40 protein-coding genes (1 of these 40 only partly in view) are annotated in these 48326 nt (G+C 54.5%); 30 read left to right on the top strand and 10 right to left on the bottom strand.

The features are described 5' to 3' along the window. Positions 1–1068, top strand: a 1068-nt coding sequence (locus EHV15_RS05670; protein WP_246061335.1) for an IS256 family transposase, incomplete at its 5' end; no start/stop codon positions are given. A gap of 704 nt (positions 1069–1772) precedes the next feature. On the opposite strand, the gene EHV15_RS05665 is transcribed toward EHV15_RS05670, so the two are convergent. The 3 genes from EHV15_RS05665 to EHV15_RS05655 form a co-directional block, all read right to left on the bottom strand. After that, positions 1773–3026: an L-lactate MFS transporter gene (locus EHV15_RS05665; RefSeq protein WP_128630387.1), complete on the bottom strand. Its 1254-nt coding sequence runs from the start codon at positions 3024–3026 to the stop codon at positions 1773–1775. Positions 3027–3146: 120 nt separating this feature from the next. Continuing rightward, positions 3147–3872, bottom strand: a complete 726-nt coding sequence (locus tag EHV15_RS05660; protein ID WP_128630386.1) for a LytR/AlgR family response regulator transcription factor — start codon at positions 3870–3872, stop codon at positions 3147–3149. A 351-nt stretch (positions 3873–4223) separates the two neighbouring features. Further along, complete coding sequence (locus EHV15_RS05655; RefSeq protein WP_178075775.1) at positions 4224–5900, bottom strand: sensor histidine kinase; 1677 nt, start codon at positions 5898–5900, stop codon at positions 4224–4226. Between the two features lie 242 nt (positions 5901–6142). Between EHV15_RS05655 and EHV15_RS05650 the strand changes: the two genes are divergently transcribed. From EHV15_RS05650 to EHV15_RS05625, 6 genes are all read left to right on the top strand, one after another. Further along, on the top strand, positions 6143–6730 hold the full coding sequence (locus tag EHV15_RS05650; RefSeq protein ID WP_178075774.1) for a TetR/AcrR family transcriptional regulator: 588 nt from the start codon (positions 6143–6145) through the stop codon (positions 6728–6730). A 227-nt stretch (positions 6731–6957) separates the two neighbouring features. Continuing rightward, entirely contained in the window at positions 6958–8724 is a 1767-nt protein-coding gene (locus EHV15_RS05645) for a sulfatase (protein WP_128630384.1), read from the top strand. A gap of 17 nt (positions 8725–8741) precedes the next feature. After that, the gene (locus tag EHV15_RS05640) at positions 8742–10100 is read left to right on the top strand and encodes an MFS transporter (protein ID WP_128630383.1); all 1359 of its coding nucleotides are present in this window, start codon (positions 8742–8744) and stop codon (positions 10098–10100) included. A gap of 27 nt (positions 10101–10127) precedes the next feature. Then, on the top strand, positions 10128–11843 hold the full coding sequence (locus tag EHV15_RS05635; RefSeq protein ID WP_342773956.1) for a glycoside hydrolase family 3 protein: 1716 nt from the start codon (positions 10128–10130) through the stop codon (positions 11841–11843). Between the two features lie 51 nt (positions 11844–11894). Then, complete coding sequence (gene pgmB, locus EHV15_RS05630; RefSeq protein WP_218571213.1) at positions 11895–12530, top strand: beta-phosphoglucomutase; 636 nt, start codon at positions 11895–11897, stop codon at positions 12528–12530. A 203-nt stretch (positions 12531–12733) separates the two neighbouring features. Further along, complete coding sequence (locus EHV15_RS05625) at positions 12734–13186, top strand: V4R domain-containing protein (RefSeq protein ID WP_128630381.1); 453 nt, start codon at positions 12734–12736, stop codon at positions 13184–13186. A 105-nt stretch (positions 13187–13291) separates the two neighbouring features. Here EHV15_RS05625 and EHV15_RS05620 read toward each other — a convergent pair whose 3' ends face one another. The 6 genes from EHV15_RS05620 to EHV15_RS05595 all read right to left on the bottom strand — a co-directional run bounded on the left by EHV15_RS05620 (position 13292) and on the right by EHV15_RS05595 (position 20239). After that, positions 13292–13957 carry a DNA-3-methyladenine glycosylase family protein gene (locus EHV15_RS05620; RefSeq protein ID WP_128630380.1) on the bottom strand — a complete coding sequence of 222 codons (666 nt, stop codon included), beginning with the start codon at positions 13955–13957 and terminating at the stop codon, positions 13292–13294. 16 nt (positions 13958–13973) lie between these two features. Next, a complete protein-coding gene (gene abc-f / locus EHV15_RS05615; RefSeq protein WP_128630379.1) occupies positions 13974–16001 on the bottom strand; it encodes a ribosomal protection-like ABC-F family protein in 2028 nt (675 codons plus the stop codon). Positions 16002–16330: 329 nt separating this feature from the next. Then, entirely contained in the window at positions 16331–17287 is a 957-nt protein-coding gene (locus EHV15_RS05610) for a DUF4097 family beta strand repeat-containing protein (protein ID WP_128630378.1), read from the bottom strand. Continuing rightward, positions 17284–17955 (bottom strand): DUF1700 domain-containing protein, encoded by a 672-nt coding sequence (locus tag EHV15_RS05605; protein WP_128630377.1) that lies wholly within the window; start codon positions 17953–17955, stop codon positions 17284–17286. The genes EHV15_RS05610 and EHV15_RS05605 overlap by 4 nt, the downstream gene beginning before the upstream one ends. Next, positions 17952–18278, bottom strand: a complete 327-nt coding sequence (locus tag EHV15_RS05600; RefSeq protein WP_128630376.1) for a PadR family transcriptional regulator — start codon at positions 18276–18278, stop codon at positions 17952–17954. Before EHV15_RS05600 ends, EHV15_RS05605 begins: the two co-directional genes overlap by 4 nt. 392 nt (positions 18279–18670) lie before the next feature. Next, positions 18671–20239 (bottom strand): FAD-dependent oxidoreductase, encoded by a 1569-nt coding sequence (locus EHV15_RS05595; RefSeq protein ID WP_128630375.1) that lies wholly within the window; start codon positions 20237–20239, stop codon positions 18671–18673. A gap of 143 nt (positions 20240–20382) precedes the next feature. Between EHV15_RS05595 and EHV15_RS05590 the strand changes: the two genes are divergently transcribed. From EHV15_RS05590 to EHV15_RS05495, 20 genes are all read left to right on the top strand, one after another. After that, positions 20383–20778 carry a Fur family transcriptional regulator gene (locus tag EHV15_RS05590; RefSeq protein WP_128630374.1) on the top strand — a complete coding sequence of 132 codons (396 nt, stop codon included), beginning with the start codon at positions 20383–20385 and terminating at the stop codon, positions 20776–20778. Next, on the top strand, positions 20754–21572 hold the full coding sequence (locus EHV15_RS05585) for a winged helix-turn-helix domain-containing protein (protein ID WP_246061334.1): 819 nt from the start codon (positions 20754–20756) through the stop codon (positions 21570–21572). The genes EHV15_RS05590 and EHV15_RS05585 overlap by 25 nt, the downstream gene beginning before the upstream one ends. Positions 21573–21721: 149 nt before the next feature. Further along, positions 21722–22657, top strand: a complete 936-nt coding sequence (locus EHV15_RS05580) for a DNA-binding transcriptional repressor DeoR (RefSeq protein WP_128630373.1) — start codon at positions 21722–21724, stop codon at positions 22655–22657. A gap of 273 nt (positions 22658–22930) precedes the next feature. Beyond that, the gene (deoC, locus tag EHV15_RS05575) at positions 22931–23596 is read left to right on the top strand and encodes a deoxyribose-phosphate aldolase (protein ID WP_128630372.1); all 666 of its coding nucleotides are present in this window, start codon (positions 22931–22933) and stop codon (positions 23594–23596) included. 32 nt (positions 23597–23628) lie between these two features. After that, entirely contained in the window at positions 23629–24024 is a 396-nt protein-coding gene (locus EHV15_RS05570; RefSeq protein ID WP_128630371.1) for a cytidine deaminase, read from the top strand. An 85-nt stretch (positions 24025–24109) separates the two neighbouring features. Beyond that, positions 24110–25288: a NupC/NupG family nucleoside CNT transporter gene (locus EHV15_RS05565; RefSeq protein ID WP_128630370.1), complete on the top strand. Its 1179-nt coding sequence runs from the start codon at positions 24110–24112 to the stop codon at positions 25286–25288. A 33-nt stretch (positions 25289–25321) separates the two neighbouring features. Then, on the top strand, positions 25322–26503 hold the full coding sequence (gene deoB / locus EHV15_RS05560; protein WP_128630369.1) for a phosphopentomutase: 1182 nt from the start codon (positions 25322–25324) through the stop codon (positions 26501–26503). Positions 26504–26873: 370 nt separating this feature from the next. Then, complete coding sequence (locus EHV15_RS05555) at positions 26874–28175, top strand: pyrimidine-nucleoside phosphorylase (RefSeq protein WP_128630368.1); 1302 nt, start codon at positions 26874–26876, stop codon at positions 28173–28175. A gap of 878 nt (positions 28176–29053) precedes the next feature. Next, complete coding sequence (locus EHV15_RS05550; protein WP_128630367.1) at positions 29054–30304, top strand: methyl-accepting chemotaxis protein; 1251 nt, start codon at positions 29054–29056, stop codon at positions 30302–30304. Positions 30305–30733: 429 nt separating this feature from the next. After that, complete coding sequence (locus EHV15_RS05545; protein ID WP_246061333.1) at positions 30734–32230, top strand: spore germination protein; 1497 nt, start codon at positions 30734–30736, stop codon at positions 32228–32230. A gap of 5 nt (positions 32231–32235) precedes the next feature. Then, complete coding sequence (locus EHV15_RS05540) at positions 32236–33435, top strand: Ger(x)C family spore germination protein (protein ID WP_178075772.1); 1200 nt, start codon at positions 32236–32238, stop codon at positions 33433–33435. Further along, a complete protein-coding gene (locus EHV15_RS05535) occupies positions 33428–33640 on the top strand; it encodes a hypothetical protein (protein ID WP_128630365.1) in 213 nt (70 codons plus the stop codon). The genes EHV15_RS05540 and EHV15_RS05535 overlap by 8 nt, the downstream gene beginning before the upstream one ends. Positions 33641–33688: 48 nt before the next feature. Next, positions 33689–34762, top strand: a complete 1074-nt coding sequence (locus tag EHV15_RS05530) for a GerAB/ArcD/ProY family transporter (RefSeq protein WP_128630364.1) — start codon at positions 33689–33691, stop codon at positions 34760–34762. Between the two features lie 83 nt (positions 34763–34845). Then, positions 34846–35664, top strand: coding sequence for a uroporphyrinogen-III synthase (locus tag EHV15_RS05525; RefSeq protein WP_128630363.1), 819 nt, complete (start codon positions 34846–34848; stop codon positions 35662–35664). A gap of 51 nt (positions 35665–35715) precedes the next feature. Further along, positions 35716–36024 carry a phasin family protein gene (locus EHV15_RS05520; protein ID WP_128630362.1) on the top strand — a complete coding sequence of 103 codons (309 nt, stop codon included), beginning with the start codon at positions 35716–35718 and terminating at the stop codon, positions 36022–36024. Positions 36025–36027: 3 nt separating this feature from the next. Beyond that, positions 36028–37701 carry an ABC1 kinase family protein gene (locus tag EHV15_RS05515; protein ID WP_128630361.1) on the top strand — a complete coding sequence of 558 codons (1674 nt, stop codon included), beginning with the start codon at positions 36028–36030 and terminating at the stop codon, positions 37699–37701. Positions 37702–37830: 129 nt separating this feature from the next. Next, complete coding sequence (locus EHV15_RS05510; protein ID WP_128630360.1) at positions 37831–39267, top strand: DEAD/DEAH box helicase; 1437 nt, start codon at positions 37831–37833, stop codon at positions 39265–39267. Between the two features lie 83 nt (positions 39268–39350). Beyond that, positions 39351–40262 carry a M15 family metallopeptidase gene (locus tag EHV15_RS05505; RefSeq protein ID WP_128630359.1) on the top strand — a complete coding sequence of 304 codons (912 nt, stop codon included), beginning with the start codon at positions 39351–39353 and terminating at the stop codon, positions 40260–40262. Between the two features lie 390 nt (positions 40263–40652). After that, entirely contained in the window at positions 40653–41516 is an 864-nt protein-coding gene (locus tag EHV15_RS05500; RefSeq protein ID WP_128630358.1) for an ABC transporter ATP-binding protein, read from the top strand. Positions 41517–41560: 44 nt separating this feature from the next. Further along, positions 41561–42367, top strand: a complete 807-nt coding sequence (locus tag EHV15_RS05495) for a hypothetical protein (RefSeq protein WP_128630357.1) — start codon at positions 41561–41563, stop codon at positions 42365–42367. A 448-nt stretch (positions 42368–42815) separates the two neighbouring features. Here the strand turns inward: EHV15_RS05495 and EHV15_RS05490 are convergent, their stop codons facing one another. Then, on the bottom strand, positions 42816–43718 hold the full coding sequence (locus EHV15_RS05490; RefSeq protein ID WP_128630356.1) for a transposase: 903 nt from the start codon (positions 43716–43718) through the stop codon (positions 42816–42818). A gap of 482 nt (positions 43719–44200) precedes the next feature. Between EHV15_RS05490 and EHV15_RS05485 the strand changes: the two genes are divergently transcribed. From EHV15_RS05485 to EHV15_RS05475, 3 genes are all read left to right on the top strand, one after another. Beyond that, complete coding sequence (locus EHV15_RS05485; RefSeq protein WP_128630355.1) at positions 44201–45562, top strand: FAD-dependent oxidoreductase; 1362 nt, start codon at positions 44201–44203, stop codon at positions 45560–45562. Between the two features lie 256 nt (positions 45563–45818). Then, positions 45819–46664, top strand: coding sequence for a formate/nitrite transporter family protein (locus EHV15_RS05480; protein WP_128630354.1), 846 nt, complete (start codon positions 45819–45821; stop codon positions 46662–46664). A 639-nt stretch (positions 46665–47303) separates the two neighbouring features. Then, positions 47304–48326: the beginning of a molybdopterin-containing oxidoreductase family protein gene (locus EHV15_RS05475; protein ID WP_128630353.1), read on the top strand. The gene runs 1047 nt beyond the window's last position; 1023 of the gene's 2070 nt are visible here — the first part of the coding sequence; it begins with the start codon at positions 47304–47306; the stop codon falls past the right edge of the window.

The following is a 48326-nucleotide window of genomic DNA, read 5'->3' as shown; positions in this document are numbered from 1 at the left end:
TTACAAGTAGAGCACCCGGAAGTGGCAAACAGCCGCAACGGATATTACAGCAGGAACTGGGAAACCCGACACGGGGTGATTCCGGATCTGCAAGTGCCGCGGGATCGCCAAGGCGACTTTCAGACGGAACTGTTCGCGCCCTACCAGCGGCGGGAAGCTTGGCTAGAGGACACGGTCATTCACATGTACAAGGGCGGGATGAGCACAAGAGACATCGCCGCCTTCATTGAAAAAATGTTTGGCGCCCAGTACTCGCCGACGACCGTGAGCAACATCACGAGCACGGTGCTGGAAGACGTTGCGGCCTGGCAGGCTCGACCGCTGGCCAAGCGTTATGCGGTCATCTATCTGGACGGGATGTACGTGAAGCTCAAGCGTCAGTCCGTCGCCAGCGAAGTCATTTATATTGCCATGGGTGTCGATGAGGCCGGACACCGTGAGATCCTTAGCTTCAGCCTTGGCGGCAAAGAAAGCGCCAACGGGTGGAGGGATGTCCTGCGAGACCTCTACAAACGTGGCGTGCACGAGGTGCTGCTGGGCGTATTCGATGGCTTAGCGGGACTGGAGGAGGCCTTCCGGGAAACGTATCCGCAGGCCGGCGTCCAGCGTTGCGTCACTCATAAAATGCGCAATACGCTACCGAAAATCCGTGATAAGGACAAAGCGGATTTCGTGACGGACATGAAGACGATTTACAGTGCCATGGATCGCGATGTCGCCATGGCCAATTTCGACCTCGTGCAAGCCAAGTGGGGCAAGATCTATCCGAAGGAGCTCGCGTCGTGGGAGAACGAGTTACCGGTCCTCCTTCGCTTTTACGATTTCCCAACGATGATCCACTATGCCATTTACACCTCGAACCCCATCGAGCGAACAAACAAGGAAATCCGCAAGCGGCTGCGGCCCATGAACAGTTTGACGAACATGGATGCAGCGGAGAAAATTATTTATCTAGAGGCCCTCTCCTATAACGAACGCTGGAGCAGCCGGGTGTTGCGTGGATTCGCGGATGCAAAAACCCAGCAAGCGCTCAAAAAAATGTTTGACGAAAAATATCCCCAGGCCTGAGCCGATGCAGTCGCGTTAGCCAGGTGTGGCACACAAAGCATAGATAACAAGGACACTTTGACAACTGGAAATAAAAAGGAAATTTTTCAGGGGGGATCCCCCCTGAAGCTTGAAAACCAATGATATCCATTGCCCCAATGGATACCCTACTTCGAACCCTAAAAGATAATTACACAAAACTCTTGACGCTACCGCGAAAGGCCGCCTTTCGACCTGTTCATCAAAAAATAAGACCCTAAAGTTCCGCTATTGGTGATAAATAGGCTCAAATTGGAAAATAAGACCCTAAAGTTCCGCTATTTTATGGGGACGATACTGAGCACAAGACTAATATAAAACAAAGTGATCCATGGCCCCCGTCCGTAGATAAGCCATATGATTTCCGGATCATTCTACTAGCAAAAGCCGGGCGCACCGCAAAGCAGTGCGTACCGGCTTTTTATTAGTGCGTGTTGAAAAAGTTAGGTTATCAGGACCGAAGCGTATGCTTACGATGTGCGTTTTTTCAAAACGCTTTAGGTCGGATGAAGCTAGAGACGTAAGGAGCGGAGCGTACGTTTTGGGTACGTGAGCAACAGAAATGTTTCCGTAGGAAACATGCTTCGGAAGCATATGCTTGGCTCGGCTGAATTCAAGATTCGACGTGAATCCGCTTCATGATCCACTTCGTTCTGGGAAGATGACTTTTTGAACTACCTCTATATTTAAGCTGCGGACCTGAAAGGCTTTAGGTGCAGCCCCTTTTTCTTCGTGTTTTCCACAGGCGGTTTTATGAACGCCGCGATGACGACCGCGGCCAGGCAGAGCAGGCCGATGACGATGAACGCCGGCTTGAAGCCGCCCAGCATCACGGCGATGAACGAGCCGGATAGCGCGCCGATGCCGAAGCCTTGATAGATGAGGCCGTAATTTTTGCTGTGGTTGGCCAGGCCGAAGAAGTCGCCGACGATCGCCGGAAAGATCGTGATATTGCCGCCGAAGCAAAAGGCGATAGCCGCCACGCAGGCGAAGAACAGACCGTAATTCAGCTCAGCGAAGCTCAGGGTGAACACCGCCGCCGCCGTTACCGCCAGCGCTCCGCCGATCAGGCCCAGCCGGCTTATCTTATCGGACAGCGCGCCCAGCACCAGCCTGCCCGACGTGTTGAACAAAGCGATCAACGCGACCGCGTTGGCCGCGGCGGCCTCGTTAAGCCCGGCAAGCTGAATGCCGATGTCCTTCACGATGCCGATCAGATAAAGCCCGCTCATACAGGCGGTAAAAAAGATCGCGAACAGCATGTAGGCCTCTTTCGTACGCAGCATTTCACCCACGGTGTAATTGCGCGGCTCCATACCTGCGGCCTTGTCCGCGCCGTACGAGCGCGATTCGGCTGCCGGGACGGCGGGCGAATGCTGCGCCTCGCGCACCAGCAAAGCGCCGGTGGCAATCAGCGCCATGACGATCAAACCCCAATAAAGAAAAGCTCCGGAAACGCCGGCAGTTTCAAGCAAAGCGCCGTTGACATACTTGAACAGCAGGCTGCCCGTGCCGTAAGCCCCGACGGAAACGCCGGAGATGAGACCTTTGCGGCCGGGGAACCATTTCAGCAGATTGGACAGTGAGGTGATATAAGCCGTTCCATCCGCAAAGCCAACCACCACGCCGGCGAGCAGGTACAGCATCGGAAGGGAACTTGCCTGCGAGCTTAACATCAGGCCGAGCCCCAACAAAATGCCTGCCGCCATCGTCAGCCTGCGCAGACCGAAGCGGTCCTGCAGCTTGCCCGCAAACAATGTGGCCAAGGCGAGCGCGAAACTTGTGATGGAGAAGGTTGTGGAAACGGAGCCAAGATCCCACCCGAATTTGTTCGCCAATGGCTGGTTAAACAGACTCCAGGTATAGATGGTGCCGAGACCCATCTGCATAATAATGGTGCCCAATACGATCGGCCACCGCTTTCCGGATTTGCCGTTCATCGCCATTCCTTCTTTCTCTCTCGATTCCGCAAGAGCTCTCTGCACCCTTATTGTAAACGAATACGCGCAGCGCTTGACGGGAACGGGAACGAAATGACGCGAATACGGAATGAATTGCGGCTACAGACGCATGAGCTGCCGGAATTCCTTCGCTTTACCGCGGCTGACCGGCACTTCAAAGTCCAGATCGCGCAGCCGCAGCAAATAGGTATTGTTGAACCACGGAATAATTTCCTTGATTTTGCCGAGATTAACGATGTAGGAGCGGTGACAGCGAAAAAAATGCTCTTGCGGCAGACGTGCCTGGAAGTCGCTGATGCTGAGCGCCATCGTGTATTCCCCGCTCTTCGTCATCACGCTGGTGCTCTTCTCCCGGGCGGCCGCATAATAAATGTCGTCGATTTCCACGACAATAATTTTTTCGTTTTTCCACAGATTGATCTTGCCGAAGGCGCCGCTTCCTTCTCCCGTGCCTCCGCTTCGCGCTGTGTGGGCCGCCTCCAATTTGCCCAGCATATTCTGAATCCGCGACTCGCTGTAAGGCTTGAGAATATAATCAAAGGCCTCTAGTTCGAACGCATCCGCGGCATGCTCCTTGTACGCCGTAGTGAACACGATAAAAGGTCTGGCGGAAAATTTGCTGATCGTCTGAGCCAACAGCAAGCCGTCAATCGAGGGAATATTGATATCCAGAAACAGTACATCAACCTCCCGGTTTTGCAAGAACTTCAACGCCTCCAGCCCGTCCTCGAAACAGGCTTCGACCGCAATCGCGCTGTAGCGCTCGATCAAGTAAGCCAACTCCCGGCGGGCCAGTTCTTCATCTTCGATGATGATCGCTTTCATCGATAACGTAAAGGATACTTGAGATTTTAGTCATAAGAGGAATTTACGCCTCACTGACAAGCTATATTCCTTTACTTCCTCCCTTCAAAATATTGAAGTGCGGCCGTAAAAACAAAGGGAACCGGGACAAGAAGAAGCATCACTTCAAATGTAAAGAATGCGGGTATAGCTCAAGTGATGATCGAGTTGCCGCCATGAACCTTCAGCGTATTGGAATGAAGTACATCACTGAAGGGATTGTATAAGGTATACCTATACAATTGGGCAGATGTCAACCTGCCTATAGTAAGGCCATGTTAAGGAGAAGACTTTTTGCCGCATGCACTTCCGGGCAGTTACAAGCTCGTGACTTTAGTCATGAGTAATTGATGAGATCTCCTTCTTGAGGTTAAAATAGATCGCCGTTCCTTTGTCCAGCCTATGAATTTCCAAGCCTTCCCCGTAGATCAGCTTTACCCGGCGGTGCACATTGTAGAGCCCGATCCGGTTCTCTTCCATGGAGCCTTCGTATACCTTCCGTATCGTCTCCGGCCCGATGCCGGCGCCCGTGTCGACAATGCCGATACGCACGGTGTCTCCGCGGTCTTTGACCGATATCGTGACCGTACCCTTGCCTTTTCCCTTCAAGATTCCGTGGACGATCGCATTCTCCACCAGCGGCTGGATGATCAGACTCGGAATTCGCACCTGCGTATCGTCGATATCGTAGCGCACCTCCAGCCGGCTGCCGAAACGGGCCTGCTCGATCTCCACATACTGCCGCACCTGCTGCAGTTCCTTGCTGAGATCGATCATCTCGTCCGTCAGCTCCAGATTGTAGCGCAAGTATCCGGACAAATTGACGATCAGTTCGCGCGCCTTTTCCGGGTCGATCCGGATGGAGGAAGCGATCGCGTTGAGCGCGTTGAACAGGAAATGCGGGTGAATGCGCGTCTGCAGCGCCTTGAGCTCGGCCTTGTTGGCCATCTGCTTAAGATCCTCAATGCGCGATACCTCCATCAGCGTGGAGATCATCTGCGACAGCCCAACCGCCATCGCCTGCAGCGAGTAGGTGATTTTATGCGCCTTGGCGTAATAAATTTTCAGCGCTCCTGTCACGTCCCCCTTTTCCTTGAGCGGAATAATGATCTGCGACTTGATCCGGGGGTCGATATGGGCGGCCTCGTTATTGCGAATCGTAATTTCCCCGCTGGCCAGCGAAATCTTCGTCTCATCGCTTACAATTTCATGCCGCTTCGCATAATGTTCCTCGCCCAAGCCCACGTAAGCGAGAATATACCGGGTATCGGTGAGCGCCACGGCGTCCGCGGCGATTTCGGCCTGGATGATGCGGCAGATCGTCCGCAGCGATTCGGGCGTGATGGAGCGAAAATAAGGCAGCGTCTTGTTGGCGATATCGAGCGCCAGCTTGGCCTGCCGGGCGGCGATCCGCTCCTTCTCCCCTTCCACGCTCTGCACCAGCATCACGATCAATCCTACGCAGACCTGGCTGGCAATCATCGGCAGGGCGATCTGCGAAACGATGTTCAGCCCCAGCGAATACGGCTCTGCCATCCAGAGGATCAGCAGCATCGTCAGCGCTTCACAGCCCATGCCGGCGGCGATGCCGACCACCCATTTCCGCTTCGCTGGCGTGCGGATGTATATGATGCTCGACACGGCGCCCGCGATAATGCTCGTTATGAGGCAGGGCAGCGAGGTCACCCCGCCGATGTCGATCAAGAAGCGGTGCGCGCCCGACAGGAGCCCGGTGATCAGGCCGACCGCCGGACCGAAGAGTATGCCTCCCGCCATAATGGCGATAATCCGCACATTGACCAGCGAGCCTTCAACATGGATGCCGCTGTAGGTTCCGAAGATGGCGAACAGGCTGAAAATGGCCGTTGCCAGCGCCAGCTCCTGACGGCTGTATTCTTTCTTCTGAAAAAGCTCCTTGAAGCGGGGCAGGCGGGTCAGCACGAACAAACACATTTGCAGCAGCGCCGCCCGCTCGAGCAACTGCAGCAAAATAAATAAAGTGTGTTGCATTATTCATCCCTCCACCCGGAATCGGGAAGATCCTATTTTTACACTATCAAGGATATGCGCGATATTTCGTGATGTATATCACATTTATAACCGCGTTTTCTTGATCTCGATCATGGTATGATATAATGATAAATGCCATTCTTACGTGTGTAACCACCGATTGCAAGTGGAGGTAAGCTATGAAAGAAACCGTATGGGAACAATCTTTGAACGATCACCGGAATAGCCGGCAAGATAACATTATGGAAGCTGCGCTGCAGCTTTTTTTGGAGAAGGATATTACTCAGATCACGATGAAAGAAATCGGTGCCCGGGCCGGAATCAGCCGCGTTACTTTATATAAGTACTATAATTCTCTGCACGAAATTGCCTTTGATGTCCACTGCAAGGTACTGTCCGAGCTGCATCGCAATCATCTTCAGCAGATTGACAAAGGGGGGGACGGAGCTCATAAATTGCAGTTGTATTTTGCATCTTTTGCAGAGATTTTGCATACTAATCCCGATATTTTTAGATTTACGGCCTTCTTTGATCTTCTCTTTCGCGAGTATCATCCTGCGCCGGAGCAAGAGGCGAAATATAAGGAGCTGTTGAAAAAAGGGCAGCTATTGATGACCAGCATTCTTGAGGAAGGCGCGCGTGACGGCTCGATGCGCAGTGACCTTTCCATCCCGATGACCGCTGAAATGATCCAATTTTCATTAATGAACATGGCGCAGAAAATTGCGATCCGCGGCAAAATGTTAAAAATGATGCGGGGCACCGAACCCGACGCCGTGATGGCCGAATTATTCGGGATGATTAAAGAATATACGGCGCCGCGTGACTAAAAAACGAACCATAGCGATAAACCGCGACTCTGATGTTTCATCAGAGCATCGCGGATTTTTTTGTGGGAAAAAAATGGCAGAAAAAATATCTGGACAAGAAAACGCTGACATGGTATTTTTGAATCAGCATTAACACAGTGTAAATACAGATAAACAGTGTGTTAACGCCGCGATCGCGAGCTTTTATAAAGAGAAATTGCTTTTGGGTATGGATTGGAGGATATCGTATGAAAGCCGTTATGGTGATGTTTGATTCATTGAATCGGCATATGCTGCCTGCTTATGGATGCGATTGGGTGCAGGCTCCCAACTTTGAGAGGCTTGCGGAGCGTTCCGTCACATTTGACAGATGTTATGCCGGAAGCTTGCCCTGCGTACCGGCCAGAAGAGAGCTTCATACCGGCAGGTATAATTTCTTGCACCGGAGTTGGGGACCGCTTGAACCTTTCGATGATTCCATGCCGGAGCTGCTCAAGAACAACGGAGTGTACACCCATCTGGTTACGGACCACACCCATTATTTCGAAGATGGAGGGGCAACTTACCATGCCCGGTACAATACATGGGAATTCGTTAGAGGGCAAGAAGGCGACCACTGGAAAGGGCAGGTGAAGGACCCCGTTATCCCGGAAAGTGTAAACGGTGCCAAGATGGGCGATTTATGGCGGCAGGACTGGGTTAACCGCCAGTACATGGATACCGAATCCAAACACCCGCTGGCCCGGACGTTCCGCCAAGGGCTGGAATTCATTGAGAGCAACAAAGACGAAGACCGGTGGTTTTTGCAGCTCGAAGCGTTTGATCCGCATGAACCGTTTTTTACACCCGATAAGTACAAGGATTTTTATCCCCATGCCTATGAAGGCCGGCATTTCGACTGGCCGGATTACGGTAAAGTGACGGAACAACCAGAGGAAGTCCGGCACGTTATCTATGAATACGCTTCCCTGGTAACGATGTGCGATGCCTATTTGGGAAAGGTGCTTGATGCGTTCGATAGGTACAATTTATGGGAAGATACCCTGCTGATCGTCAACACCGATCATGGGTTCCTGTTGGGGGAAAAACAATGGTGGGGGAAAAACGTCCAGCCTTTTTACAACGAGATTGTTCATCTTCCGCTGTTTGTTTGGGATCCGCGCCATAAGAAACGAAATGTGCGGACGGACGCGCTCGTGCAAACCATCGATCTCGCGCCTACGCTGTTGGATTTTTTTGATGTAAAAATCCCGGAGAAGATGCAAGGGCAGCCGCTTGGACCGGTCATAGGAGCCGGCGCCGAAATCCGCGAAGCCGCTTTATTCGGCATACACGGCGGGCATGTCAATGTGACCGATGGCCGTTATTTTTATATGCGGGCTCCGATCCATCCGGACAATGCGCCATTGTACGAATACACTTTGATGCCTGCTCATATGCACAAGCTGTTTGGCGTGGAGGAGTTGCAAACCATGGAACTTGCGGAGCCGCTTCCCTTTACGAAAGGATGCAAGGTGCTGCAGATAGAGGCTTCCACTGTATTTAACCCTTTTTTATATGGGCATATGTTGTTTGATTTGGAAAAGGACCCCAGCCAACAAACCAATCTGCAGGATGATGCGCTTGAGGTGCAGTTGAGCAATCTTATGATCCGCTTAATGAAGGAGTCGGATGCGCCGGCTGAACAATTCGCCCGCTTGGGTTTTGGGGAAGGCGAAGAGATCACGGGGGAGAAGCTTAAACGGCAAGCGAAAGAGCGGGAGCAGTGGTTCCGGATTGACTTGGGCATAGGAGAGACGTGGACACCGGAAGCGGCCATGGCTTACTTGGCGATGTTCAGGCCAGTCCCTCTTGCTAGACGGTCTTTCGTGAAAGAAAGCTTCATCCATTATCTCAAGCAAGAGCAAATTAAAGATATCACAGAGCAGCACATGATCCTGTTTACGGAGCAATTCGGTCCGCTTGGAAAATCCATGCAAAGGGCCGTTCGGATGTTCGCCAAACAGTCAAATTGAGATGAGGAGCAAAATATATGGACTTTAACGGTAAGATTCCGGTCAAAGATATGACGTTATATTCTTTCGGCGCGTTTGGGTACATGCTGCTGTTTATGACCATGACGACGTACCTGATGTATTTTTATACCGATGTGATGGGAATCGGCGCCGCGGCCGCGGGCACGATCTTTTTGATCGCCCGTTTGATCGACGCCGTGTTTGGTCCCGTTATAGGCTCGCTTTCCGACAAGACTCGTTCGAAACACGGCAGGTACAGAGCCTATGTTTTATGGACGATGTTTCCGGTAGCGATAACGGCCGTATTAACCTTTACGGTTCCTGATTTTCTGGAAGGCACCCAACTTGTCGTCTACGCGGCCGTCGCCTATATCCTGTTCGATTTGGCTTATTCGGCGGGCAACATTCCTTATTTGAGCATGGGCGGATCCATGACGTTTGATCCGGACTCCCGCACTCATCTGCTCTCGACCAAAACGTTTGTCAGTAAAATATCGCAAGTGCTGGCCACCACCTTCACGTTGCCGATCGTTCATCTGTTTGTAACGCCAAAGGCGGGCTTCTTCTATACGGCCGTGATCTATGCAGCCATCGCTTTGATTTCCATTTACATCGCGTTCAGAAGCACGGTGCGGTATGCTCATGTGGAAACGGCCAAAAAGGAGGAGAAACATCGTTTAACGCTTAAAGAGCAAGTCATCGGCATGGTCAAAAACAATCAATTGTTATGCATTGCCGCCTCATTTCTGATTATTTCGATCATGTCCGCGGTGTCCAATCCGGCTTCCATTTACTACATGAGATACAATGTAGGGCAAGCGCAATTGATTTCCAGCTTGATGTTTACCGGCACGATCGCCGCGATTCTCGCCGTTCCGCTGGTGAGTTTATTGGCCAAGAAACTGGAGAAGAAGACGTTCGTCATTGCGGGTTTCTTAATGAGCGGACTGGCTTCGGCCTTGCTGTACTTTGTCCCTTACGACAACATTGTTCTTATCTTTGCCCTGAAGTTTTTATATGGATTAGGCACCGGATTCGCCATGATTCTGATCTTTTCGATGATCGCCGACAGCGTAGATTACGGGGAATGGAGAACCGGAAGACGTTTGCAAGGTTTGTCCTTTGCTGTATCCGTTTTCTTTCAAAAAACGGGGATGGCGCTCGGGGGATGGCTGTTGGGGCTTGGCCTGGCCTTTATAGGTTATGTGCCCGATCAGGCCCAATCGGCCATGTCGCAGCAAGGTATACTTTGGCTCAACTCCTGGATACCGGCCATCATCTTCGCGCTGGGGATTTTGATTATGCTGCCTTATAACATCACGAAAAAGAAACTGATCGAGTTCCGGGCCGAAATCGACAATCGTCCAGCGAAATAAGATACACGCTCGGATTTAACACAAGGAGTGATAATTTTGGTAAACCTTAGAGAGAAACCATACGATTTGAATGATGAAGATATCGCTTGGGTGACGGAAACTATAGCGGGAATGTCCCTGGAGGAGAAAATCGGGCAATTGTTTTGTTTGATCGGCTACTCCAGCGATGAGCAATATTTGCAGGATATCGCGCTGCATTATAAGGCCGGCGGCCTGATGTGCCGCCCCATGGCCGCAAAAGAAACGGTGCGCGCGGTGCAAACGTTGCAGCGGCATGCCAAAATCCCGATGCTGATTGCCGCAAATCTGGAAAAAGGCGGCTCCGGCATTGTCGAGGAAGGCACCACGATCGGCTCGGTGATGCAGGTGGCTGCAACCGGCGACGACGAAATGGCTTATAAGCTCGGTGTGGTGTGCGGCCGGGAAGGATCGGCGGTAGGCTGCAACTGGTCGTTTGCACCGATCATCGACATCGATTACAACTTCCGCAATCCGATTACCAATACGCGCACATTTGGCTCCGATCCCGACCGCGTACGGCGGATGGGCATTCAGTATGTGAAAGGGGTGCAGGAAAACGGGGTTGCCGCTTCCATCAAGCATTTTCCCGGGGACGGCGTCGATGAGCGGGATCAGCATTTGGTCGAGAGCATCAACTCGTTGTCTTGCGAGGAATGGGACGCAACTTACGGCACTGTTTATAAAGCTTGTATCGATGCCGGGGCGATGACGGTGATGGTGGGGCATATTTTACAGCCAGCGTACAGCCGAAAATTGAATCCAACGCTGGCCGATAAAGATATACTGCCCGCCTCCCTGTCGTATGAACTGGTCACGAAACTGCTCAAGGAACAATTGGGCTTCAATGGCCTCGTCGTGACCGATGCCTCGACCATGGCCGGAATGATGATCTCCATGCCGAGGTCTCAAGCCGTTCCGCAGGCGATTGCCGCGGGGTGCGATATGTTTTTGTTCAGCCGCAGTCTGGAAGAGGATTTCGGTTATATGAAAAAAGGGATCGAGGACGGCGTAATCACCGAGCAGCGTCTCAACGAGGCGGTGACCCGTATCCTGGGCTTAAAAGCGGCGCTGCAATTGCATAAGAAGCAAGCGGCGGGCAGCCTTTCGCCGTCTTTGGAAGCGGCGATGAAGGTGCTTGGAGCCGAGGAACACCGGCAATGGGCCGTAGAATGCGCGGATAAAGCCGTCACGATCGTCAAAGAGGAAGATGGTGTTCTGCCGATTCATCCGGACAAATATAAGCGGGTCCTCTTCTACGACATTGAATCCCAGCAAGGCTATGCCTACTCGGCTCGCACAGGGGCCTGCGAGCAGTTCAAAGAACTGCTGATCCGGGAGGGTTTTGAGGTGGATACGTTCGAAGCCATTCCGGGAACGGAGGGGATGCTGACGTCGCAAAGCGCGGTTCTCGGCAAATACGATCTCATCGTCTATGTGGCCAACATGGTCACCAAGAGCAACCAGACGGTCGTCCGCATTGAGTGGAAGCAGCCGATGGGCGCCAACGTGCCGACGTTTATGACATCCATTCCAACAATTTTCATTTCCGTCGAAAATCCATACCATCTGTTGGATGCCCCGCGAGTCCGCACTTATATCAATGCCTATAATTCCAATGATCACGTCCTGCAGGCTGTCGTCGACAAACTGATGGGGCGGTCGGAATTCAAAGGAACCAGCCCGGTGGACGCCTTCTGCGGAATGTGGGATACGAGGCTGTAAGGCTGGACATTTCATGCAGGCATATCCAGGAATATGGAGGGATTGATTAGCGTGACTTATCAGGCGATTATCTTTGATTTGGACGGTGTAATCGTTTCGACCGATCATTATCATTATCTGGCGTGGGCGCAAATTGCCGAACAAGAGGGGATTGAGTTTAACGAGGCAATCAACCATCGGCTGCGTGGAGTTAGCCGCATAGAAAGCCTTGAGATCATCTTGGAAAAGGCCGTTAAAAATTATTCACAAGCAGAAAAACTCGAGCTTGCCGAGCGGAAAAACGAGATCTATCGGGGCTTGCTTGAGAAGTTATCCGGGAAGGATTTGCTGCCGGGGGTGGCCGAAACACTTCCCGTTCTTCGGGAGAAAGGTTGCAAGCTGGCGATCGGTTCGTCCAGCAAAAACGCTCCGCTCATTTTGCAGCGCGTCGGTCTGGAGGGGGTTTTTGATGCGGTAGCCGATGGGAACGAAATTGCTCGCAGCAAGCCGGATCCCGAGGTGTTTGTGCTGGCGGCCCGGATGCTCGGCGCAGAGCCTGCGGCATGCCTCGTAGTGGAGGATGCGGAGGCGGGAATTGTCGCGGCCAAACGCGGCAACATGAAAGCGGCGGCGGTTGGAGACGCAAGAAAATGTGCGGATGCCGATTATTCCTTGGCTTCCATACAAGAGATTTTAGCTCTGGTTTAAAGGGGCAGGGGCGGGGAGCCTGGTTCATAAGACGATGAAAAAGCGCGAGGGCAGGAGTGCATGAAGTGCATGAAGTGCATGATTCCTGTGATTCGCGCTTTTTTTAAATGTTCCCTGCCGTTTTTGATCTCAATCAAGGAAGCGAACTCATGCTAGTGATAAATTAACAATATCTAAATTAACGAGGAAAAGAGGAATGGACGATGACAAGCTTTACATTTGAGGATTTGCAGCGGATTGATCGCGTCCGTTTGGGAGACCAGGTGCCGCTGGAGTTGTTTCGGGCGATCCGCTTGATCGGCATGCAGCAGGGGCTGCCATTGGAAGGCAAAGGAACGACGGCATCAATCGGCCGCAAAATCGGCGAGAGCCTGCCGGTGGGGACGTTGGAGGAATTGCTGGAGTTGTTCGCCAAGCTGCAAATAGGGCTGCCCCGCGTTTTGCAGCGGGATGAGCGGCTGATCCGGATTGCGGTAGACGATTGTTTCTGCAAAGGGCTGCCTGTGATCGAAGAGAAAAAGGTATGCGACTTGGAAGGGGCGATTCTGGAAGGGGCGCTCGGCCGCATACTGAACTGCAAGGTGAGCGTCCGGGAGACCAAATGCAACGTATCGGGCGACGAGCACTGCGAATATGAGATCAGGATTTATGGATGAGGCGACAGGTGCTGCAGGCGACAGGGGTGAGCACCGGGATCGGGAGTAATTCCGCAAGCGCTCGCCCCTGTATCACCGTTTAGCAGGCCGGCAACGGTAACGGAATCATAGGCGTTTACAGCGCTCTTCAAAGGTTTCGCCGGAATCGACATGCCCCTGATTAATCGCTTCCCATAAGTACAGGGAAGCGATCGATCCGTAAGGGGACCATGGCGCGGCCACCTGCTGCAAATATTTGCGGTCGTCCCGGTCCTCCATGGCGTAAAGCCATTTGGCGGCCCGCTGCAAACCGGCATCGCCGAACGACACGATGTCTTCCCGGCCCAAGGCAAAGATCAGGAACATTTCCGCCGACCATTTGCCGATGCCTTTGACGGATACGAGCGCATCTGCGACGTCTTCATCGCTCATTTCCTCCAGCTTTTCCAGCCGGAGTTCGCCGGATAGAACTTTGCCGCATAAATCGCGGATATAAGCGACCTTGGAGGCGGAGAGTCCGGCGGTCCGCAGGTCGGCGTCCGATTGCGCCGAGAGAGCGGCCGGGGACAACTCCCCGGCAAGCTCGATGACCCGGCCGCGAATAGTCGCCGCCGCCTTGACGGAAATTTGCTGGCTGATGATGGAGCGGGCCAGCTCGGCAAAGAGAGGTCCCTGCGGTTTGGTTGCCAAGCCGCCGATCAGCGCCGTCAGGCGCCCCATCCGCGGGTCGGCGGCGGCCAGCGCCCGGACACGGGGGTCTTCAGAATGAAGCTGGAATTTGGGGGGATTCATCGTGATCGCTCTCCTTTTATTCGGCGGATTCTTCAAGCAAGGCAAAATACTCCTCCATCATCTCGTCGAGACGTAGCTGCAGCCCATCCCGCTCCTGCTGCAACGCGATTAAACGCGAAGCGTCGCAGGCCGTCTCCGGGTCGAGCATGGTGTTATCAATCGCCGCCAGTTCAGCTTCTGCGGTGGCAATATCGGCTTCCAGCTTGCGCAGGTAAGCCGGGTTTGCCCGGGGCTTGCGGACGGTTTTAGCCGCTCCCTCCGCAGATCCTCCCGCATGATCGGCGGCTTTGGTTACTGTCTGGCCCGCGGCGTCCGCATGGGCGGGAATGGCGGGGGTCATCCCCGCGGCCTGAACCGAAGCGGAAGCCCAACTCGTGCTTTCGAAGCGAACCCCCGCGGCGTCCGAGCTGCGGGACAATTCCTCCCGGTAATCCTCATAGTTGCCGAGAGTGACGCTCATGCGGCCGCCCTCCAGCGCCCAGATCTGGCCCGCTACTTTGTTGATAAAGTAGCGGTCATGCGAGACGACGAGCAGGGTGCCCGCATACTCTTCCAACGCTTCCTCCAACGCTTCGCGCGAGTCGATGTCCAGATGGTTGGTCGGCTCGTCGAGTACAAGCAAATTCGGCTTGCGGTGCATAAGCACGGCCAGCCGCAGCCGGGTCCATTCCCCGCCCGAGAGGCTGCGCACCTTCTTGAACACGTCGGCGCCGTAGAACAGGAACCGGGCCAGTTGATGGCGGGCCTCCCCGGTTTCGATGCCGATCTCGTCGCGGAAAAACTGCAGCACCGTTTCCTCGTGATCGGCCGGGGCCGACTGCTGGGCCAGATAACCGGCGTCGATCCGGGCGCCGAGACGGGCTTCCCCCTCCTCCGGCGGTTCGAGGCCGAGCACGTTTTTGAGCAAGGTGCTTTTGCCGGTCCCATTCGGTCCGATAAGGACCGCGGCTTCGCCGTACCGCAGCGTGTGCGTCAGCCCGGAATACAACCGCCGGACTCCCCGAACACAGCCGACCTCGCGCAGCACCACCGCGTCATTGCCGGACCGGTCGGCCTGCTGCAGCTGGAGGTCGATCTTTTTGCGCTCCAGGATTGGCCGTTTCAGCTTCACCATGCGGTCCAGCGCTTTTTGCATCGAAGCGGCGCGCCGGTGGAACGAAGGGTTCGGCGGATTGGAACGGTTGCCCCACTCGATCAGCTGCTTGATCGTTTCCTGCATTTTTTTGATCTTCTTCTGCTGTTCCTGATAGTCGGCAAATTGCTGAAGCAATCGGCGCTCTTTTTCCTCTTTGTACGTGCTATAGTTCCCATGGTAGGTGAAGGCTTCGCCATCCTCCAGCTCGATGATTTTATCCGCCACCGCATCGAGAAAATAACGGTCGTGGGAAATAATGACGACGGTTCCGGCAAAAGTCCGGATGTACGTTTCCAGCCATTCGATCGCGGCCATGTCCAGATGGTTCGTCGGTTCATCGAGAAGCAGCAAATCCGGCTGCTGCAGCAGAATGACCGCCAGCCCCACCTTGGTTTTCTCGCCGCCGGAGAGGGAAGAGAAGGGACGCGAAAACTGCTCCGCGGGAATTCCCAGTCCGCCGGCCACCCGGTCGATGGAGGCATCGATTTCATAGCCGCCTCCGCGTTCGAAGGACTCCTGCAGCTCGCCATATCGGCGGAGCAGGCCGTCCATGCTGCCTGCAGCCCCCGAATCAGCCCCGGCCGCGGACATCTCCGCCTCGAGCCGCTTCATTTCCGCCTGCATCAGGCGCAGCTCGGCAAAAGCCTCCAGCAGCACGCCGCGAACGGTTTCCCCATTCTGATAATCGGGAATCTGCGCCAGCGCGCCGATGCGGGCATTTTTGCGGATATGCAGCTGTCCGCGGTCGGGATGTTCTTTGCCCGTCAACAGCTTCATCAAGGTCGTTTTGCCCGTGCCGTTGCGGCCGATCAGGCCGACGGTCTCGCCCGTTTTGATTTCAAACGTAACATCGCTCAGCACCAGTTCGGCGCCGTAATATTTCTGTATATTTTGACATTGGATCATCATGGGTAAATTAATCTCCTTCGTCCCATGCCGTCCGCTGCCTTAAGCCCGGATTTCCAAAAAAAGAAGGCAGCAGGAAATCCTGCTGCCTTCGGTTCGCACGCTTGAACGTGAGGTTAAGGTAGGAGCGGCATTTCGCAATTTGGTATGGATATCGAATTCTTGAAAATGGACACACTTATCCCGTAAAAGGCTGCACCATGAACATTGCCAAACATTGCCAGCGGCAGTTGGCTAATTCGACTCCATGCAAACTTGCAATCCACTCTACCCACCTCCTTAAATGTTAGTTATGTGAATTATATGATTAATGAACTGAAAAATCAAGGGGGTTACCGAATCCGGATATCGCCGGACGTTGCCCGCACCTTGACGATGTCTACCGTTTGCTGCGGCGATTCGGGGGCCGTGATGCTGCCGGATCTCGTCTTAAGGTCGTAAACTCCCCGGAACTGCGGGTCTGCGGACAGTTTTACGTTGCCGGATTGCACGGCGATGTCCAGGCTGTCCGAGCGTTGATTCTCCAGCGTGACGTTGCCGGAGGTCGCTTTGAATTTGCCGTTCCCCGTGAAATCGGTAAATTTGATGTTCCCGGAACTCAGCGAAGCCTCGACGGGGCCTTTCACACCGCTTGCCGTAATATTCCCGGAAGTCGCTTTTGCCGTCAAAGCTCCCTGCAGCTCATCGATTTTGATGTTTCCGGAGGTTAGCTTGATTTCCGCACTCCCTTGGACCTGAACCCGCTCGGCGGTAATATTCCCGTCGCTGGTCGTAAGCTTTAGGTTTTCCGCTTGAATGGCGTCGGCACGGATGGTGCCCGAGGAAACGGAAAGCTCGATATTTTCAGCTTTTAGGCCGGTGAAGCTGCCGTTTCCGTCGCCCGACTTGTAGCTGATCTCCTTTAGTCCGCTGTCTTTGGCTAAAGCCACGGTAATATGCTGTTTGGTCGATTGAAAATTGATGCTGAAGAAGGACCAGTCCCATGGGTCCTGAAATTCCAGCTTAAGCGTTTGGCCGGAAAGCGCGGCTGATTTTATTTTATCGATCGCTTCCTGCTTCATGTTGCCGCTGGCCTCGATATAACTAGCCCCGTCCGGGCTGTCGATAAACTCCAGGTCTACGTCATAATCGCCTTCAATGTGCAGATTCTCCAGCTCGCCTTCGCCGAAGGTCCATTTTTGCTGGTAGGCGGGAAGCTTCTCGCCGAAGTCAAACCGCTGGTAGGCCATGCCGGCCAGCCCGACCACAATCAAAAACAATCCAACCAGCGTCCATTTTTTGCTGTTCACGCTTCATTCCTCCCTTTTGCCATTCGTATGTTCCAATTCCAATAACCGATGCTAAGGCGCCGCAATCCGATAAATAAATTACGTGAACCGACCGCCAGCAGGATGCCGACGCCAATGCAGGCGACAGCCATAAAAAGCTTCCCCAGGTTAAACTGGTGATGCACCGCAAATTCCAGCCCGAGGGCGAGCGGGCTGATAATCCCGCCCAGCGCGATGGCCGCAAAACCGGCAAATGCCGACCATAAGGACAGAAGCAGCGGAACGACGATAAGGTTTAAAAAAAAGAGTCCGATATACACCATTACGCCGGCAAATGTCCCGCGGCGCTTGGCGGCCGTCAAGCCCGGCCCGGCGTAGCCGGGCGCGTCTTTTGCCGGACGATCGGGTTCCGCGGGAGCGACGTGGTTGGGCTCGGGCGCCCCGGCGCGGCCCGCCGGATCAGGTCCGTACCAATACACATGATCTTGGGGGATGTAACGGTTTCCGAGAGCCTCCTTGGCCAGCTCCGCCGGTTCGCCCAGTTCCAGTACGATTTCTTCCTCCGTTTTTCCGCTCTGCAGGCCGAATTCGAAATGAGCTTCGTAGTCTTCCAGCAATTCGTTTTGTTCTTCCGGCGGCAGGACGGAGAGATGGGCTCTAAGAAGCGCTATAAATTCATTTTTATTCATAAATGGCTTCCTTTCTCGATTAATGTAGATACGCTCCGAACGAACTGTTTCCACTCGACCACCAGCCTGTTCGTATAAATTTCACCTTCAGGCGTCAGCTTGTAATATTTGCGCGGCGGGCCGCCGGTGGATTCCTGCAGATATGTCGTACAGTAGCCTTCATGGACCAGTCTTCGCAGCAGAGGATAAAGCGCCCCTTCGGCCACTTCGATATGCTTGGAAACGGACTGGGCGAGCTCGTATCCGTAACGGTCCCGCTGCTGGATAAGAACAAGCACGCAAAGCTCCAATGCGCCTTTCTTAAATTGGATGCTGATGTCCATACGGTGTTCTCCTTTAGAGGTAGTTCAAAAAGTCCGGTTTTGATCACGAAGTGAATCAAGAAGTAACCCGGCATCGAATCTTGAATTCAGCCGGGCCAAGAATATGCTTCCGAAGCATGTTTCCTACGGAAACATTTCAGGTGCTCACGTACCCAAAACGTACGCTCCGCTCCTGACGTCCCTAGCTTCATCCAACCTTCTCGGTGCTGAAAACCGGCCTTTTTGAACACGCATTTATAATAGTTCTCACACTACTGAACAATAATCAGTATCGCTGAAAGCATAATATCATACAGTACTGAACAAAGCAAGGTAGTGGATAAAAAATAGACATCCGCCGAGGTCCTTCTTCCGGGTTGAGAAGCAGGGTCCTTAGCGGATGCGGCGCCATCCTAGCTTTTCATTTGTTCGGGCTGCCGGTGCAGCCGGGGCAAATCCTTGGTTGCCGGACCCTCGATCACCGCGCCCTTATAGTCGAATCGCGAGCCGTGACAAGGGCAGTCCCACGAGCGTTCCGCTTCGTTCCATTTGACCTCGCAGCCCATGTGCGTGCACGTTGTGTCCACCAGATAGAGCAGGCCGTCGTCATCGCGGTACGCGCCAGCTCTTTTGCCGTTGTGCTTGACGACGGCGCCCTGGCCGGGAACGAGATCCTCGGGCTTCAGGTGGACGAGCTCGACTTTGCCGCTCACCCACTCATTGGCCACATCGGCGTTTTGCCGGACCAAATTTTTGATCGCGGGGTCGGCCTTAAAACGTGAAGGGGTAAACAAACGCTCGTACCGGTTTTCTTTGTCCAAAATCAGGTCCCGGATCAGGTGCGCGGACACCGTGCTGCTGGTCATGCCCCATTTGGCAAAGCCGGTCGCTACATAAATGTTGCGGCGATCTTCCGTGAGGCGGCCGATATAAGGCACGTCGTCCATCGTGACCAAATCCTGCGTCGACCAGCGGTAAGGGATAGATTTGACGCCTAACACCGACTGCCCGAATTCCGCCAGCGCCTCGTAGCATTTGATCGTGCAGTCGTTTTTCCCGGTTTTGTGCGATTCTCCGCCGGCGATCACCACCGTTTTGCCGTTCAGTTCGGCGGAGCGCAGCGAGCGTTTAGGGTTTCCGCAGTTGATGTACATGCCTCCGGGATACGGCTGCTCGGGCTCGAAAGCGACCGCGTAGGAACGCTCGGAGTAGAGCCGGGCGAAATACAAGCCTTTGCCGTCGATGAACGGAAAGTGGGAGGCGGAAACGGCGTGGCGGCAGATGACCGTATGCCCGTCTTCGGAGGACAGCTTGAGCCGGCCGTCTTCCAAATCTTCGGCTGGATCTCTCATGGTGGTGTTCTCATAAAAAGTACCGCCGTTCTCAGCCACGAACTCGGCCAGATCGCGCAAGTAATGGAGCGGATGGAACTGGGCCTGGTTTTTCAGCACGATCGCCCCTTTGGCGGACAGCGGCAAGGACAGGGAATCAAGCCATTCGGCAGGCAAATCAAGCTCCTTGTATGCCTTCCATTCGGCTTCCAGCTTCTGCAGCTGCTCATCCGAATCGGCGTACAGATAAGCATCTTCGCGGCGGAATTGACAGTCGATTTTCCGCGTTTTAATCGTGTCCGCAATAAAGCCAAGCGCTTCCTCGTTCGCCTCGTAATACAGGCGGGCTCCATCCTTGCCGAAATGGTTCAGCAGCTTGTCGTAAATCAGCGCGTGCTGGGCCGTGATTTTTGCTGTCGTATACCCGGTCGTCCCGTCGAGAATTTTTCCGGCGTCGATAACGGCCACCTTCAATCCGGCTTGGACCAGCAAATAGGCGGTCGTAATGCCGACAATGCCGGCCCCCGCAATGAGCACATCGGTTTCGATATCGTTTTTCAATGGTTCAAAGGCAGGCAGAGCGGTCGTTTTTCGCCACATGGATTCCGGCAACTGCGGCAATGCGCCGGTTGGGGAAGTATGGTTTGACATGCCTTGTTCCTCCTTGGGTTCGTAAGTATGGTTTCATTATTTCCATCACCGGCTGGTTAGAAACGAATAAATTAGGATTTGACTGGAACTAAAATAAGACTTATACTAATTCTAAAAATAAAAACAACAGGGATTGATAATAGATGAAAACTTTAAATCTGACGACCCAGCGCAAAGCGGTGTATGATGTCGTGCGCAACGCGAACGATCACCCGACGGCGGCCGAGGTTATGAACCGTCTCGTGGAGCAGGGTTATAACTTCGCCTACGGCACGGTATACAATTCGCTGCGTTATTTGACCGAAAAGGAATTGATCCGCGAATTGAAACTGGGGGAGTCCGCCAGCCGTTACGACGCCAAGATGGATGACCACCAGCATATCCTGTGCGAAGTATGCGGGCGCGTTGATGAAGTGATGTCCGGGTTGCCTGAGGAATGGAGCAAGACCGTTGCCAAAGAAACGGGGTATGATGTTCATCATGCTCATGTCGTATTCGGGGGGGTGTGTCCATCGTGTCAGCAGAAGAAGCCAAACTGAAAGAGATCGCGAGTACAGTAACGCCGTTCCGCAGACCTTCCGGCCTGGAGGCCGCGGTTCATGAGGAGGAAGGGACGATGGGGCGGGAGGTTTGCCCGATTACCCAGCGGGTCATTCTGATCAGCCCCTTCCCCAGCGATGTTCATGAGCTGGTGCGGGATTTGTCGGAAGGCTGCTTTGACGTCCTGGTGTTCCATCACTGGGAGCAAGGGATTCGCAATGCGATGACTGCGGATTTGCTGATTTTCGATTTGACCTCTTATAAGGAAGGCGAGGAGTCTGCGGCAATCAGGTCCGTAGTCCAGCAGGAATCCGGGGACATTCCTTCCCTCCTGCTGATCAAAGAATCGATGCTGTCGCGGCTGGATCAAGGGCTGATGAATCAGGAGCTGCTGGTGCTGCCCGCGCGCCCGATGGAGATCGTCTACCGCGCGCAGCGGATTATCCAAAGCAGCGGCGCGCGCAAGGTTGCCACGCGGCTGCTTCCCGGCAGCTCTCCGGCGATCTTCAAGGATTTGTGGATCGACCGCAAGAAGATGGCCGTTTACCGGAACGGCGCGCAAATCGAGCTGACGAAAACGGAATACGAGCTGCTGATCAAACTGCTGGAGCAAGAGGGTGGAGTTCTGTCCCGCGAGGAGCTGCTGGCGGAAGTGTGGGGAACATCGTTTCTCGGCGGCAGCAACGTGGTCGATGTTCACATCAAGAGCCTGCGCAAAAAGCTGGGCGACCGGGCCGCCAACTCGACGTATATCGCCACCGTGCGGGGCGTCGGTTACCGCTTGGCCGATTAACTTACCGTTTTATTGGACCGTTCATCCATGTTTTGGGTGGGCGGTCCTTTTTTCGCGGCTTGTGCTTCTATCCGTGGGGGCTATAATAAGGGAGTAGGAGACCGAGGTCTCCCGGGAACGGAAAATTAACAAGAAGCGGGTTGGAAACGATGGATGATGAGAAACAGCGGTTAAGCATCGAAGCAGCGAGGCTTTATTATCTCTCCGATTATAGTCAGCAGGATATCGCGACGAGGCTCGGCGTCTCCCGTCCGACGGTTTCCAGGCTGCTTCAGCATGCCAAAGAACGCGGCTACGTCCGCATCGATATCGTTGACCCTCTTGAGGATTTGAACTCCTTGGGCCATGATTTGAAAATAAAATATATGCTGGATACGGTACTTGTCTGCTATTCGCCGACGGTGGAATACCAGGAAATTCAGAAGCATATCAGCCGGAGGGCCGCGGAGTATCTGTATGAGACGGTGCAGGATAAAGATATCATCGGGGTCACCTGGGGGACCACGATGTACTCCGTCGCACGGCAGCTGCAGCCGAAGCAAGTGAAGGGCGTGGAGGTCGTGCAACTGAAAGGCGGGGTGAGCCACTCTCATGTGAATACGTTTGCCGCGGAAACGGTCAATTTGTTCGCCGAAGCGTTCCATACGGCTCCCCGTTATTTGCCGCTCCCCGTCATCTTCGACAATATCGCCGTGAAAGAGATGGTGGAGAAGGACCGGCATATCTCGCGGATTATGGAGTTAGGCCGGCAGGCCAACATTGCGGTGTTCACGGTAGGGACCGTCAAAGAGGACGCGCTGCTCTTCCGTCTCGGCTACTTCAGCAAAGAAGAGCAGGAGATGCTTCGCCGGACCGGTGCTGGAGACATTTGCTCGAGGTTCTTCGACGCTGAGGGCCGCATTTGCAGCGAAGAGATCGACAACCGTACCGTAGGAATGAACTTATCGGACCTGCGGAACAAGGAGAAGTCGATTCTTGTAGCCGGCGGGCAGCGGAAGATCGACGCCATTCGAGCCGCATTGACCGGCAAATACGCCAACATTTTGGTAACGGACCAATATACGGCTCAAGCCTTGCTAAGATAAGCAACGCTTGGTGCTGATATCCTTTTAGCTTCCATCCTTTCGGAAACAAGCCTGCCGCGGCTGCGGCGGGCTTGTTTCGCGTTCGGACGACGTATGAATGAAGTATGGCGATATTTTAACCATGTTATGACTGAACATAATTTCATTTACCATTTTACATTTGTTCAGACTCGTGCTATGATGGTTTTGCAGTCATCCATGGAGTGATTTGAAAACGCATTTTTGCGTGCAAATGCAGAAGAATGAAAGAGATATAAGGGAGTGGGATGTAACATGAATTTAGTGGGAATGATCGACCATACGCTGCTAAAGGCAGATGCGAGCAAGGCGGAGATCACGAAGCTGACGGAAGAGGCGAAGAAGTACTCGTTCGCTTCGGTTTGCGTCAATCCGGTCTGGGTGGCTTATGCGGCCGAGCAGCTGTCGGGGACCGGGGTAAAGGTGTGCACGGTGATCGGATTTCCGCTTGGAGCCTCAACATCGGCCGTCAAAGCGTTTGAAACAAAGGACGCGATAGCAAACGGTGCGACCGAGGTTGATATGGTCATTCATATCGGAGCCCTTAAAGACGGGAATAACGAACTGGTCGAGAAAGATATCCGTGCAGTTGTCGAAGCGGCGGCAGGCAAGGCGCTGGTGAAGGTCATTATCGAAACCAGCCTTTTGACGGATGAAGAGAAAATACGTGCCTGTGAGCTTGCAGTCAAGGCCGGCGCTGATTTTGTGAAAACATCGACAGGCTTCTCCACGGGCGGGGCGACACCGGAGGACGTAGCGCTCATGCGCAGAACCGTCGGCGAACGGACCGGCGTCAAGGCCTCCGGAGGCGTGCGCAGCCGGGAAGACATGCTAAGAATGATCGAAGCGGGCGCTACCCGGATCGGGGCCAGCTCCGGTGTGAAAATAATGGAAGGCGGCCAATCCACCGCTTCATACTAAGCTTCACACTATAGTCCAAGGAGGCAACAAGGATGAAAGAGCAGCTGATTAGGCAAGCTATCGAAGCCCGGAAGCAGGCTTATGCTCCTTATTCCCGCTTTCCGGTAGGTGCCGCACTCTTGTCCGGCGGGAAAATTTATCTGGGGTGCAATATTGAGAATGCCTCCTTCGGTTTAACCAACTGCGCGGAGCGGACGGCCGTCTTCAAGGCGGTCTCCGAAGGCAGCCGCAGGATTGAAGCGATTGCGGTCGTCGCCGGCACGGACGGGCCAGTGTCCCCCTGCGGGGCCTGCCGCCAAGTGCTGGCGGAATTTTGCGACCGGGATACCAAGATCTATTTGACGAACCTGCAAGGGAATACCGAGGAGTGGACGATGGAGCAGCTGCTCCCGGGGGCGTTTCAAGCAAAGGATATGAAAAAGAATTAATTCCGGACTTTCTTCTTATATGCGCGTTGTAAGCGCTTAAAGAGACGAGGCTTAGAATACATTCACTGTGGAGGAAAACACCATCATGAGATATTTAATTGCGATTCTGGGTGTGCTGGTCGTATTTGGCCTGACGTATGCGGCAAGCAGCGATCGCCGGAGTATCCGCTACCGGCCGCTTTTTATCATGATCGTTCTGCAGGCGCTGCTTGCCTTTGCCTTGCTGAATACCAGCGTCGGCGAGTTCCTCATCGGCGGCTTCGCTTCGACATTCGAGAAGCTGCTGTCCTATGCGGGAGAAGGTGTCAACTTTGTGTTCGGGGGTCTCATCAATCAAGGTCAAACGACCTTCTTCCTGTCGGTTCTCCTCCCGATCATCTTTATCTCCGCTCTCATAGGGATTTTGCAGTACACCAAGATTCTGCCTTTTATTATCAAATATATCGGTCTTGTGCTCAGCAAAATCAACGGAATGGGCAAGCTGGAGTCCTACAACGCGGTCGCATCCGCGATTCTGGGGCAATCGGAAGTCTTCATATCCGTGAAAAAGCAAATCGGCATGCTGCCGAAGCACCGCCTTTACACGCTCTGCGCTTCCGCCATGTCCACGGTTTCGATGTCGATCGTCGGCGCGTACATGCAAATGATTAATCCGAAGTATGTTGTTACCGCCCTGGTGTTAAACTTATTCGGAGGCTTTATTATTGCTTCGATCCTTAACCCGTATTCCGTTTCGAAAGAAGAAGATATTCTGGAAGTGCATGATGAAGAGAAGCAGTCGTTCTTCGAGATGCTCGGCGAATACATTATGGACGGATTCAAAGTGGCCGTTGTTGTTGCGGCGATGCTGGTTGGCTTCGTTGCGCTGATCGCGCTGATCAATGGGATTTTTACCGGCATTTTCGGTATTTCCTTCCAGCAGCTTCTGGGTTATGTCTTTGCTCCGTTTGCTTTCGTCATGGGGGTACCGTGGAAGGAAGCGGTGGAAGCGGGAAGCATCATGGCGACGAAAATGGTTTCCAACGAATTTGTGGCGATGCTGGATCTCGGCAAACATACCGCGCTTTCCGTACGTACGACCGGCATCGTATCGATATTCCTTGTATCGTTCGCCAATTTCTCGTCCATCGGCATTATTGCCGGTGCGGTGAAGGGACTCCATGAGAAGCAGGGCAACGTGGTGGCCCGTTTCGGTCTCAAACTGCTTTACGGGGCCACGATGGTCAGCGTATTGTCCGCTACGGTAGCAGGCTTGTTCTTGTAATTTCAGTAAACCTGACTAAGGAGCGAAGTAATCATGGCTCAATTTAAACGAATTCACTTGATTGTGCTGGATTCGGTAGGGATCGGAGAAGCGCCCGACGCTGCCAAGTTTGACGACTTTGGCGTCGATACGTTAGGACATATCGCCCGCGAGCGCGGGGGATTGAACATGCCGAATATGGCCAAGCTGGGCTTGTCCAACATTCGTGAGATTCAAGGAATTCCAAAAGCGGACAAGCCGCTCGCCTATTATACCAAGATGCAGGAGGCGTCCAGCGGCAAGGATACGATGACCGGCCACTGGGAGATTATGGGACTGCGCATTGATACACCGTTTCGGGTATTCCCTGACGGATTCCCGGAGGAGCTGATCTCCCGGATCGAGAAAAAGACCGGCCGCAAAGTGATTGGCAACAAGCCGGCGAGCGGAACGGAAATTATCGACGAGCTTGGAGAAGAGCATATGAAGACGGGAGCGCTGATCATTTATACCTCCGCCGATTCCGTGCTTCAGATCGCGGCGCACGAAGAGGTCGTTCCGCTGAAGGAGTTGTACGAAATCTGCGAGTATTGCCGGGAAATTACGCTGGAGGATCCGTACATGCTCGGCCGGATCATCGCCCGTCCTTTCGTCGGGGAGCCGGGACGTTTCACCCGGACGGCGAACCGCCATGACTATGCGCTGAAGCCGTTCGGCCAGACTACGATGAACGCGCTGAAGGATGCGGGTTACGACGTGATCGCGCTGGGCAAAATATCCGATATCTATGACGGCGAAGGCGTAACCAAGGCGGTCCGCACCCTCTCCAATATGGACGGGATGGATAAGCTGGCCGCCACGATGGATGAATCTTTCACCGGACTCAGCTTCATCAATCTCGTTGATTTCGACGCCCTGTATGGACACCGCCGCAACCCGCAGGGGTACGGCCAAGCGCTGGAGGAATACGATGCGCGGCTGCCGGAGGTGTTCGCTAAGCTGACGGAGGATGACCTCCTGATCATTACCGCCGACCACGGCAACGATCCGACCTATCGGGGGACGGATCACACCCGGGAGTATGTGCCGCTTCTCGTTTATTCGCCGCGGTTCCGGGAAGGCGGCAGAGAGCTGCCGCTCCGCAAGACGTTTGCCGATATCGGGGCGACGGTGGCCGATAATTTCGGCGTTACGATGCCGGCACACGGCACGAGCTTTTTGACGGAATTGAAATAAAATCGGTTTGGGGAAACAACGACTGATGGAAGTGGCACTGGACACGGCCGTTTTCTTGTAGATAAGTTGAACTAAAGAAATGCGGAAGTTAGGCAAGAGGGTTCAATATTCTAAAAGAGTGCATATTTTAGAATATTGAACCTAGGGGAAATGATTCTGAAGAAACTGAAAGCTTTCTGGAAGAAAGCTACATCGGAAGCATATGCTTGGTCGCCTTTGTGAGCAGATTTCTTTCCTTGTTGGAATCTATAGAATCAATAGAAATCCGCGAACAACAGCGATCGTAAGAACATTTCACACGGCTGCCCTGATCCGTACAATTAATAGTTCAACTTATATAGATAAAACAAAAGCGAGGAGAGAGCAGACGATGAGAATGGTGGATTTGATTGCGAAAAAACGCGACGGCGGGGAATTGACTACGGAAGAAATCAACTTCATTATCGAGGGCTATACGAAAGACGAGATTCCCGATTACCAGGCCAGCGCCCTGGCCATGGCCATCTACTTCAGGGATATGACGGAGCGGGAGCGGGCGGATCTGACGATGGCAATCGTTAATTCCGGGGACACGATCGACCTGTCGGCCATTGAAGGCGTGAAGGTGGACAAGCATTCCACCGGCGGCGTAGGCGATACGACGACGCTGGTGCTGGCGCCGCTCGTTGCTGCGCTCGACATCCCGGTCGCGAAGATGTCCGGCCGCGGACTCGGCCATACCGGAGGGACGATCGATAAGCTGGAGGCGATCGCCGGTTTCCACGTGGAGATCGGCAAGGAGGAGTTTGTGGAGCTGGTGAACCGGCATAAAATTGCGGTTATAGGCCAGTCCGGCAATTTGACGCCGGCCGATAAGAAGCTTTACGCCCTCCGCGATGTCACGGCCACCGTCAATTCGATTCCGCTCATCGCGAGTTCGATCATGAGCAAGAAAATTGCGGCAGGCTCGGACGCCATCGTGCTCGATGTGAAGACTGGGGCAGGGGCCTTCATGAAAACGGCCGAGGATGCCAAGGAACTGGCTCATGCGATGGTTCGCATCGGCAACAACGTCGGCCGCAAGACGATGGCGGTCATTTCCGACATGAGCCAGCCGCTGGGCTACGCGATCGGCAATGCCCTGGAAGTGAAGGAAGCGATCGATACGCTGAAGGGTAACGGGCCAAAGGATCTGGAGGAGCTTTGTCTCGCCCTTGGCCGCCAAATGGTGTTCCTGGCGAACAAAGCCGCATCTCTTGAGGAAGCCGAAGAGAAGCTGAGAGAAGTGATCCGCAGCGGCAAGGCGCTGGAGAAATTCAAGGAATTCATCACGAATCAGGGTGGCGACCCGTCTGTCGTGGATCATCCCGAGAAACTGCCGCAAGCCGCTTACCAAATCGAAGTACCGGCTAAGACCGGCGGCGTGGTGGCGGAAATAGTGGCCGATGAGATCGGTACCGCCGCCATGTGGCTTGGCGCGGGCCGGGCTACGAAGGAATCCGGCATCGATCTTGCCGTCGGCCTGATGCTGAACAAAAAAGTCGGCGATCCGGTCAAAGCCGGAGAATCCTTGGTGACTATTCACGCGAACCGGGAAGACGTGAAGGATGTCGTAGAGAACATTTACGCCAGCATCCGGATTGCGGATCATGCGGAAGCCCCTGTACTTGTGCATGACATTGTAACAGAATAATTGAAGTTTAGTTTGACCAATCCCGGATCCTTTGGAGGATTCGGGATTTTTTCAACCTTATGGAATTTATAAAATTTCGGATATGACAGAGGGCGATGCGCAGGTAGAGAAGGGGGAGAAGAGGAATCTGGGAATCTGGGGGCTAAGGGACACCAGAGCCGTTATTTGAGGAAAAACGGAGGTTTGCAAAATGTAACGGACACAGAAGACCTTATTTATCTCAAATCGGCCTGGATCAACTGGTTTAGAGCGAAATAGGGTCGTGTGTGTCCGTTAGCCTGGGAAATACCCGGGAAATGGGCGGATAAGGTCGCTGGTGTCCGTTAGAGCAACGTCCACTGGATGTAGACTACAGATTGAAAGGGCCGAGGTACTTGGGCGCTACGGTTCATGAAAGAAGGGGAAGGTTACTCAAAGAACAGAAGAGGGAATGGGAATCCGTCCCTCCAATCGCTCCAAAGTAGAAGTCAGCGTCAATAAAGGATGCCGTCAGGCGTTTTTCTTAAATCGTTCTACCCTTTTGTAAGGGGCAAGAAGCAATTGTTCGGCTTTTCTTATGCGGAAGGAACGACGACCGTACTGAATCAAATGCAAAAATGCATTTCATTTTACATGAAATGGCGTTTTGAGGCGGCTCAAATGCAAAAGTACATCTCATTTGGGGTTATTGGATAAAAAAGTATCTTACGACTGGAAACGAACTGCACTTTTACACTTGGCGAGCCGCTTTCGGGGCATTCGGGCGAAAATCGTCTGCACTTTTGCAGTTCGCAGGAAGTTGGCCGATAAATGTTTTTCTAACATAGCAGGAAATGCCGTGAAAAACTATAATACAGTTTATACATACCAAATTTTGATAGAGAGAGGGTCTATTCATTATGGTAAAGCGTGTTAGGTTAACCTTGCTGATCACGACGGTGCTGGCGGCGATCGTTCCGTGCGTGTTGGATCAGGTGCTACGGGGCATATTTGATTCCACTTCCTTGCTGATCGCCGGAATTTCCGTGGCGGTGGCCATTGCGGCCGCTTGGGTAACGGTCCGGATGATCGCCGTTCCGCTGGACCGGCTGAGCGAAGCGACACAGCGCATTAGCGAAGGGGATCTTACAAGACGCGTGGAGTTCGTGAACCGGAAAGATGAAATCGGGGTGCTTGCCAATCATTTTCAGCGCATGGTGGACAACCTGAACGAGATGATCGTGAGCGTGCGGGAAACGGCAAACCAGGTTACCTTTTCGGCGGAGCAGCTTTCGGCCGGAGCGGGGCAAACGACCAAGGCGATTGAGCACGTGACCGTGGCGATTCAGGAGATGGCGACCGGAAGCGAGCAGCAATTGCAGAAGGTCGAAGCCGGTGCGGACGGTGTGGAGGAAATGTCGCGTCAGGTGATCACGATTTCCGACCACATCCGGACGGTCACGGAAACGATGGAGCAGACGAACGGTGTTGCCGAGGAAGGGAACGCTTCCGTACTTAGAGTGGTGGAAAAAATCGAGCATATCCAGCAAACGGTTGAACAACTAGGGTCCGTTATTCATACCCTGGGCGAGCAGACGCAAAATATCGGGGGAATCGTAGAGGTCATAGCCGGAATTGCCCAGCAGACGAATTTGCTGGCGCTGAACGCCTCGATCGAAGCGGCTCGGGCCGGAGAAGAGGGGCGGGGATTCGCGGTTGTCGCCTCCGAAGTGCGGAAGCTGGCCGAAGGTTCGGAGCAATCGGCCCAGCAGATCGCGGAGCTGATCGCCGGCATTCAGGGTGAAATGGAGCGTGCGGTTCAATCAATGGAGAACGCCAAGCAGGGGGTCGAGGAAGGAATCATCGCCGTCGACACCTCCGGGCGCTCCTTCTCGCGGATCCGTAAAGCGGTTCGCGGCGCCGCCGCGAAGATGGAAGGCGTGGCCGGAGCCGCCAAGGAACTGGCGTTGGGGGCCGGCAAAGTCACGGAATCGATCAAGGACATCCGGCTCATTTCCGAGGAAGCGGCCGGAAATACGCAGACGATTTCGGCAGCCGCCGAACAGCAGCTGGCCTCTATCGAGGAAGTTGCCTCTTCTTCCGCCGATTTGACCCGGATGGCGGAACAGCTTAAGGGGCAGTTGGACAAGTTTACCGTCCGAAAACAATAGAGGTAGTTCAAAAAGTCATCTTTTGAAGATATAAGAAAGAATGGACGTCGGAGCCTCAGCTTCCTTATATCGCAAGAAAAACAACCGCTAAACGCGGTCTGGCTTCCTAGAATGTACATCGATAGATGTTTTTCTTATCACGAAGTAATGCTATGGAGCTTATTCGGCATCGAATCTTGAATTCAGCCGGGCCAAGCATACGCTTAGCGTTTTGAAAAAACGCACTTCGAAAGCATACACTTCGGTGCTGAAAACCTGACTTTTTGAACTTGCACTAATTTTTGAATACCGCGTTAAAAGTTGTCCAATAGGTCATGCCAACCTATCGGGCAACTTTTTTTCTTTTCCTGCGGCTACATAATATTCCCAGAATGGTACATTCTACATCTTGTTAACGATGAACAGTTGACCGCAGGGAGTGGTGTTGCAGTGAAGGAGAAAGTCAGCCGCGATCTGGCGAAAAACACGAAAACCGTCAAAAAAGTATTTCAGGACTGCTCGGACGTCATTTACCGCGAGGTCCAGTTAACGGATTACATTAAGGGACTGCTCGTTTACATCGAAGGGATTATCAAAGTGGAGGACGTGCAGGAGCATATTCTTCGTCCCGTCATCCAGGGGCTGGCCGGCGCCTTGCCGGACAATCCATACCCCCTTTCGTTTAAACGGGTTTCCATCAGCCAAACCGATGCGAGCTCCGACTGGGAAAAAGTCATTAATGCCGTGCTGACGTCGAATGTGGTCGTTTTTATTCAAGGGATGGATGAGGCGCTCCTGTTCAACGCGAAGGGCGGTTCGCGCCGGAGCGTTCAGGAGCCGCAGACCGAGGCGGTGATTCGCGGACCGCGCGAAGGCTTCACCGAATCGCTGCGGATCAATACCGCGCTGATCCGCTTCAAAATCAAGACGGAGAAGCTGAAGCTGATCGACATGGTGATCGGCAAGGTGACAAAGACGGATGTAGCCATGGCGTATATCGAAAACATCGCCGAAGACCAGTTGATTAACGATGTGAAGAAGCGGCTCGAGGCGATTGATATCGATGGGATCCTGGAGACGGGATATATCGAGGAATGGATCGAAGATAATCCGTCGTCGCCGTTTCCCCAATTGCAGTATACGGAAAGGCCGGATACCGTAGCCGCCCAGCTCCTGGAGGGCAGAGTGGCGATCTTCGTGGACGGTACGCCGTTTGCGCTGATCGCTCCGGTTACTCTGTGGCAGATGCTGCAGGCCAGCGAGGACTATTACGAGCGGTTTTTTATCAGCAATATGATCCGCTGGATCCGTATTTTTTTCCTGTGCGTAGCCCTGTTTCTGCCGGCATTGTACATCGCCGTGACGACGTTTCATCAGGATATGCTGCCGTCGACGCTCATTCTGAGCGTTGCCGCCGCCCGGGAAGCGATCCCGTTTCCCGCTCTGGTCGAGGCCTTCATTATGGAAATTTCGTTTGAAGCGCTGCGCGAAGCCGGAATTCGGCTGCCGAAAACCGTGGGACAAGCCGTCAGCATATTAGGGGCGCTGGTCATCGGCCAAGCCGCGGTGCAGGCCGGGATCGTCTCGGCTCCGATGGTCATCGTGGTGTCGCTCACCGGCATCGCCTCATTTACGATTCCGCGGTTCAGCTTGGCTGTCACCATCCGCATGCTCCGCTTTCCGATCATGATATTGGCCGGCATTTTCGGATTGTTTGGCATTGTGATCGGCATGGTCTGGGTTATCGTGCACCTGACGCAATTAAAATCGTTTGGTGTTCCATATATGGCCGGGGTCGCTCCTTACCGGCCCGACGACATGAAGGATATCTTCAGCCGCGTCCCAATATGGAAAATGAAAAAACGGCCGCCTGCCGATGCCCCGGACAATCTCCGGAGAATCGGCAAAACCCGGCAGCTGGGCAATGATACCACCGAGGGATGGTGAGCAAGGTGAGCCGAAGAACGCCATGCTTCTTATTGACGTTGGTGTTGGTTCCCTTCGTGCTGACCGGCTGCTGGGACCGGATTGAAGTAAACGACATCGCTTTCGTGCTCGGGTCTTCGACCGATAAGGAAGGTGGCCTCATCCGTTCAACGGTTCAGATCGCCCTCCCCAGTTCATTAGGCGGAGCGGGAAGCGAGGGGGGCGGGGGCGGCACATCCGGGAGCAAAACATTTCTGATGCTGTCCAAAAGCGCCGAAACGATGTATGTGGCGAATAAGGAGATGCAAAACAGCTTGTCCCGGGTGCTCAACTATTCCCACCGCCGGGTAACGTTGTTCGGCGAGGAGTTTGCCCGGTCTGGGATCGGCGAACAGATCGACAACTTGGCCCGTTTCCCGCAAAACCGGCTGACCACCTACGTTGTTGTTACTCGCGGTCCCGCCTACAAAGTGCTGGGGGCGGACGCCCCGATTGAACAGAATCCCTCCGAGATGGTTCGGGAAATCGCCAAGTCGGGAATGAAGGCCCCGATGAGCGTGCAAAAGCTGTCCAATCAACTGCTGACGGAAGGGATCGACCCCGCGATTCCGGTCGTTACCCTGGGGGAAAGCGCTCCGGAAAAAGTCGGCAACAGTCAAAGCCTCGTTCGGCTGGACGGGCTTGGCGTCTTTCGCACAGACAAACTGGTCGGCTTCTTGGATGTGAAGGAAGCAGCGCTGGCGCTGCTGGCCATGAACGAAGCGATCAACCCCAAAGTCAGCGTTCCGTATGCAGGCGGCGGACCCAACCAAATGATCAGTATCAGCCTTAACGAAACGAATACCAGGATCCGGACCCGCCTGAAAAACTCCCAAATTACAGCGGACATCTATATCCAGGCGAAAGGGCTGCTCGTGGAAAATACGTCGAACGCGAACCTGGAATCCACCATGATGGGCAAATTGGAAAAGCAATGCAATGACTTTGTAGCGGAAGGCGTTCACGAGGTGGCGGACAAACTGCTGAAGGAGTACCGTTCGGACGTATTCGGGCTGGGCAACACCTTCCATAACACCTACCCGTCGGAATGGGAAAAAGTCCATAACCGCTGGAACGATATGCTTCCGGAGATCAAAGTTCGCGTGCACTCCCATGTGCATCTGGAAAATACCGGCGAATTGATCAATTCGCTTGGCGTAAGGGAGGATCGGCTCCGCAATGATTGAGGTGCTGCTGATAATACTCATGGCCTTCAGCGTATGGCGGGACCAAGAAGCTATGAGGAAAGAGCCACCGATAAACCGGTGGTTTTCCTACGGCATGATGGCCGTCTCCTTCGGCATCCTGCTCTATACCACGCTGTCGCCCCAGATTTTTTTTCCAAGCGAGTGGCTGGGCAGGATCCTCCGGCCGCTTGTGCCTTTTCCGTAAGAGGTAGTTCAACTTTCTCCACCTGAAAATTTAAAGGAGAGGCATGGTATGAAAAAAATAACGAAGCGGCAAATCATGCTGCTTTGCATGCTGTATATCAGTTCCCTGTCGTATTTACAGACGTTTTCTCCCATGGCGAATGTGGCCCGGCAGCATGCCGCTGTCTCCTTCATCCTAAGCGGCGGGCTTTGCGTGTTGTCCCTGTGGTTGCTGTCGGCGGCACGGGGGCGGTTTCCCGGCAAAAATCTGATGCAGGCGATCGTGGAGCGGTTTCCGGTGAACGGCAGGGTTCTGTTGGCAATGTACCTCCTCTTTTTTCTGTTCATCGCCGCCAGAGATATCCGCATCCTTGCCGATTTTACGAATTCGGTGCTGCTGAACCGGACGCCGATTTTGATTTTGGGGCTCATGATCACCGCCACGGCCGTCTATATTTCGCAGGGGGGGATCCGGGCTTTCCTCGGGATTAGCGAGATCTACGTGCCTATCATGATCGCTGTTCTGACTATCGTCAGCATCTTCATGTTAAGGAATGTGCATATCAATTACATGATTCCTTATTTTTCTTTCGATTGGCTGGGCATCGCCAAAGGGGCGTGGTACGCGGCCCCCTATTTGGGAGAAGTCATCGCGTTGCCGTTAGTCATTTCGGGGAAATCTTATCGCACCTCTGCCGGGCTTACCGGGTTGATTGTGGCCACGTTATTTCTATTCGGCATCCTGCTTTTGACCGAATTGGTCATGGGGGTGCCGCTGACCGGCAAATTAACGCATTCCGGATACGAGCTTATCCGGCAATTGCAGATCACCGATTTCATGGACCGGTTTGATCTGCTTGTCGTCGGACTTTGGTATCCGACGGCGCTCGGCAAGATCGGCTTCGACATCTATGTGCTGTGTTATTTAATGCAGATGGTCGTGCCGAAATTATCCGGCCGCCTTATGACGGCTCCCGCCGGCGCGCTTGCGTTTGTGTGCTCCATCTGGTTTTTCAAAAACGCCCTGCAGCAATTCAACTTCAACTATGTATGGCCGCTGGTGGCGCTGATCTTCGAACTGGTGCTGCCGATCGTGTTGTTCGCCGCGTTATGGCCGCGAAAGGTCAAACCGAAATCAGGCTGACGCGCAGGTCACGGGATTTACTTCCTCTCCCCGGTCGTATAAGCTGGAAATAGAAAGATGGGCTGATTTTGGGGAGGTAGACTATGGCGAGGAGATTGGAAGGGAAAAGAATCGCATTGACGGGCCCCCGCCGGGCGGAGGAACTGGGCAAGCTGGTGGAAAACCTCGGCGGAATTCCGCTGTATCGGCCGGCGCAGGGAACGGTCCTGCTGGACGACGTGGACCTTCGGAACGGGATTGTGGCTTGGGTGGAGAATCCGCCGGACTGGTCGATCTTCACGACCGGCATGGGGCTGGATGCCGTGTTTGACATGGCCGAGGATATGGGGGTGGCCCAGCAGCTATGGGATAACCTTAGCGTGAATTCCATTGCCGCCCGGGGGTACAAAACGGCAAATGCCCTCAAAAAACGGCAGTTGACGCCGCTTGTCCGGGATGACGACGGCAGCACGGAAGGGCTGATCCGCGGACTGGCGGCTCATGACTTCACGGGGAAAAACGTGATGCTGCAGCTGCACGGCGACCCCGCCCCGCGGCTGGTTGCCTGGCTGGAGGAGCAGGGAGCAAGCTGCCGTCAGGTTTTGCCGTACCGCCACATTTCGCCGCCGGAAGAAGCGCTGGAAGAACTGCTCGCCGACATCGTGGGGGGAGAGGTGGACGCCGTAACGTTTACGAGCGGGCCGCAGGTCCGTTTTCTCATGGAGCATGCGGAGAAGCGGGGGCGGCTTCAGGCGCTGATGCAGGCGCTGGAGGGGCCGGTGCTGGCCGTCGCCGTAGGCAAGGTGACGGCCGCCGGGCTGCGGGAGGCCGGCGTTCCGCGGGTGCTGGCTCCGAAGGAGGAGCGAATGGGCAGTATGATCGTCGAATTGGCGCGGTATTATGCCGGAGACGCCGCGCTATGATGCAGTACAGATAAGCAATATCCAAACCTATGAAGGAAAGGATGATTGGTTATGAGCGATTTGTTGAAAAAGGCGATTTCCTTAGGTTGGGGCCTTACCGTCGTGAGCAAGGAAAAGATCGAAGGGGTCGTGGACGAGCTGGTGAAGCGCGGCGAATTGGCTCCTTCGGAGTCGAAGCAGCTGGTGGAGAAGCTGATCGATAAAGGCGCCGAGGAGCAGGGAAGATTCAAGGAACTCGTTAACGAACAGGTGAGATCCGCGCTTCAAACCATGGGGCTCGCTTCAGCTAAAGAGGTGGAAGAGCTGACCCGCCGGGTGGCCGAACTGGAACTGAAGCTCGCCGAGCTGCAGCAGCCGTAGCTCATGGGCAGCTTTGTCCGTCATAACGGGAGGTACCGGGAAATCGCCATGGCGCTGGTGCGCCATGGCTTTGGGTATATGGCCGAAGAGATCGGACTAACCCGGCTCATCCGGGTTCCGCTGCGGCGGTTTCGCAAGGCGGAGCCTCCGGGAACCCGGACTTTGGCCGAGCGAATCCGGCTGGTGCTGGAGGAGCTCGGGCCCACCTTTATTAAGGCCGGGCAACTGGCCAGCACGCGCTCCGATTTGCTTCCGGAACCGATCGTCCTGGAGCTTGTCAAGCTTCAGGATCAGGTGCCGCCTTTTTCCGCCGAAGAAGCGAAGGCGATTTTGGAGCAGGAGATGCAGATGCCAATCGGGGAGCTGCTGGCCAGCTTCGACGAGACGCCGCTGGCCGCCGCGTCGATCGGGCAGGTTCACCGGGCGCGGCTGACGAGCGGCGAGCGGGTTGCCGTCAAGATTCAGCGTCCCGGCGTCATTCCGCTCGTCGAGCGCGACCTGGACATTCTGAAGCATTTGACGGCGCTGGCGAATAAACGGTGGTCCTGGGTTTCCCAGTATCAAATCCCGCAGATGGTCGAGGAATTTTCGCGGTCGATCCGGGCCGAGCTGGACTACAGCCATGAAGGGCGGAACATGGAGAAAATCCGCCGGCAATTCAAGGAAGGGGAAGGGATCTACATCCCCGGGGTTTATTGGCACTACACGACGTCCAAGGTGCTGACGATGGACTTTGTCGACGGTGTGCATTTGAACCGGCTGAACGGGCGGGCGGCAGTCCGCTTCGACCGGAAGACGATAGCCCAGCGCCTTGTGGATGCTCTGCTTCGGCAAATTTTTGAAGGCGGCTTTTTTCACGCGGACCCCCATCCCGGCAATTTGCTTGTGACGGAGCGAGGGGATTTGGCGTTTATCGATTTCGGCATGGTCGGCCGGCTCAGCAGCGATATGAAGGACCATCTCTCCTCGCTGGTGATCGCCTTGATGCGGCGCAGCACCGAAGGCATGGTGCGGGCGATCTTACGCATGGGGCTGGTGGATGACGCCGCCGATACGGCCGGGCTGCGCCTGGACCTGGAGCGGCTGCGGGACAGGTATTACGATATCCCTTTTGCCGAAATTCAGGTCGGTCAAGCGTTAAACGATCTGTTTATGACCGCCAGGCGCCACCGGGTCACCCTGCCCGCCGATCTGCTGCTGCTCGGGAAAGCGCTGCTCACGGTGGAAGGCGTGGCGCTAAGCCTTGATCCGAACCTGCGCATTCTCGACATGGCCGAGCCGTTCGGGCGCAAGCTGCTGCGGGAGAAGTACGGGTCGCGCCGGCTCACGAAGAGGCTGGTCGAAGGGGCGGCCGAATTGACCGATTCTTTGGTCGACCTGCCGCGGCAAGTGCGACGGTTGTCGGCGATGTTCGCCAAAGGGAAAATCAAGATGGAGATGGACGTTCCGGAGATGGGGCAGTTCCTCCGCAAGCTGGATCAAATCAGCAACCGGCTGTCATTCAGCATCGTTCTCCTTTCGTTCAGCATCATCATGGTCGGCTTGATCGTCGGCTCATCCCTGACGAGGCGCCCTACGCTGCTGTGGAACTTTCCGGCCATCGAAATCGGCTTCATCGTGGCGCTGCTGATGTTCCTGTGGCTGCTTTATTCGATCTTCCGTTCGGGGAGGTTTTAGCTCGCCGTCCCGCGGATCGTCTGTTACAATAAGAAGGCTGTTGCCCCAAACCGGCAACTGTTAAATCGTTATTGAACTGGATATGGGATTAACCGGATGGCTTTATCCTAGGAATATGAGGTGAATTTGTTGACGACTTTTGAAAACCTGGGCCTTTCGCCCGCCCTGCTTCGCAGGCTGCAGGAACAAGGCATCGCGAACCCGACCCCGGTGCAGGCGGCGGCGATCCCGGTGCTGATGGCCGGGGAGGACGCGATCGTGCAGGCGCAGACCGGCACGGGCAAAACGCTCGCTTTTCTGCTGCCGATTCTGGAGAACATCCGTGTAGACAAGCCGGAGGCCCAGGCGCTGATCATCACCCCGACCCGGGAACTGGCGCTGCAGATTACGGCGGAGGCCCGCAAACTGGCGGCAGCGCGGGAAGGGTTGTCGCTGCTGGCCGCCTACGGCGGGCAGGATGTGGAACGGCAGCTGCGCAAGCTAAAGGGCGGCGCCCAGCTTGTCATCGGAACCCCCGGCCGGCTGCTCGATCACTTGCGGCGCGGCTCGCTGACGCTTGGCGCCGTGCGGATGCTGGTGCTCGACGAAGCGGATCAAATGCTGCATATGGGCTTTTTGGCCGAGGTGGAAGAGATCATATTGCAGGTGCCGCGGAGCCGTCAGACGATGCTGTTCTCGGCGACGATGCCCGATCGTGTGAAGCGGTTGGCCCGCACGTACATGGACCGTCCGCAGGATATCCGCGTTGCGGAAACGCCGCGTGTGACCTTGGACAGCATCCGGCAGATTTTGGTGGAATGCACGGACCGGACCAAGCAGGCCGCGCTGATCGAGCAAATCCGCGGGGATCGGCCGTATTTGGCGGTGATCTTTTGCCGGACGAAGCGGCGGGCGAGCAAGCTGAACGAGGCGCTGCAGGAAGCCGGCTTCAAATCGGATGAGCTGCATGGCGATCTGTCGCAGGCGAAACGCGAGCAGGTGATGCGGGCTTTCCGCGAGGCGAAGCTGGAGCTGCTGGTGGCCACGGATGTAGCGGCGCGCGGCATCGATGTCGAAGGAGTCACGCATGTGTTCAACTACGACATCCCGCATGACGTGGACGGCTACATCCACCGCATCGGGCGGACCGGCCGCGCCGGGCAGGAAGGCGTAGCCGTCACGTTTGCGGCGCCGAAGGACATGGAGGCGCTGCGCCTGATCGAGCGGGGCATCGCCCGCAAGCTGGAGCGGCAGCGTTATGCTGCGGGCGGCGCGGGCAGCGGAGCCGCCAGGGACTCCGCCGGCGGCCGGCAAGGCGCGGCCCTGGCGAAGGAAACGCCGCGCCGCGCGAAGCACGGCGGCGCGAAGCGTGCGCCCGGCCGCCCGGGCCGCGAAGCGGCGGGCGGGCGCGGGCGCGCAGCCGGCGACGGCGGGGCGCCGGCCCGGGGAAGCCGCGGCGAAGGGAAACGCCGCGGCGAGAAGGCGCACGCGCAGCGCGGCTCCGGCGGAGGCGCTGCGCGCGCGCAAGGGCAGGGCCGCCGCGGCGAAGCCGGACGCGGCGGCGGGCGCGGGCGCCGGGGGCGGTAGCCCGGCGCCGTCGTTATTTTCCATGCAACTTATTGCTTGAGATTTTCGTTAAATTTATAGATTCAATATGGGGAGGAACCAGGATGTACAGCAAGAAGGGCACGCTGACGGCTGCCATCGCCCTAATGGTGGCGGCGGCGCTTTTTACGGGCTGCGGAAATAAAGAAGCGGGTGCGCCGCAAGCTTCGTCTCCGGGGACGGAGAACGCCGCAGAGGCCAACGGCGGGGCAGCCGCCGGGGGGAACGACGCTGCGGGAGCCGAAACCGGAGATAACGGCGCAGCGAATCCTGATGACAACGCGAATAGCCCGGCTGATTCCGGGGCGGCGGATGCAGGCGCGGGGAACGGGCCGGTAAATTCCGGCACGGACACGGACAGCGGTCAAAGCGTGGATACGGCGGCGGCCTCCGATCCATACAGCAGTGCCGTACTGATTAACAAGCAGTTTGCCCTGCCGGATGATTATGAACCGAAGGATCTCGTATATCCCGATGTCCGGTTTACATTCAAAGAAAAAATCGAAAAGCGGATGATGCGCAAAGAGGCGGCGGAGGCTTTGGAAGAGTTGTTTGCCGGCGCCGAGAAGGACGGCATCTATCTCGCCGGCGTATCCGCGTATCGTTCGCACAGCACGCAGACCGCTTTGTTTAACCGTTACGTGAAGAAAGACGGCGAGGAAAAAGCCAAAACCTACAGCGCCGTTCCCGGCCATAGCGAGCATGAGACGGGTTTGGCGATCGACGTTTCGGGCAGCGACGGCAAATGCGCGGCGGAGAGCTGCTTCGGCGATACGAAGGAAGCGGCTTGGCTGGCCGATCATGTGACGGAATACGGCTTTATTATCCGTTATCCGGAAGGCAAAGAGGACATTACCGGGTATAAATACGAACCATGGCACCTCCGCTACGTCGGCAAAGAGATCGCGGCGGATATCGCCGAACGCGGCATTACGCTGGAAGAGTACTATGATGCTGTGCCGGTATCCGGTCAGTAAGAATGAATAAACAAGAAATATCGTCAAAAGGGCGCCCATCGGCGTCCTTTTCGTGTGTATCCGTCAATGTGGTCAGACTGCGATTTCTCCAACGTTCTGGTTGGAAAACTCCAATAGAATGGGAAATTGTCGGGTTATATAGTAGCTTGATTGGATTTTTCCAATAGGAGGATGTTATTCATGGTGGGGCGGATGCTATGACTGCGTGAAGCAGGGCAGGGCCGTTAAAGGGTGGAAATTTTAATTAACAGTTGACAAATGATAATGATTATCAGTATCTTTAAAGGTAAAGATGAAATATTAATGAAGGCTTGATGAAGCTGATAGTTATGATCGCATAGATGCTGAATGATGAGAAATTAACGGCTGCACACGGAAAGGAAGAGTGCCATGGTTTCATTGAAAACTTCCCATTTGGATATTGCCTATGAGGACCGCTTGATCGTCGAGGACTTGAATATTTCCATTCCGGAAGGAAAAATTACGGCGCTGGTTGGCGCCAACGGCTCCGGTAAATCCACGGTTTTAAAAACGATGGCGCGGATTTTGCAGCCGAAGGCGGGGACCGTGCTGCTGAACGGCAAATCGATTCATAAACAATCGACCCGGGAAGTCGCCAAGCAGCTGGCCATCCTGCCGCAGAACCCGACGGCGCCGGAGGGGCTGACGGTGTACGAACTGGTGTCGTACGGACGTTTTCCCCATCAAAAAGGCTTCGGCGGGTTAAAGGCGGAAGACCGTAAAATTGTCGAGTGGGCGATCGAAGCGACAAGGATGAGCGAATTTACCGACCGGGCTTTAGAACAGCTGTCCGGCGGGCAGCGTCAGCGGGCCTGGATCGCTATGGCGCTGGCCCAGGAGACCGATATTTTGTTCCTCGATGAACCGACGACCTTCCTCGACATGGCGCATCAACTGGAAGTGCTGCAGCTGCTTGAGGAATTGAACGCGGCATCGCAACGCACGATTGTGATGGTTGTGCATGACTTGAACCATGCCGCGCGCTACGCCCATTATATGATCGCGATCAAAAAGGGCCAGGCCGTGGCTTCGGGAACTCCTGAAGAGGTGGTCACTTCCCCGGTGCTGCGCGACGTGTTCGGCATTGAAGCGGATATCGTGACGGACCCTCGCAGCGGGGTGCCGCTGTGTCTTCCTTATGAGCTCTACCGCGCCGCTACCGAAGGCAAAGTTCGTCCTGCGGCCAAAGACGGGCGGGAGGAACCAGAGCGTAAAGTGGTTTCGTTCCAGTAGCTTAGCTTATGCGGCGGGAAGAAACCGGGCTGGAGGAAAAAAGAATGCCAATCGATTATGAGCTGCTTGAACTGCAATTGTGTATCGTGACGAAGGAACGCCAAGATGCTCTGCTCACGGTGCCGGCAGCCGTACTGACGGATCGTGAACGGATGGAGTCTTTTCTGAAATTTTACCAGGAGCAGATTAAGGGGCTCGACATCCAGGTTGCGGCGACTTATTTCGCCTCAGCCTGGCGGGTAATGTGCACAGCGCTGCAGTATATGCTGTCCGTAACGCCGAGCCGGCTCCGTTTTTCGCTTGAAAATATTACTGTTCAGGTTGTTGTAGTCAATCAGTTTCCGTGGGTTTATTTCGTGTTGAATGATCCGGAGGAAACGCCTTGGCCGCAAGGAGAACGGGACGCGTGGCGGGAAAATGAGCTGGGCGGATTCTACCTGGAGGTCTTGCGCCCGGTGATGGAGAGCATCGCCGCCGTATCCGGGGTGCCGCTGACGCAGCTGTGGGGGCAGATTCCGTTGGGCGTGCAGTATTACGTCCGCGCGATTGCCGGCAAGCTGGAGGATGAGGCGCAGCGCTCCCGGCTGATGGAGGATTACGACTATCTCGCCAAAGAGCTGCCTGCATCATGGTTCGGACTGAAGCGGAATCCTTTTAACGTCAAGCAGGTTTTGCTGGACGATCCTTACCGGCCGGGCGAGAAAACGCCCATGAAGCCCACCTGCTGCCTGGCCTACCGGACGGATACCGGACATGGCTATTGCTACGGCTGCCCGAAGCTGACCAAGCAGGAGAGGGAAGCGAAACGTCTCGAGATCATGGAAAAAATGGCCGCTTCCAAAGCGCAGTAACTCAACTGCTGCTGCGTGGAGCGGCTTTATTTTTTTATTAATTGAGACTCAACCTAATAATCAGTGCTTGATAGTCAAACCGGTAACCAATCGTGGCAAGAAATACCGGAAGGGTGTTGAAAGCTTGAGGACAGGGAAAGCCGGTGGGTTGGTCGGCAGGATCAACATCCGCTGGCCAGACGCTTTGCACGATTATCCCGTTTGATCAGGAAACAGAGAAGAAGATACACATTCAGGAGAAGGATATAAATTTGAGAGAAGCGGATATATTCGGGGTAAACATACATGTTCGAGATCATTAGGCCGGTTTAGAAGAAAGAGGTCTAGGAGAAGGGAAGCAGACTTGACGGGAGGGATAGGGCAAGACACCGGAAAAAATGAAAAGACCGTGATCTTACAGCAGCCTGAATCCGTTTGCAGCAACGTCTGTACCGTTCAAGCATTTCTATTAGGCTGCAGCCGCAATGGGCTGATTCGGTTGGCGCGCGATCAGCCGGCGGTAAGGAATTGCCGGAATTGACACACACATAAGCAGTAACTTCTGCCGCATCGTTTCTTCCGCTCCGAGCAAGCGCAGCCGGCGGCGTCCGGTGTACTCGTTCAGGTACGCCTGCAGATGCTTCAGTCCCAAGGCTCCATACGTACTCTTCAGTGATTCCCATGCCTCTCTCACCACTTTCCGCAAGGGCGCATACAGTCGAAATGCTAGAGGAAACGACTGCACCGCCGATGTACGGACATCCACATGCCCGTTGATGAACGCGGCGAGTTCGTGACGGTTTGCCCTTTGTCCGTCTCCTCTCTTATGCGGCACCAGGCGGATTTTGACCTGCTCCGGCTCGCCCGACTCCGTGACCGTGCATCCCGCTACTACCGCCGAGGCATACGGATGCGGAAACTGACACCGGGACGGATTACACCCATACAGATCGCTGTTCACCTTCACGTCTCCGCAGAGCAGCTCCCGGGCATCGATCTCTAGGGCGGCATGGCGTATTTTGTGCAGCAGCAACCAGGCGGTTTTGTAGGTGACTCGGATCACCTGGCTCAGCCGTATCGCCGAGATGCCGTCCTCAAGCAAGAACAACTCCAGCGCATTGAACCACTTGAGCAGGGGCAGATGCGTTCCTTCAAAAATCGTGCCGATTAAAGCCGATGTTTGATGCTTGCACTTTCCGCACTCGAACAAGGGGATATGCCGGGAGGTCAGACGGCTGCACCGGGTGTGAGCGCAGCGCGGGCAGACGAAGCCGTTTGGCCACTTCATCGCGATTAGCGCCTCCATGCAGTCCTGCTCGCTGTGGTAACGGCTGCTGAATGGTTGAAGCTCCGTTCCCGCATTGGCTTCCATATCCGCTCACCTCCCAAATCAAGAATTTACGTACATATGTTCTTTTTATTTAATTTTACCAAACATATGTTCCATTTTCAAGCCAAAAATCCACCCAAACCGCTTCATTTATTTCTTATCTCTTCTTTTCATTATCCCGCACACTAGCCCCCACACCCCCAGTCCCCTGAACGAAGGGGATAATCGTGCAAGGCGGCATGCAGAGGCACCAAAACACCAAGACACGAACGCTATACACAGCCACCTCAGAGCCGAAGTCATAATTTAATTCGTCAAGCAATGATCTCGGTTTTGAGCCTTGACTAAAATTGTGAATATTTAAAAAACTTCTTTTTACCTCTTGCAATGTGAAAAATGTCACACTATAATATAAGACATAAGGTGAAACATTTCACAAAATTGCAGCCGTTTAAGTGAACACTTTCACATTATTTATTTGGATATGTGAAAAAATAAACAAACATTTTGAGGAGGAAACCATCATGAAAGTAGCAGTTATCGGATGTACACACGCAGGCACGGCCGCCATCGTCAATATCGCCAAATTATACCCGGAAGCGAACATTACCGTTTATGAACGGAACGACAACATTTCGTTCCTGTCGTGCGGGATCGCATTATATGTCGGCGGGATGGTAAAGGACCCGCAGGGATTGTTTTACTCCTCGCCGGAGCAGTTGGCGGAGCTGGGGGTGCACACGAAAATGCGCCATGAGGTGGTAGCGGTCGATACGGACGCCAAAACCTTGCGGGCCCGTAATTTTGTCACCGGTGAAGAGTTCGAGGATACGTTCGACAAGCTGGTCGTTACGACCGGATCGTGGCCGATCGTGCCGAAATTCGAGGGCATTGAGCTGGAAAACATCGTGCTTTCGAAAAACTTCAACCATTCCAATACGATTATCGAAAAGGCCAAACAAGCGAAAAATATCGTCGTCGTAGGCGCCGGTTATATCGGCGTGGAGCTTGTGGAGGCTTTTCAATTGAACGGCAAGCAGGTTACCTTGATCGATGCGGAGGACCGGATTCTGAGCAAATATCTGGACCAGGAGTACACGGACAAAATCGAGCAATCGCTTAGCGATCATGGCATTCAGCTGGCGCTTGGACAAAAGGTAACCCGCTTCGAGGGCGAGGAAGGCAAGGTAACCCGCGTCGTAACCGATCAGGGAAAATATGACGCCGATCTAGTGATTATGTGCATCGGCTTCCGTCCGAATACCGGGCTGCTTCAAGGCCAGGTGGATATGCTCGGCAACGGGGCGATCATCGTGGACGAATATATGCGCACCAGCAAGCCGGACGTTTATGCGGCGGGCGACAGCTGCGCGGTATTTTACAACCCAACCGGCAAGCATGCCTACATCCCGCTCGCAACAAACGCGGTCCGCATGGGGACGCTGGTCGCCCGCAACCTGGTGGCGCCAACCGTAAAATACCTTGGCACCCAGGGAACCTCGGGCATCAAGATTTATGAGGACAACATCGCGGCAACCGGTTTAACGGAAGCGGCGGCCAAGGATGCGGGGATTGAGGCCGAAGCGGTGCTCATTAACGACAATTACCGTCCTGAATTCATGCCGACCCATGAACCGGTTACGCTGAAGGTTGTTTACGAGCCAAACACGCGGCGCATTCTGGGCGCGCAAATCATGTCGAAAGCGGATCTAACCCAGTCGATCAATACGATGTCGGTATGCATTCAAAACGGCATGAAGATGGAGGAACTGGCTTTTGTCGACTTCTTCTTCCAGCCGCATTACAACAAACCGTGGAATTTCCTGAACAGCGCCGGCCTTGGCGCGCTGCCGGAAGTGCCGAATAAGCAGCCTGTACAAGCCTAACCGAGGGAGAAGGAAGACAACCATTGATGTAACCTTCACCTCGAAGCGGCCGCAACACGCCGACGGAAGAAGCACTTTGCTTCGGATGTCGGCTTTTTTGTGAGCAAAGAAGTGGTACACGGTTAGCGGTGGATTACTGGCAGAATAAATGTGAATTTTTTCACCTCCCGTGATTTATGTTACTTATTTGGAGGAAGCGGGAACGCTACAATAGACTCGGGCATTAAAGTGAAATGAATAGAAGGAGACTTGAATCATGGCTGACTATAAACCCGCGCAGATTGCCGAAGTGACCGTGGAGAACGGGATCAAAAAAGCGCATAATCCGCTGTTGACCGTGCTGATCCTCGGGTTTCTCGGCGGAGCGTTTATCGCTCTCGGTTTTCTGCTGGATATCCGCGTCATCGCCAGCGCCCCGGCGGAGTGGGGGAGCTTTGCCACATTCATTGGCGCGGCGGTGTTCCCGATCGGCCTTATACTCGTGCTGCTGGCCGGCGGAGAGCTGCTGACGGGCAACATGATGGCCGTTCCCCTGGCCCGGATGGCAAAGCGGATTTCGACCGGCGAAGTGTGCAAAAACCTGGTGCTGATCACATTGAGCAATTTTGTCGGAGCGCTGTTTGTCGCTTATTTTTTCGGCCATGTCGTCGGTTTGACGGCAAGCGGACCGTATTTGGATAAACTGGTCGATATGGCAGGGCATAAGCTGGACGACAGCTTCCTGCAGGCGTTTGTTTCCGGGATTGGCTGCAACTGGCTGGTGGCCCTGGCCGTCTGGCTGTCCTACGGCGCCGATAATATGAGCGGCAAAATCCTCGGCATCTGGTTCCCGACGATGGCGTTTGTCGCTATCGGTTTTCAGCACGTCGTGGCCAATATGTTTTTGATCCCGGCGGCCATTTTTGAAGGATATTTCTCCTGGGGAGAATATCTTGGCAATTTCGTCCCGGTCTGGCTCGGCAATTTGACCGGCGGCGGGCTGTTCGTGGCCGGGGCGTATTGGACGGCTTATTTGAAGGATCGGGGAACGAATGCCGACTCCGGCGCAGTCCAGGGGGCAGGGGCTTCCGCATCCGTCAAGGCGGGCAGCAAAACGGCTTAGGGTGTAATGAATGGTTTAGGGCTTAACGGCTTAGGGCGTAAGTGCTTAAGGCCTAAGGGCTTAAGGCGTAAGGTTTAAGGTATATGATTTAAGGTGTAACCGGAGTAGCTCCATCGCTGGCTTGATCCGTATAGGCCGGCATGATCCGCGCATTCCGTGACGGCACGACAGGCCGCTTCCTCATTATTGGTTTGTGAGGGGCGGCTTTTTTTCGTGCAGTTTTATTGGATAATTCAATAGAATTCGCTTAAGTCGCCATTTTGAACCCAACCGTTGCAACACAACTATTCTAACGGTTGCCACAACCACTATTTGTTCCAAAAACGTTGATTTCAAATTGTAACGGTTGCCATGGCGCTTATTTCACTGAAATACGGCTACTTTTACCTAGATTAAGGCTATTAACGGCGCTCACAACCGTTAGAATTTGGAAAAGGTCCTTTTTCGTAAAATAGCAGCTGTTACAACCGTTAGATTAGTATCAAGGCTACAACTCGTCTTATGCAAGAGTTAATGCAACGCTAGTGCATTTTGAGCCCTTCCGAGTATGATCAATTGGAAATATCCAATTAAAATGCTGGGGCAGTAGACAAAAGCAAAAACTTTTTTCTACAATAGCTAAGACAGGAGGGGATGGAAATGATCCACGAAGAGAACGGGGTGTTTCCGGCGGTGTGCCCGCTGGATTGTCCCGATACTTGCGGCTTGCTGCTTCATAAAGAGAACGGAAAAATCGTGAAAGTGACGGGCAATCCCGATCATCCGGTGACCCAAGGGGCGATTTGCAATAAAGTCCGCAATATGGCGGAGCGGGTCTACCATCCGGAACGGGTGCTTTACCCGCTTAAGCGGGTTGGGGCCAAAGGCGAAGGGAAATTCACGCGGATTTCCTGGGACGAGGCGATGGCGGAAATCGCCGGACGGTACAAGGAGCTTATCCGTGAGCATGGGCCCGAGTCGATAATGCCGTACAGCTTTTACGGCAACATGGGGATTCTCAGCGTCGACGGGATGGACCGGCGCTTCTTCCACCGCCTGGGCACGACGCAGCTGCAGCAGGGCATTTGCAATTCCGCGGGGAACGCGGGATGGAGATATACGATGGGCTTCGGCGGCGGGACCAGCCCGGAGGAGACGGTAAACGCGAAGCTGATCATCGTCTGGGGCGGCAATCTCGTCAGCACCAACATGCACCAGGTCGCCCTGATCGAAAAAGCCCGCAAACAGGGGGCGCAGCTGGTCGTGATCGATGTGCACCGCAACCGCACCGGGCAGCGGGCCGACTGGTTTATTCCGCTCTACCCGGGAACGGACAGCGCTCTGGCGCTTGGGATTATGCATGTGCTGTTCGAGCGCGGGCTTGTGAACGAAGCGTTCCTGGAGCGGTACACGACCGGGCACGCCGAGCTGCGCGAGCATGTGAAGCAATATACGCCGGAGCGTGTTTCGGCGATCACGGGCGTGCCGGCGGAGGACATCGTGAAGCTGGCCGTTCTGTACGGCGAGACTTCGCCGGCCTACATCCATATCGGGAACGGCCTGCAGCATCACGATAACGGCGGCATGACCGTGCGCACCATTAGCTGCCTGCCGGCGCTAACCGGCCAGTGGCTCGTGCCCGGCGGCGGCGCGTACAAGTCGAACGGCGCTTACGGCAAAATG

Origin of the sequence: Paenibacillus oralis, assembly GCF_003863965.1 — a bacterium.
GTDB classification, from domain to species: domain Bacteria; phylum Bacillota; class Bacilli; order Paenibacillales; family Paenibacillaceae; genus Fontibacillus; species Fontibacillus oralis.
This window is presented reverse-complemented; position numbering and strand designations above follow the sequence as displayed.

What these genes read in the sequence shown, in the direction of transcription:
- EHV15_RS05665 (WP_128630387.1), bottom strand. Translation starts at nt 3,026, where the DNA reads ATGAACGGCAAATCCGGAAAGCGGTGGCCGATCGTATTGGGCACCATT.
- EHV15_RS05660 (WP_128630386.1), bottom strand. Translation starts at nt 3,872, where the DNA reads ATGAAAGCGATCATCATCGAAGATGAAGAACTGGCCCGCCGGGAGTTG.
- EHV15_RS05655 (WP_178075775.1), bottom strand. Translation starts at nt 5,900, where the DNA reads ATGCAACACACTTTATTTATTTTGCTGCAGTTGCTCGAGCGGGCGGCG.
- EHV15_RS05650 (WP_178075774.1), top strand. Translation starts at nt 6,143, where the DNA reads ATGGAAGCTGCGCTGCAGCTTTTTTTGGAGAAGGATATTACTCAGATC.
- EHV15_RS05645 (WP_128630384.1), top strand. Translation starts at nt 6,958, where the DNA reads ATGAAAGCCGTTATGGTGATGTTTGATTCATTGAATCGGCATATGCTG.
- EHV15_RS05640 (WP_128630383.1), top strand. Translation starts at nt 8,742, where the DNA reads ATGGACTTTAACGGTAAGATTCCGGTCAAAGATATGACGTTATATTCT.
- EHV15_RS05625 (WP_128630381.1), top strand. Translation starts at nt 12,734, where the DNA reads ATGACAAGCTTTACATTTGAGGATTTGCAGCGGATTGATCGCGTCCGT.
- EHV15_RS05620 (WP_128630380.1), bottom strand. Translation starts at nt 13,957, where the DNA reads ATGAATCCCCCCAAATTCCAGCTTCATTCTGAAGACCCCCGTGTCCGG.
- abc-f (WP_128630379.1), bottom strand. Translation starts at nt 16,001, where the DNA reads ATGATGATCCAATGTCAAAATATACAGAAATATTACGGCGCCGAACTG.
- EHV15_RS05605 (WP_128630377.1), bottom strand. Translation starts at nt 17,955, where the DNA reads ATGAATAAAAATGAATTTATAGCGCTTCTTAGAGCCCATCTCTCCGTC.
- EHV15_RS05600 (WP_128630376.1), bottom strand. Translation starts at nt 18,278, where the DNA reads ATGGACATCAGCATCCAATTTAAGAAAGGCGCATTGGAGCTTTGCGTG.
- EHV15_RS05595 (WP_128630375.1), bottom strand. Translation starts at nt 20,239, where the DNA reads ATGTCAAACCATACTTCCCCAACCGGCGCATTGCCGCAGTTGCCGGAA.
- EHV15_RS05590 (WP_128630374.1), top strand. Translation starts at nt 20,383, where the DNA reads ATGAAAACTTTAAATCTGACGACCCAGCGCAAAGCGGTGTATGATGTC.
- EHV15_RS05580 (WP_128630373.1), top strand. Translation starts at nt 21,722, where the DNA reads ATGGATGATGAGAAACAGCGGTTAAGCATCGAAGCAGCGAGGCTTTAT.
- deoC (WP_128630372.1), top strand. Translation starts at nt 22,931, where the DNA reads ATGAATTTAGTGGGAATGATCGACCATACGCTGCTAAAGGCAGATGCG.
- EHV15_RS05570 (WP_128630371.1), top strand. Translation starts at nt 23,629, where the DNA reads ATGAAAGAGCAGCTGATTAGGCAAGCTATCGAAGCCCGGAAGCAGGCT.
- EHV15_RS05565 (WP_128630370.1), top strand. Translation starts at nt 24,110, where the DNA reads ATGAGATATTTAATTGCGATTCTGGGTGTGCTGGTCGTATTTGGCCTG.
- deoB (WP_128630369.1), top strand. Translation starts at nt 25,322, where the DNA reads ATGGCTCAATTTAAACGAATTCACTTGATTGTGCTGGATTCGGTAGGG.
- EHV15_RS05555 (WP_128630368.1), top strand. Translation starts at nt 26,874, where the DNA reads ATGAGAATGGTGGATTTGATTGCGAAAAAACGCGACGGCGGGGAATTG.
- EHV15_RS05550 (WP_128630367.1), top strand. Translation starts at nt 29,054, where the DNA reads ATGGTAAAGCGTGTTAGGTTAACCTTGCTGATCACGACGGTGCTGGCG.
- EHV15_RS05535 (WP_128630365.1), top strand. Translation starts at nt 33,428, where the DNA reads ATGATTGAGGTGCTGCTGATAATACTCATGGCCTTCAGCGTATGGCGG.
- EHV15_RS05530 (WP_128630364.1), top strand. Translation starts at nt 33,689, where the DNA reads ATGAAAAAAATAACGAAGCGGCAAATCATGCTGCTTTGCATGCTGTAT.
- EHV15_RS05525 (WP_128630363.1), top strand. Translation starts at nt 34,846, where the DNA reads ATGGCGAGGAGATTGGAAGGGAAAAGAATCGCATTGACGGGCCCCCGC.
- EHV15_RS05520 (WP_128630362.1), top strand. Translation starts at nt 35,716, where the DNA reads ATGAGCGATTTGTTGAAAAAGGCGATTTCCTTAGGTTGGGGCCTTACC.
- EHV15_RS05515 (WP_128630361.1), top strand. Translation starts at nt 36,028, where the DNA reads ATGGGCAGCTTTGTCCGTCATAACGGGAGGTACCGGGAAATCGCCATG.
- EHV15_RS05505 (WP_128630359.1), top strand. Translation starts at nt 39,351, where the DNA reads ATGTACAGCAAGAAGGGCACGCTGACGGCTGCCATCGCCCTAATGGTG.
- EHV15_RS05500 (WP_128630358.1), top strand. Translation starts at nt 40,653, where the DNA reads ATGGTTTCATTGAAAACTTCCCATTTGGATATTGCCTATGAGGACCGC.
- EHV15_RS05495 (WP_128630357.1), top strand. Translation starts at nt 41,561, where the DNA reads ATGCCAATCGATTATGAGCTGCTTGAACTGCAATTGTGTATCGTGACG.
- EHV15_RS05490 (WP_128630356.1), bottom strand. Translation starts at nt 43,718, where the DNA reads ATGGAAGCCAATGCGGGAACGGAGCTTCAACCATTCAGCAGCCGTTAC.
- EHV15_RS05485 (WP_128630355.1), top strand. Translation starts at nt 44,201, where the DNA reads ATGAAAGTAGCAGTTATCGGATGTACACACGCAGGCACGGCCGCCATC.
- EHV15_RS05480 (WP_128630354.1), top strand. Translation starts at nt 45,819, where the DNA reads ATGGCTGACTATAAACCCGCGCAGATTGCCGAAGTGACCGTGGAGAAC.